Below are 57671 nucleotides of genomic sequence, written 5' to 3'. Positions count from 1 at the left end.
TCCCGTTCTGGACACCGTGGACCGACTGCTCCCGGGCGTCTCCACACTGACCCACTTCGCCCGGCCCTACGCGTTCTACGCGGCTCTGGCGGAACACTGCGAACGCGTGGACGCCGACGAGGAACAGCGGATCCGGCTCCTGCGCCGGGGCGAGGTGCTGATGGCGGCCGTCACGGCGGCGTGCCAGGACGCCGGGCACCTCCACGACCGCCTGGCCGGGGGCAAGCCGCACGGCACCGACGGGGTTCGACCGCACCTGGGCGAGGACCGGCTGGACCTGGCCGCCTGCGCGGCCGCCCACAGCGCCGAGGCGCCGCTCCGAAGCTACTCGCCGCGCAGACTCGGATTCTGGTCCGATTACCGGGGCCCGTGCCTGTCCTTGGGAGTGGCCGCCGGAGGAGGTGCCCTTCCGCTGCCCGGTCGGCACGCGTGCCCCGAACCGGTCCGGGAGGTGTTCGCCCCGCTGTTCGGGGCGACCGCGCACGACCACCTGTCCAGGGACCGTCTGATCGCGCTGGCTGAGGTGGGGGCGCACCACCTCACCGAAGCCGAGGTCCTCTGGTTGGCGGGCCTGTTCACCGCCTCCGAACAGGGAATCCACGACCCCGACTCCTGGGAGCCCGAGGACCTGCACCGGCGTGCCGCCCTGCGGATCCTGGGACGTACCGCCGCGCTCTACCCCGAGAGCCCGGACTGGTCCTGGGAGTGGGGCTGGGAACGGGCCTTCCGCGCTGCCGTCGCCTACGGGGACACCGCGGTGACCGATCCGGTCCTGGGCACCCACCCCCAGGCCCTGGGGTGGCGCGGGACCCTGCTGCGCCGTTTTTCGGTGGGAGCCTGGCGGCGGCTGTGGTCGTTCGTGACCGGCTGTATGAACGACGGGGACTCCGGGTCGGGATCGACCGAGGACGAACTCCGGGACCGGGTGGCGTCGCTGATGCCGAACACGAGCGTGCGGGCGCTCGCGCGGGACCTGCCCGACACCACCGGGGGCGGGCACCCGGTCGCCGCGGAGGAAGGCCTCCTCGACACTCACGACGAGGGCAGCCCGCGACTCAACGTGGAGTTGCTGCTGTTGGGGGCGCGAAGAGCCGGGGAGCTGGAGGGGGACGTCCGTCGGGCCTTCCTGGGGCAGGCCAAGGAGTTCCTGAACCCCCTGTGGGTGGCCCAGCGCAGGGACGACCTGCTGGACCGGCCCGTCGCCGAGTTCGCCGCCGGACTGGTCTCGGACATGCTTCACCAGTCCCAGCGGGTGGCCCGGGAGAAGACGAGAATCGGGGACGACGGCAGGATCACCGTGTTCTCCAAGGTCCGCGAGCGCAACGGCAGGTACTACAGCACCGGTGACGAGGGCAGGGGAGAACCGGCCACCCGGATCAACGAGATGGCCGGTCTGGCCCTGCAACTGGGGCTGATCAGCGAGGACAGCGGCCCCACCGGAGCCCTGACCGACACTGGCGCGAAGCTGCTGGGGGTGGCCGGATGAGCATGTACTCCCCGCTGAGCCTGCTCCACGAGTGGTACGAACGCACGGACGGCGTCCCGCTGCGCGAGTTCCTGCTCACCGGCTTCACCATGGACCTGCCGTTCCTGGAACGCGCCGCGGTACCCCTGGCCCGCGGTCTCGGCGCGGCCGTCACCCTAGTCGGTGACGCCGCCCAGAGCAGGCACGACCCCGTGGACGTGCGCAGAGCCGGACGCGACTACATGCATGCCCTGGCCTCCTGCGGGGGTTCGGCCTTCCACCCCAAGTTGGCGCTGCTGCTCGGCGACCACGAGGCAGTGGCGGCTATCGGATCGGGCAACCCGACCCTGGCCGGGTGGGGGCACAACGACGAGCTGTGGACGGTGCTGCGCGGCGGCCCCGACGGAATGCCCTACGAACTGGATGAACTGGTCACATGGTTGCGCGAGTGCGTCGGATCGGGGGCCGTGCGCCTTCCCGCGTACATGGGGAACCGGCTGGCGGAGGTGGCTGGTCAACTGGAGGAGTTGCTGTTGTCCGGCGAACCGGACGAGACCGGGGCCCGGGTGGTGCACAACCTCGACCGGGGCCTGATCGAACAGCTGGACGCGGGTCCCGTGGACGAGCTGCGCCTGTACGCGCCGTTCATCGACCCCGGCGCTCGCGCGCTGCGGGCTCTGGTGGAGCGGCTGGACCCGGCCCGGGTGGTGCTGGGGGTGCAGGAGTCCTCGAGCAGTTACGACGGTGACGCTCTCGCCCGGGCGCTCGCCGGCACGGACGCCGAACTCCGTCTCCTGGAGGAGCATGCGCCCCGCCACGGCAAGCTCGTGGAGTGGTCGGTGGGGGAGGGGCGATGGGCGTTGACCGGCAGCGCCAATCTCACCGGGGCGGCGCTGCTGCGCTCCACCCGCGCGGGCGGCAACTGCGAGCTGGGCACGATCGTCCCGGTCGGTGCTTCCCTGATGCCCGAGGCCACGGCTCTTCCCCTCTCCCGGCTGGCGGGGGTCAGCACTACCGGGCGGTTCGAGCGCGAACACGCCTCCGGCGTGCCGGTGCCGCTCGGCGCGGTCCTGGCCGGAGAGGGTCTGGTGGTGACCTTGGCCGACGCCTACTCTGTGGACGTCGTGGTCGAGTCGTCCCGGCACGGTTCCCCTGGAACCTGGGAGGACGTGGGCACGATCCGGGCCGGTGAGGTGGAGGGAACCTTCACCACCTGGGGCGGGGGCGGGCTGGTGGTGCGGGTGCGTGTACCCGACGGCAGAGTCTCCGCACCGGTTTTCACCGTCGACCCAAGGGCATGCGCACGGCCGACCGGGGAGGACTCCAGGCCGCGGATGCGCCGTGCCCACACCGAGGAGTCGCTGTTCGACGAGGAATCGGAACGGGAGTTTCAGCGGGACATCCTGCGGCTGGCGGAGGAGTTGGCCGCGCACGGCCTGACCGGCACGGCGACCCGGGAAGCGGCAGCCGCCGAGACCCGCTCCGGCACCGTTGAGGCCTCGGTCGGGGACCGGTGGGAGGAGTACCTCGAAGGCTGCGAGAGGACCTTCGGAGTACCGCTGACGGTGAGTATGTTCGGCCACCGAACCCCCGCCGCGAGCCGAGACGGCTCGAAGACGGGGGAGGAGTGCTGGAACCTGGCCGGGGCTCGGGAGGAGGACGAGGAGGGCGTCCAGGAGGAGACCCTGGAGGCCGTACAGGAGTGGGAGAACCGTGAAGACGGCTTCACCGACCAGCAGAAGCAGCGCTGGCGCGGGTGGACTAAACGCGCGGTGAACGCCTGTGCCCCCGGTGACGGTGCTCCCGTACCGCCCCTCGCGGTGCGGCTCTTGGTGACGCGTGTGGTGGTCCGGCTGCTCGGCGTAGGAGTCTGGAACAGCGGGGATGAGTCCTGGCGTCCCGAACTGACCCGGTTGGCCCGCGGACTGATTCGGGAGGAGGAAGCGATCCCCGAACAAGCCCTCGAACAGGCATGTCTGGTGACCGCCGTGTGCGCCGGACTGCTGTTGGAGGACGTTCCGCTGAACGCCGGGACCCCCGGATCCCAGGAAGCCCGAACCACTTGGTCCCGGTTGCGCGAGCGGGTCGCCCTGGCAGATCCCGAACTCGATTCGGGGTTGCTCCTCGCCCCTGAGGTGCCCCACGCCCGCGTGCTCGGCCCGGCCGGGCTCGAACGGGTGGTACGGCTGGCTTGGGAGGACGACCCCCTGGTCCACGTGCGCGAGGAATTGCTGGAGACGTCGGGCTGGACCCTGGAGACTGATTCCGGGGTGCACCGGGTCTACGGGGACTTCACCAACCCGGTTCCGGTGGCCGCCAGGGTCGCCGAGATCCTGGAGGAACACATCGGGCCGGTGATCGTGCACGCCCAAGGCCCCAAGGCGTGGGCTCTGCTGGTGTGGAGCAGGCCGATGATGCTTCTCGCATCCCGCCCCATAGGGAGCGCCTGGCGGCTGTACCGCGTCGACCCGCCCGCTACTCCGTCCTCCCGTCTGGGCGGCGAGGGCCTGTCGCGAGTGGGGCTCCTTCGTACCAGCGCGCCGCTGCACCGCGCTCCGCACCCAGACGTGAGCGACTTTCTGGACAGCCTGGACACCGACCACATCACGCTGCTGGAGAAGGTGGGCTTCCTCAACGCACCGCTCTGAACCGAAGCGGGCATGCGTGCTGTCGCGTCCGAACGTCACGGGTACTGCGCCGGGCTTCCTCGAAAAGCTCCGGCACAGTGCCGTGGCCGGAGTCAATCGAAGAGCATGAGCCGGTTGTTGGGGTGGTACCGCATCGTCTCGGCAGTCCCGGAAGGCAGGGAGGCGCGCGCCGTTCATTCGAGCTGTCGGATGCCGCTGTGACGATCGAGATTTTATTGTTAACTATGTTCACAAGCATGATGTGTATTTTGGTTTCAGTGGTGACGCAGCAGGCTCATCGATGATGTGACGGCGGCGGGTGTCTTCGGGTTGACCTGGCTCGGCTGTCCGCCCCCAGACGGGGCCTTTGGTCCCGAAAGGGATGCGGTCCCGTCGCGATGGTTCGGAGGGCGCGACGCCGAAGGAGATGTCCGCCCCCGAGGACGGCCGCGATTCCCCCCGGCCCTCTCCGGAGCGGCCCCTCGAACTCCCGCATCGGAGGTACGCATGTTCACCCACGGCCGCCTGACCCGGGGCCAGGGAACCGATCCGCGACGGATGCTGTTCGCCGTCCTGGACGTGGAGACCACCGGGCTCGATCCCCGCGCAGGGCATCGGATCTGTGAGGTCGCGGTGGTGCGCATGCGCGGCGACGGCACCGTCGTCGACGAGTACGCGACCCTGGTCGACCCCGGGCGACCCCTCACGGGGGAGGAGTTCCACGGCATCGCCCCCGCCCAGGCGGCCGACGCGCCCGCCTTCGCCGACATCGCCGGTGACTTGATGACCTACCTGTCCGACGCGGTGGTCGTCGCGCACAACCTGCCCTTCGAGGAGCGGTTCCTCGGAGCGGAGTTCAAGGCGTTGGGCATGCGCCCCTCCGGGCTGCCGGGGCTGTGCACGCTCCAGGCCTTCCGCGCCCACCTGGACCGGTACGCCTACCGCCAGCACCAGCTCTACCAACTGATGACCGGGGAGTGGATGCAGGGGCAGCACCGCGCCCTGGCCGACGCCCGCCACCTCGCTCGCATGTTGTCAGTACTGGTGAACGAGAGTCCGCAGCCGCTCGCCTGGTCCGGAACCGGGCCGGTACCCGCGCCGCAGGTGCCCCGCAGCGGACGGATCGCTCCGCGCACCAGCGACCTGCGCAAGGGACAGGAGGGGTGGCTGGCCAACCTGGCCGCCGGACTGCCCGACATGAACCCCTCGCTCCGCCCCCACCCCCAGGGCGTGGCCGCCTACCGTTCCATGCTGGGGCACGCCCTCGCGGACGGAAAGATCGTCGGCGACGAGGCGCAGCGGCTGGCCCTGCTCGCCACCCGGGCCGGATTCACCCGGTCCACGCTGCGCCGGGTGCACGAGCAGGTGCTCCTGGAGGCGCGCGCCCGCGCGGAGGCCGACGGGCGGGTGACCTCGACCGAACTCAGGGAGCTGGAGAGGGCCGCCAGGAACCTGGGCGCGGGACACGTCATCCAGGACCTGCTCTACGTCGCCGACCAGGAGAAGGCGCGCAGGAACGGCCCGCTCAAGGGCTGGCGCGTCGTTCCGGTGGGGGAGGACGGGTCGGTGAACGCGGTCGTGGACTTCGCGGTGTCCCACGGCGCGACGGTCGGGGTGAACGTCACCAAGACGGTGCGGCTGGTCATCGCCGAACCGGGGACGGACGGCGCGAAGGTCCACAAGGCCCGCGAGATGGACATTCGGGTGATGACCCCCGCCGAGGCCTGGGACCTGCTGAAGGCGGCTGTCGACAAGGCGGAGCACGGACTGTTCGACGACGGGACCGGGGTGATGGTCGCCGCCCAGCTCCGCGCCGAGCAGCAGGAGGAAGTGGACAGGAAGCCATGGCAGGCGTTCTGGCGCCCCCGCGAGCTGTCCGACCGGCAGTACCGAGAACAGTTCGTGGCGCCCTTCGAACGCCGTGATCGTGCCGCGTCGCACGAGCGCCGATCCGACCGGGGGCCCCACAGGATCAACGCCCGAGTCACCGTGGAGCCGCAAAGCAAGAGCGGCGGCGGCTGCGCGGGCGCGGCGCTGCTCTTCCTGGCCGCGGGGGCGGCCGCGGTCTCGGTCCTGCTGCCCTTCTGGGCGTGACCCAGCGGTTTCACCCCCGACCAAGGAGCGAAAAACCATGAGCTGAGACCAGATGCGTACGTGCGGACGTCCCACCAAGTCCGGACACCCCAGCAAGGTCCGTGTCAGCGGATCGGACGTTGCCTGCGGCATGCACTCCACCGAACAGGACCGTGCTGTCGCGGACGCTCACCGGCACGGCTACCGGGAAGGACACGAATCCGGTACCAGAGCCTCCGGCGAATCCTCCAAGCTCCGCATCGCACGGCTTGAGAAGGAGGTGGAGGAACTCCGGGGGCGCCTCGACAAGGAAACGCGTATCCACGAGATCGGAGGAGACCAGGTCGTCACTGTCGGAGGGTACGCCTATCGCTGGAGCGGCGAGACACCCCTCGAAGTCGGTGACCGCCTCCTCCTGCCTGAGAACTACGTCAGCCGGGTCAAGCACGGATCGGGCCCCTGGAGGCGACCGTCACCGGTTTGGGTACGACTAACAGGGACCTCTTGCGTTCGTTCTCCGCAGGCTGGACGGAAAGTAGCACGTGCCCCTGCAGCACCGGCTCTTGCGGCCGTCGCCTGTCCGTGACCGTGATCGGTGACCTTCACCTCGGGGCTTCGCTCCATCCGCTCCGGGGACGCCGACCCTGCGTCCACTGGCGGCGAGGTGTTCAGGAGAACGGCGCGTATTCCTGAACACTGAACTCCGCGGCGACGGAGGGCAGGTCCCACTCGGCGGCGTAGCGGCTGAACAGGTCCAGCAGCTCGCCTCGGTGCTCGGGCAGGAACGAGTCGGGGTCGCACACCAGGTCGGGGAACTCCCGCACCATCCGTTTCCACGACAGGCCTCCGCTCATCGCGTGGCGCAGCCGCGCCACCTGCCAGTTCATGAGGTGGCGGTGCTCCAGCTTGCGTTGTGGAGTGGGCCGTTGGGGCGTGGGGACGCCGCGTCCGGCCGCCGCCAGTGCCTGTCGGCGTAGCAAGCATGAGGTGCAGCCGCCGCAGTGCGGGTGCGTGCTGCCATCGCTGCCGTGGTGGGCGAACCCGGTGTCGCAGGAGATCGTCGCCTCCAGCACCCTGTCGTATTCGTCTCCGGCGGGTACCCGCTGCACCATCTCGGCCTTGGTCAAGCGAAAGCACCGGTTCTCGACACGGAAGGGAGCGCCGGTGATGTCCTCGGCGAGGCGCTCCATATACAAAAGCGTCTTGGGGTGGACGGCACGCGCCGTCTGCGCGCCGACCTGGCCGCGGGAGAGCGCGAGGTTGAGTGCGCCGGGGCCGTTCTCGTACAGGCGAAGCGAGTCCCTCTTCAGGGCGATGGCCGAGACGACCCCTGCGGCCAGGAACACGAATCCGCGTGTGCGCACGGTGTCCTCGGGGTTGTCCATGTGTACCTGGAGGGTGAAGGACAACTGGGCGCACAGCCTGGGGAGTGGGCGGCGCAGCCCGTGGAAGATGCGCTGCTGGAGGCTACGCATCCGGCTGTTGGTGCTGACCGACACCGCTGTCAGCCGGTCACCGGACGAGCGAAGGTCATCGATCATGCCGCTGACCGAGTCCAGCCCGCCCGAGAAGAGCGCGGCCTCCCCGGCCAGCTCTGACGCGTCGATGCCCAGATCCTCGGACCGGAATCCGAGGGTGTCCCCCCGAAGGAAATCCAGTTTCCAGGTGTCCGCCGTCAGCCATTCCAGCAGGTCCGCGACACGGGAGGCGTGCGCGGTCCACCATTCGGGGTTCTGCACGGGGATGGAAACTCCGATCGTGCGCGACCACTCCTGCCCGCTGCGCCACTTGTGACGAGCAGGGCGTCTGAGGTTGCGGTCGACGGCCATGCACGAGGCCGCGATCCACCACAAGTCGGCCGCGAGGCTGTTCTCGTCCAGGCGGGAACCGACGAGCTTGGGGATCGTCGCGGTGAGGGCGTCACCCTGGTCGAACACCCTGGTCTTTCCTGGCTCAGGGCCGCTGCTGGGGCAGAAGGTGACGCATGTGGTCCTTGCACCGGACACGGGAACTCCTCGGGGGGTCAGCGGAGGAAGGGTTGGACCAGGGCACGGAGGATCGCCGTGCTGAAGGTCAGGTCGGCCAGTTCGAGGAAGTCCAAGGCGTCTTCGGCGCCAAGGGTCCCTTCCTCGCCGAAGGGGGCGAGGCGGTCCAGGCCGTAGCGCCTCAAAGCGCCGAGGACGAAGTGCTCACCGACCATTGCGGCGAGCTCCCCGGCCTCCATGTCCATCAAATCGGCGGGGTCCTCGCTGGAGAGGACGACACTGACTGCCTGGTCGAGTAGCGCCTGCATTCCTGAGGCACGAGTCCCCGCACACAGGTCCACGGAATGAGGTCCTTTTTCGCGTATCCGCTCGGCCTGCGCCTTGGCTTGCTTCGCGGCCTTACACAGATCGGGCTCACCGAGTTTGTCGGTGATCTGCTTGAGAGTCTTCCTGGCCCTGACTCTGGCGGTGTCAAGGGGAAGTTCCCTCTGCCGGGGTTCCCGGGCTTCCGCGCGAATGCGAGCGGCCAAACCCCTGATCTCGCCGCACAGGGGGTCGAGGGTGCGCACTCGGTCACGGGTGTGCCGGTCGTCGTCGGGCACGCTGTCGCCTCCACAGAGCTGTATCTCAACGGAGGGATACCCGGGCGGAGCTGTTCAGCGCGCGCAATGTCTCATACCGGCCAAAATTGAGTGAAGAGGATTGAGTTCTGTGGAAACCGGGAATTGCCGCACAGGTCTTCCCTCGGACTGTCCTTCTTCCTGTCGCGGGAGAATCAGTGACATGGAGTTTCGCCGCTTCGCCGTGGGTCAGTCGGTCCGTCTGCCCCTGACAGGCCGTTCCGGGCTCTGACGCCTCGTCCGGAACCCCCGTGCCGGATACTGGGCCCATGGCGATCATCTACAAGGCCACTCTCACACCGGGCAAACCCGAGCTGATCGGCGCCTGGCTGGACGGTCAGCCGTGGGCCGGCCAGGGGCCCGGCGAGATCCTCGGCGCTTACCGGTTCGACGACCCGGAAGGCGAGGTCGGGGTGGAGGTGTTCCTGGTCCGGCGCGGGGACCGTCTGCTCCACCTGCCGCTGACCTACCGGGGCGCGCCCCTGCCCGGGCACGGGGACCACCTCGTCGGCACACTGGAGCACTCGGTCCTGGGAACGCGCTGGGTCTACGACGGCACCGAGGACGAGGTGTCCCTCGCCTGCTTCCGGCGGGCGCTGGAGGGCGGGCAGGAGCAGGCGGAGCTGGAGGTCTGGGAGGAGGGCCGCCGCCTGGAGAACAGGCCCCAGCAGGTCGTGGTCTCCAGGGAGCCCGGCACCGGCTCCTCACGGGGCGGGCGGGTGCTGGTCCAGCGGGTCCTGGACGGTGAGCCCGAGGGGAGCGTGCGGCTTCTCGCCCGGTGGGGCGACGAGCGGGCGGTGGTCGCGGCGCTGGCCTGAACTGCGGCTTCTTCCGCCCGCGCGGGGCTCGTCGGCGCAGGGCCCGGCCCCTGCGCCGACCGGTGGCCACCCGTCGTGTGCCGACCTGTCGGCGGAGTGTGGTTGGCTCCTCCCATGGGTGTGGAGATCGAGCGTTTCGTGCGGTTGGTGAGCGCGCTACCGGAGTGCGAGTCCAAGGACTCGGACCAGTACACGACGTTCCGCGTGCGCGGCAGGCCCTTCGGCTACCTGTGGCCGCGCACCGCCACCGTGGGGCTGAAGCAGACCCTGCTGGAGCAGACCGCGCTGGTGGCCGAGCGGCCCGAGGTGTTCGAGGTGCAGTTCACCGCGGGCGGGTTCGGCTGGGTGGTCGTCCACCTCGACGGGATCGACCTGGACGAGCTCAGCGAGCTCACCCTGGAGGCCTGGTACCTGACCGCCCCCGAGGAGCTGATCGCCGCCCCGCCGACCCCGGCTTCCCTGGTCCGGGCCTGATCCGGACCAGGGACAGGTCCCCGGTCCGGCCCCGCCGGGCGGCCACGCGCGGTCAGCGGTCCAGGAGCTCCTCGGCGCTGGTACCGGGAAGGGCGACCGTCACCTGTGTGTCCCACGGGTCGCGGAGCACCACCGATCTGCCGGTGTCGGCGTGGTCCAGCCCGTGCTCCCTCAGGCGCGCGACGAGCGCGTCGAGGTCCTGCCGCGCGGGCACGGTGATCGCCACGTCGCCCAGCCCCAGGCTCGCGGCGCGCGGACCCGCGCCCGCGCTCTGCCAGGTGTTCATCGCGACGTGGTGGTGGTAGCCGCCCGCCGAGGCGAACAGCGCGCCGGGGTAGGTGTCGACCGTGGTCTCGAACCCGATCGCGTCGACGTAGAAGGCCCTGGCGGTCCCGATGTCGCCGACCTGCAGGTGCACGTGTCCGACCTTGCCCGCCCGGTGCGGCCCCTCGGCGACGACCGCCTCGTCGAGGTGCGTGCGCAGGTAGTCGTTGGGGTCCAGGTGCAGCGTGCCCATCCGCAGCCGACCCTGGTCGTATCTCCAGGCCGACCGGTCCCGGTCGGTGTAGAGCTCGATGCCGTTGCCCTCGGGGTCGGTGAAGTAGAAGGCCTCGCTGACCAGGTGGTCTGAGGAGCCCGCGAACCGGCTGCGCGGCTCCTGCGCCGCTCGGTAGACGGTCGCGGCGAGCGTCGCCGGGGTCTCGAACAGGAACGCGGTGTGGAACAGCCCGGCCTGGCGCGGGTCGACGGCGGGCAGTCCCGGGGTGGAGACCAGCCGGACCATGGGGGTCCGGCCTCGGCCGAGCACGCGGTGCACCTCCCGGCCGTGCGCCCGTTCCTCGACGGGTTCCAGGGCGAGCGCGTTCGCGTAGTAGGAGGTCATCGACTCCAGGTCGCCCACGCGCAGGGTCACGGCGTCCATGCCCGTGTCGTCGCTCAGGTTGCGCTCGTCCGCGGACGACGCCTGCGTCGTCGACTCGGTCGCGTCGGACATGGTGGTCTCCCAGTCAGTAGGTCCGAGGGGTCTGCCGTGCCTCGGAGGTCGGGGCCGCTCTGCCCCAACAACACCATCCTAGGGAAGTTTCTTCCTTGTCAAATAAATGTCGTGCGGCTCTCCCCGCCGGTCTCACGCCGGTCCTCGGGCGACAGCGCCCGGTAAGGGGGTGCCCGTTCGCGGGCGCCGGTCCGTGAACGGGCGCCTCGTCCGCCCTGTCGGCCGACAGGCCCGGTTCAAAGCAGGGCGTGGCCGTGGGCGGCCACGAGCGGGGACAGATCGGGGACCCCGAAGCGCGTGCGCAGCTCCTTGAAGCGGGTCACCTTGTCCTCGCCGAAGCGGGCGACGGATGCTGCGTAGGAGTCGGCGGAGAAGAACACCGGCGGGTTGCGCTTGCTGTGGAACTTGTCCGCGTACATCACCAGCTCCTCCTCGGCGGACTCGGCCACGTAGTCCCCCTCCGGAACGGGAAGCCCCTGGTCGCGGATGTCCTGCCGGGTCAGCCCCACCCCGGTGTGGTGTGAGCAGAAGCGGCACAGCGCCTCGGGCAGCCCCTCCCCGGCGAGGATCTCGTGGCCGAGCACCCCGTGGCTCACGTAGCGCGCGTGGTCGAGCCGACCGGAGGAGTCGTACAGCCGGTAGACCCCGATGTCGTGCAGCAGGCACCCCGCCCGGACCAGGGCGCGGTCCAGCGCGGGGCCGGAGCGGTCGAGCAGTTGCTCGGCGACCGCGCACACGATCTCGCAGTGGGTGTGGACGAGGTCGAACGCCTCACGCGTGGGCGCGTACCCCTCGTGCAGCGCGCGGATCTCTTCGTCGCTCGGGATCACCATGCCCCGACGGTAACCGGTGCGAAGGCCGGGTGGCGCCGGAGCCGCCCCTCATCACGCGGGGGAGTGCCGGGCGATCCAGGCCGCGGTGCGCCGGGGGTCGGCCAGGTCGTCCCAGAAGCGCTCGGGGTAGTTGAACCACTCGGTGAACTCGTCGGTCAGGGAGGGGCTGCGGCCCAGTTCCCCGAGGAACTCCACGAAGTCCGCGGGCAGGGTCTCCAGGTTCTCCATGAACAGGTTGGTGGTGCGAAACGCCGACAGGACGCGGTCCTGCCGGCGCATGTCCACGTGCTCGACGAAGCGGCGGTCCAGGACGTCCTGGCGGACGATCTCCTCGGCGAGCACCCACGCGGAGTGGGAGGCGGTGTTGGCTCCCTGGCCGAGCAGGGGGTCCACGGTGACGTGCGCGTCGCCGAGGGCGAGCACGACGGTGCCGTCGTCCAGCACCGTGTGCGTGCGGCGCACCACGGGGGTCACCGCGCCCTGGAGGATGCCGCGCGGCCCGTCCAGCGGGCCGAACTCCGCCGGGTCGATCCGTTCGAAGCAGTCCGGGTAGTGCTCGCGCAGCAGCTCCAGGGCGAGGTCGCGGAAAGCCCCGGGGCCCTCCTCGTAGGGGGTGGCCGCCAGGGCCTCCAGGGCGGACCCGCGGTGGTTCTCGATGACCAGGGCCATGACGAGCCCGCCGTCGGTCCAGGTGGGGAACTCGATCATCTCGCCCGCGCCCGGGGAGACGTGGAAGGTCACCTGGGGGACGGGCCGCTGGGCGACGCCGGTGAACAGACCGGCGCACAGCGCCCTGCCGGGGCGGGCGGGGGCCGGGTGCGCGGGATCGCGCCCGAACACCTCCGCGAACGGGCCGCGTCCGGTGCACACCACGACCAGGTCGAACCGGGAGGCCAGGGAGGGCAGGTCGTCGGGGGAGAGGCGGCCGATCACGAGCTCCCCGCCGCGTTCGGCGAAGTCCTCGGTCAGCCGGGGCTGGTAGATCCGGTAGTCCACGGCCCGGCTGGGCGCGCTGAAGCGGCCCCGGAAGGCGGTGGGCTCCGGACCGGGGCCCACCCGGTACTCGTGCCCGGGGTAGCCGAACTCCCGCGCCGGCCAGTGGTCCACGCCCAGAGCGCGCTCGCGCTCCACGGTCACGGAGTGGTGGGCGACGGTGTTGAGCACCTTCGACCGCCGCTGTTCGTCCGGTGAGCGCTCGGTGAAGAGGGTGACCTCCACACCGTGCCGCAGCAGGTGCAGGCCCAGGTGCAGGCCCGCCGTCCCGGCGCCGACGATACCGATCCTCTTGCTCACGTCTCTCCCGGTGGCAGGGGTGGTTGCGGGCGAGGGCGGGGGCGTCCGGTGAGCGGTGTCCGGAGGAGGCGCGGTTTCCCTCACTGAGAGTAAGCGTACGTAACATGTGCCCGCTCGGCCAGGGGTGCGCGCCATCGGCGGGCCGGTTCGCCGCCCGGGGCCGGCCGTTTCCCGCGCGGGCTCCGTGGGCCCCGGCGGGGTGCCCGTGCCGCTGGGAGGGGAGCGGTGCGGTCGGCTCCTGCCCAAGTGACGCGCGGGGCTTTTGTTTCGCAGGGTGATCATGTGATCCTCATGGGTAGCTGTGGCGGCAGTGGCTGTGTCCACGCGGGCGTGCGGAGCCCGCCGGACCCGGAGGCGTCGGGAGGGGCATGCGGTCTCTGAGCGGCGTCGTCCGCGCCGGAGTGCGGTCGGCGGCCCGCGCGGGGTCGGCCGCGCTGGACCGCCTGTCCGCGGACGGGGGATCGGTGGTGCAGGCCACGGTCGCCGCGACCGCGGCGTGGATCATCGCGGGCGGCCTCGTCAGCGACCACTCCCCCTTCTTCGCGCCGATCGCCGCGGTCATCGCGCTCAACGCCGCGGGCGGGGAGCGTGGGACCAACGCCGTGCGGATGCTGCTCGGCGTGGTCATCGGCATCGTCGTCGGTGAACTGTCCCTGGCCGTCACCGGCGGGGGTTACGGGGCCCTGGCCGCCGCCACCTGCGCGGCGATGGCGGTCGCCGTCGCCTTCGGCGCCGCCAGGCTCGTGATCGCCCAGGCTGCGGCCGGTGCGATCCTCACCGTGGCCTTCGCCGGGACCGGCAGGCTCACCGACGCCCTCATCGGAGCTGGTGTGGCGCTCGTGGTGAGCCAGCTCCTGTTCCCCGCCCGGGTGGTCTCGCGGCTGCGCCGGGCCGAGGCGGCCGCGCTGGCCGAGATGGTCCGCCTGCTCGGCGCGACCGGCCGCGCGCTGGGTGCGGACGAGGACCCCTCCCTGTGGACGGTGGACCGCCTGGGCGCCCTGAGCAGGCCCATGGCCGACCTCAGCCGCGCACGCGAGAACAGCCACCGAGCGGTGCGCTGGTCCAGGGCGCGGTGGACCGACCCCGAGCCGTTGCGGTACGAGGACGAGCGGATCGACCGGCTCATCATCCTCGGGGAGAGCTGCCTGTCCCTCGCGCGGACCACCGCCGCCACGGAGACCGGCGAGCGCCGGCGCCTGGCGCCGGTGGTGTGCGAGATGGCCTCCGTGCTCGACGTGCTGGCCGAGGGCCTGGGAGACCGCGCGGCGCGCCAGCGGGCGGTCGACCGGGTGCTCGCCCTGGTCGGGCCCTTCGACGACGACGCGCTGGAGGACCCCGTGACCGGGGCGGCCCACCTGTACGTCCGGATGGTCGCCACCGACATCATGCTGTTCGCCGGGCTCGAACCCGAGGGAGCCGAACGGGCGCTGGCCGGAGAGGACGAACAGACGCGGGTCGCCCACCCGCCGCGCGAGCCGTGGCTGCCGTGGGCGCCCCGGGGACGTGCCCGTTCAGGACGCCGGGACCGGCGCCGCCGACCGTTCCGGCGCTCCTGAACCGTCCGGGGCGGGCAGGGGCCGTCGCCCGACCCCGGTCCCGCGGCGCTCCTGAAGGGGTCTGTTCGCGCCCGGCGCGAACCGGCCTGGCCCCGGCCCTAGCCGCCCGAGGGCAGCTCGGAGTGCCCCAAGTGGTGCTCGGGGGCGATCCGGTCCCGGATGAGGCGCTTGAGCTCGGCGGCGTCGGTGAAGGCCGCGTCCGTCCGGCGCGACCACACGCTCTCCCCGTCCAGACGCACCTCGAACACGCCGTCGGTGCCCGGGACGAGCGCGACCTCGCCGAGTTCGGCCTCGAACGTGGTCAGCAGCTCCTGCGCCATCCAGGTGGCCCGCGGGAGCCACCGGCACCGGGTGCAGTACTCGATCTCCAGCCGCGGTTCGTTGACCTCCATGACTCCCAGCATGGCACGGGCCCGTGCCCGGGAGGGAGGCCGGAGCGCGTTGTCGCGGCCCGCGCGGGAAGGCGTTGTCCACGCGGGCCGGGCTTTCGGCGCGCCCGTGGGACGGCGGCACCCCGTCCGCCGCGATCCGGAAGGCTTCCGGAAGTAAGGGCGTCCGGTCGCGGTCGCGTGATATCCCCATGCCGTTGAGCAGTGCGGATGCCGTGCTCCAGGAGAGTCCCCCGTCAAGTTGTCCGGAATATTCCGGAATTTATTGACAACGCAACAGAGCCGGACGGACACTTGCCCTGTGACGGGGATCACGGTCCCCGTCGGATCGGACCACCCCCGATCCGGTCCTCCGCACGCCTCCTGACCCCCCATCCACGAGGAGGAAGCACCCATGAACCCTTCCCCCGCACCCCCGCGGCGCCGCGGGGACGGCCGCGCCAGAACGCTCCTCGGCCGGGTCTGCGCCGTCGCGGTCGCGATGGTCACGACCCTGGCGCTGCTGCCCGGCACCGCCAGCGCGGCCATCACCACCAACCAGACCGGCACCCACAACGGCTACTTCTACTCCTTCTGGACCGACAGCCAGGGGACCGTCTCCATGGAGCTGGGCTCCGGCGGCAACTACACCACCTCATGGCGCAACACCGGCAACTTCGTCGCCGGTAAGGGCTGGCCCACCGGCGGTCGCAGGGCGGTGACCTACTCGGGCAGCTTCAACCCGTCCGGGAACTCCTACCTGACGCTCTACGGGTGGACGAGGAACCCGCTCGTGGAGTACTACATCGTCGACAACTGGGGCACCTACCGGCCCACCGGAACGTACATGGGCACGGTCACCAGCGACGGGGGCACGTACGACATCTACCGGACGATGCGCTACGACGCCCCCTCCATCGACGGCACCCAGACCTTCCCCCAGTACTGGAGCGTGCGCCAGTCCAGGCGCACGGGCGGAACCATCACCTCCGGGAACCACTTCGACGCCTGGGCCCGCGCCGGAATGAACCTGGGCAACCACGACTACATGATCATGGCCACGGAGGGCTACCAGAGCAGCGGGAGCTCCAACATCACCTTGGGCTCCGGCGGCGGTGGCGATGACGGCGGTGGCGGCGACCCCGGTGGCGGCGGCTGCACCGCTACCCTGTCCGCGGGACAGCAGTGGAGCGACCGTTACAACCTCAACGTCGCGGTCAGCGGTTCGAACGACTGGACCGTGACGATGAACGTGCCGTCCCCGGCCAGGATCAGCGCGACGTGGAACGTCGGCGCCGACTACCCCAGCTCCCAGGTGCTGACCGCCAGGCCCAACGGCAACGGCAACAACTGGGGCGTGACGATCAACCACAACGGCAACCGGACCTGGCCGACGGTCTCCTGCAACGCGAACTGACCCCGGACGCCTCCGGCATCCGCCCGTGGCGCGGCGGCCGGGGCCGCACCGCCACGGGCGGCACGTGAGGGGCCCCGGCGCCGCACCGCGCGGCGCCGGGGGCTTTCACGTGCCGTGGAAGAGGGTGAGGTCGACCGGGGGCGCGTCCGTGTACACCACGCCCGGCTCCGGCGGGACGGGCTCTCCCGACGCGGAGTCGGTGCAGTGGGCGTCGAACATCCGCGCCTCGTCGAGGGGCACCAGGGTCCGGTCGGCGACCGTCCAGCCGCGCACCAGGGTGACGGGGACGTCCGCCCCGCCGGGGAGCGTGTGGGAGATCCGGTCGGTGGGGCTGCGCAGCACCACCGCCGCGTGGCCACCGCCGGTGAGGGTCGCGCACAGCCGCTCCACCACCGCCGGATGCTCGACGTCGAAGCCCTCCTCCCGGCGTTCGACGGACGTGGCCAGCGCGTGCCGGGTGTGCAGGGTCAGGAGGTGCTTGGCGCCGGGCAGGTCGTCGAGGAGGGCGGACAGCAGGGCGGAGGCGTGTGAGGAGAGCATGCTCCGAGTATGCGCGCGCGGACACGGCCGGATCGTGTTGTCCACAGGCCTGATCGGGGCGGATCCCGGATTCTTCGGGGAGACGGGTCCGGCGCCCCCGCGCACGCGCCCGCGGTCAGGGCTTGCGCGCCACGCCGCCGTACTGGGCGACCTCCTCGGGCCCGCCCAGCTCGCTGGGCAGCGGACGCCACAGGGGCGCCGAGACCACGCCGGGCTCCAGCAGCTCCAGACCGTCGAAGAAGCGCTCGATCTCCTCGGCGGTGCGCAGGTGGATGGGCTGGCCCGCGCCCTCGTTCCACGCCTCGGCCGCCTCGACGATCTGCGGGCTCGTGCTCGTGCTGTCGCACAGGGCCAGGAAACTGCCCGACGGCAGCGCGTCCACGTAGGCGCGGGCCAGGGCGTAGGTGCTCTCGTCCGCCGGGAAGTGGCCCAGGGTGCCCATGAACGTCAACCCGATCGGCTGGGAGAAGTCCAGGTACCGGCGGGCCCGCTCCAGGAGGGGTCCGGGTTCGGTCAGGTCGGCGTCGACGTACTCCGTCGAGCCCTCGGGGCTGCTGGTGAGCAGGGCGCGGGCGTGGGTCAGCACCAGGGGGTCGTTGTCGACGTAGACCACCTTGCACTCGGGCGCGGCGGCCTGGGCGGCCTCGTGGGTGTTGTTGGCGGTGGGCAGGCCTGTGCCGATGTCCAGGAACTGGCGGACGCCCTCCTCCTCGACCAGGTGCGTGACCGAGCGGACGAGGAACTGCCGGTCGGCGCGGGCGACCTCCACGATCTCGGGGAAGGCCTGCGCGATCCGCCGGCCCAGCTCCCGGTCGACGGGGTAGTTGTCCTTGCCCTCCAGCCAGTAGTTCCACACGCGTGCGGAGTGGGGGACCGACGTGTCGACGGGGGGAGTGGCGGTCATGGCGTCCTCTCGGGGAAGTGGGTGTCGCGCTGCGATTGTGCTGGCCCGGTGGGCGCCGCCGCAACCACGAAACCCTTGCGCCACAGGGGTTTCCGGGCAGGGATTTGCGTCCTCAGCCACTCCCGCGCGCCCCCGGTCCGGCCGCGGCACCGCTCCGCCCCGGGCTCGCCGGGGCCCCGCCGCGGCCGCGTGTGCGCGTCCGGCCGGGCGCGGATGCCTAGCATGGGACCCATGAACGAACTCTCCGCAGAGCAGACGGGCCGGGTCGTCGCCCTGGCCATGGACCTCGCCCGGGAGGGGCGCACGGAGGAGCTGCTGGAGTTCCTCGACCACGGCCTTCCCGTGGACACCCGCGACCAGCAGGGCAACACCCTGGTGATGCTCGCCTCCTACCACGGCCGGGAGGCCGTGGTCCGCGCACTCGTGGACCGCGGCGCCGACGTGGACCTGCGCAACGACCGGGACCAGACTCCCGTGGCCGGCGCCCTGTTCAAGGGGGAGGAGGGCATCGTGGCGCTGCTCGTCGCCGCGGGCGCCGACCTCGACGCGGGCACGCCGAGCGCCCGCGCCGCGGCCGAGATGTTCGGCCGCTCCCACCTGCTGCCCTGATCCGCTGATCCCGATCCGGGGGCCGCGCCGTTGCGGCCCCCGGGCCCGACGGCGCCCGGCGCCCTCCGGGGATCCGGGTCCCGAAACGGGCCGAGCCGACGCGGTCGGGGCCGCGTCGGCTCGGTGGATCGGACCCGGATCCGGGGTCCTCAAGCCCTCGCCCCGGTCAGGGCTTCGGGCGTTGCTCAGACGGCGTCCGAGTTGGGGTCGGTCGCGGAGGTCTTGCCCGCCTGGAGGGCCTCGATCGCCTTGCGCACGCCCTCGCCGTAGGCCGGGTCGGCCTTGGTGCAGTTGCCGATGTGGCGCTCGACGGTGGCCTGGGAGGCGCCGTCGATGGCGCGCGCGGTGTTCTCGAACAGGCGCTGCTGCTCGTCCGCGTTCATCAGGCGGAACAGGTTGCCCGGCTGCTCGAAGTAGTTGTCGTCGTCCTCGCGGTAGTCGAACCGGTCCGCGGTCGAGCCGATGGCCTGCGACGGCTCGGCGTAGGAGGGCTGCTCCTGCCAGCGGCCGTAGGAGTTGGGCTCGATGCCGGGCACGCCGCCCTGGTTGCCGTCCACGCGCATCGTGCCGTCGCGGTGGTAGGTGTTGACCAGCTTGGCGCCGCGCGGGTAGTTCACCGGGATCTGGTGGTGGTTGACGCCCAGGCGGTAGCGGGCGGCGTCACCGTAGGAGAACAGGCGGCCCTGGAGCATGCGGTCGGGCGAGAAGCTGATGCCCGGGACCAGGTTGGCCGGGGTGAAGGCGGCCTGCTCCACGTCCGCGAAGTAGTTCTCCGGGTTGCGGTTGAGCTCGAACTCGCCGACCTCGATGAGCGGGTAGTCCTTCTTGGACCAGACCTTGGTCAGGTCGAAGGGGTGGAAGCGGTAGTCCGCCGCCTCGGCCTCGGGCATGATCTGGACGTAGAAGGTCCACTTGGGGTTCTCGCCCCGCTCGATGGCCTCGAACAGGTCGCGCTGCGCGGACTCGCGGTCCCCGGCCACGACCTGGGCGGCCTCCTGGTCCGTGAGGTTCTTGATGCCCTGCTGGGTCCGGAAGTGGAACTTGGCCCAGAAGCGCTCGCCCGCCTCGTTGATGAACGAGAAGGTGTGCGAGCCGAAGCCGTGCATGTGGCGGTAGCCGTCGGGGATGCCGCGGTCCGACATCACGATGGTGACCTGGTGCAGGGCCTCGGGGAGGTTGGTCCAGAAGTCCCAGTTGTTCTCGGCCGAGCGCATGTTGGTGCGCGGGTCGCGCTTGACGGCGCGGTTGAGGTCGGGGAACTTCAGCGGGTCGCGGAAGAAGAAGACCGGGGTGTTGTTGCCGACGACGTCCCAGTTGCCCTCCTCGGTGTAGAAGCGCAGGGCGAAGCCGCGGATGTCGCGCTCGGCGTCGGCGGCGCCGCGCTCACCGGCGACGGTGGAGAAGCGGGCGAACATCTCGGTCTGCTTGCCGACCTCGGAGAAGATCGCGGCCTTGCTGTACCGGGTGATGTCCTGGGTGACCGTGAAGGTACCGAAGGCTCCGGAGCCCTTGGCGTGCATCCGACGCTCGGGGATGACCTCGCGGTCGAAGTGCGCGAGCTTCTCCAGGAACCACAGGTCCTGAAGCAGCATCGGGCCGCGCGGTCCGGCGGTGAGGCTGTTCTGGTTGTCGGCTACCGGGGCGCCGGTGGCCGTGGTCAGCGGCTTCGTGTTGTCCTGAGACATGAATTCCTCGGTCCTAAGGTGGGATCTTTCGGTGCCGCGGTCAGGGCACCGGGCGTGTGTCAGGCCTTCTGGCAGTCGGGGCAGACGCCCCAGTAGGTGACCTCGACCTCGTCTATGGCGAAACCGTGGTCCTGTGAACCCGTCATGCAGGGCGCGGCTCCGGTGGCGCAGTCCACGTCCGCGATCGTGCCGCAGTCGCGGCAGACCACGTGGTGGTGGTTGTCGCCCACCCTGCGCTCGTAGCGCGCGGGCGACCCCTCCGGTTCGATCCGCCTGACGAGTCCGACGTCCGTCAGAGCCTTGAGCACGTCGTACACCGCTTGTGTGGACACCGCACCGAGCTGGCCGCGGACCGCCTGGAGCACGGTGCTGGCGTCGGCGTGCGGATGAGTCCCGACCGCCTCCAGGACCGCTACCCGGGGTCGGGTCACGCGTAGCGAAGCCCCCCGGAGGAGGGCCTCGGTCTCCGTCTGGTGCATGGGCTCATTGAATCACTTTTCTGGAATGATTCCAACAAAGGTGCGCCTAACCCGGCTCCGCCCCTGTCCGGCGCCCCCCGGCGGAACCGCCTCGTCGCGCGCCAGGGGGAGTGGAATGTCTTTTTTGTGATCTACGTCGTAAAAGTGCCGCTTGATCAAGCGCTCCGGCGGGGGAGAGGTGCCTATGGTCGGACAGCCCACGATCACATCCGCGTTACCCCGCACCCGACCCGGCGCGCGGGCCGCCGCCCCGCCTACGCTCAGGCGGGCGCGTCGCCCAGCAGCTTCTTCTGGATCTTGCCCATCGCGTTGCGCGGCAGCGTGTCCACCACGCGCACCTCGCGCGGGCGCTTGTGCACCGACAGGCGCTCGGCCACGAAGCCGATGACCGCCTCGGGGGAGATGCCCTCGCCCACCAGGTAGGCCACGATCCGCTGGCCGAGGTCGTCGTCGGCCTCGCCCACCACGGCGGCTTCCGCCACCCCGGGATGCCCGAGCAGCACCGCCTCGACCTCGCCCGCGCCGACCCGGTAGCCGCCGGTCTTGATCATGTCCACCGACATCCGGCCCACGATCCGGTGCCAGCCGTCCCCGTCGCGGACCGCCGCGTCGCCGGTGCGGAACCAGCCGTCCCCGGTCCACGCCGCGGCCGTGGCCTCCGGCAGCCCCAGGTAGCCCCCGAACAGGGTGGCGCCTCGGACCTGGAGCTCACCGACGCTCTCGCCGTCGGAGGCGACGGGCTCACCGTTCTCGCCGCGCAGCCGCGTCTGCAGACCCGGCAGCGCCGTCCCGACCCAGCCGGTGCGCCGGGGCGCGTCGGCGCGCGCCGCCACGGTGATCAGCGTCTCGGTCATCCCGTACCGCTCCACGGGGCTGTGGCCGCACGCCCCCCGCAGGCCGTCGGCCACCGTGCCGGGCAGCGGGGCGCTGCCCGAGACCAGCAGCCGCGCCCCGGACAGTGCGCGTGCGCTGCCGGGGTCGCGGGCGATCCGCGACCACACGGTCGGCACGCCGAAGAACAGGGTTCCGCGCCGAGCCCCCCGGGCCGCCTCGGCGTAGGCGTCGGGGGTGGGGCGGACGGTGTGCAGCAGCGGGCTGCCCACGCGCAGGGCCCCCAGCACGCCCAGGACCAGGCCGTGCACGTGGAACAGCGGCAGACCGTGCACCAGCACGTCGTCGGGCGTCCAGTCCCAGGCGTCGGCGAGCGCGTCCAGGTCGGCGGCCACGGCGCGGCGCGGGACGAGTGCGCCCTTGGGCGGTCCGGTGGTCCCGGAGGTGTACATGACCAGCGCCGTGGAGTCGGGCGGCGGTTCGGGGAGCGTGAACGAGGAGCGCTCGGCCGGGTCGACGGGGACGACGGGCAGGTCGACGTCCTCCCTGGGGGCGCCCAGCCACAGCGCGGCGCCGGAGTCGCGCACGATGTGGCGGCGCTCGGCGGTCCCCGAGTCCGCTGGGACCGGGACCACGGGCACCCCGGCCAGCAGGCCGCCGACCACCGCGACGACCGTGGACAGCGAGGCCTCGCCGTGCACGGCGACGGCGTCCGCCCCCGCCACCCGTTCGGCCACGGCGGCCGCGGCCGACCACAGCCCCTCGCGGTCCAGTCCCGCCCCGCCGGCGCTCACCGCGGTCCCCTCGCCCGCGCCCGAACCCAGCAGCACCTCGCGCCCCTTCCGGTCGTGTCCTGTCCAGTCGGCCAGTACACCACAGGAGCGGTGCGGCAGGGGCCTCGGTCCGTTCACGCCCCGGCTTGTCGGCGTTCGGCCTGGCTCGCGCCCCGGCGCGTTCGCGCCCGGCCCCGCCCCTGCCCCGGCGCGTTCGCGCCCCGCCTCGTGTGCCGGGAGCGGTGTCCGGGTAGCCGCTTGGCAGAACTCCCGGGGAGCGGGGGCGGGCGCCGGAGACCGTCCCCGGCCCCGGACCGGCGTTGCGGGTGCGCCTCGGTACACGGGGCCGGGGCCGACACGTGTGTCAGTTGAGGGGGAGAGCCATGCGTGCTCTGACAGTGGTGCCGTCGCAGGCGGGTTCGGTGCGGGTCGGCGAGGTGGAGGAGCCCGTGCCGGGCGAGGGGGACCTGCTCGTCGACGGCATCGCGCTGGGGGTCTGCGGCACCGACCGCGAGATCGCGGCCGCCGAGCACGGCGAGGCGCCGCCCGGCCACGAGCGCCTGGTCCTGGGGCACGAGTCGCTGGGCCGGGTGCGCGAGGCCCCCGACGACAGCGGCTTCTCCGCGGGTGATCTGGTGGTGGGGGTGGTGCGCAGGCCCGATCCCGTGCCGTGCGGGGCCTGTGCGCACGGGGAGTTCGACATGTGCCGCAACGGCCGGTTCACCGAGCGCGGCATCAAGCAGCTCCACGGCTACGGCTCCCAGCAGTGGACGGTGGAGGCCGACTACGCGGTCCGGCTCGACCCGTCGCTGGAGCGCGTGGGCGTGCTGCTGGAGCCGACCACGGTCGTGGCCAAGGCCTGGGACCAGATCGACCGGATCGGCGGACGCGCCTGGTTCGATCCGCGCCGTCTGCTCGTCACCGGCGCCGGGCCGATCGGTCTGCTCGCCGCCATGATCGGTGTCCAGCGCGGTCTGGACGTGCACGTGCTGGACCGGGTGGAGCACGGGGTCAAGCCCGAGCTGGTGGCCGCCCTCGGGGCGACCTACCACACCGGGGGCGTCGCCGAGGTCGCGGCCACGGGTGCGCCGGACGTGGTCATCGAGGCCACCGGCGCCTCCGGTGTCGTCCTCGACGCGATGGCCCACAACGCGGCCTACGGGATCGTGTGCCTCACCGGCCTCTCGTCGGGCGGCCGCACGATCGACGTCGACGCCGGGGAGATCAACCGCCGGCTGGTCCTGGAGAACGACGTGCTCTTCGGGTCGGTCAACGCCAACCCGCGCCACTACGAGATGGCCGCGCGGGTGCTGGCGCGGGCCGACCACGCCTGGCTGGAGCGGGTGATCACCCGGCGGCTGCCGCTGGAGCGCGCGCACGAGGCGTTCGAGCCCGGCGGTGACGACGTCAAGACCGTGATCGAGCTGTGAGCGGCCGGACTGTGAGCGTCGGCCGGGAGGTACCGGATCCGTACTGGCCGGAATCGTTGCTGGTGTGACGCAGGGGTTCTGACCTGTGGTGATCTTGTACTTATAGCGAGTCTCGACCGTCGAGACTCGCTATAAGTACAAGATCACGGCGGGGGCGGGGTCGCGGCCACGCCTCTACCGCCGCGCGCCGGGGACGACCCGGAGCACGGGCCTGTCGGCGGGGGCCGCCGTTCCCGACCCCGCGCCGGTGCGGGCGGCGATGGAGAGCCCGAACATCAGCGCGTGCAGCTCGGAGAGGGGAATGTGGAGCGCGGCGGTCACCGAGGCCGGGGTGCGGCCGGTGCCGCGCAGCAGGGCGAAGACCTCGCGCAGCACCTGTGAGGTCTCGCGGGCGACGTTGTCCGGTTCGGCCGAGCGGTAGCCCAGTTCGGCGAGCTGGCGGCAGGTGGAGCGGTACTGCCAGTCCGTGAGCAGTCCCACGTCGTGGAGCCGGTGGGCCAGGGCCATCGCCGACACCCGTCAGATCGCCTTGGCCTTGATGACCTGGTCGATCTGGGCGCCCGAGGGCATGCGGGCCACGACGTCGGCGCGGGGCATGAGGAAGGCGCTGGCGAACTGGTTGGCCTCGCGTTCGGCCCCGGGGCCGCTGGAGGGCCGTTCGTGGCCGTGCATGACAAGGTGGCCGAGTTCGTGCGCGGCGCCGAAACGGCCCCGTTCGCCGCTCTTGCCGGTGTTGAGGAGGACGTAGGGCACCGCGTCGCGCCAGAAGCTGAAGGCGTCCACCTCCCGGTGCTCGGTGTCCAGGGAGAAGACCCGGATCCCGTGCGTCTCCAGCAGGTGCACCATGTTGGGGGCCGCGGTGTCGCCCAGTTCCCAGAGCGAGCGGACCATCTCCGCGGCGGTTCCGGAAGGCGGTCGACGGCTGCCCGCACCCCGAACCGGGCCTGCGGCCCGCTCCGCGTGAACTCGTGCGGATAGTCGCCGGGACCGGGACCGGGGCCGGGGCGGGGTGCGAGAGCGGAACGTCCATCGCCGGGCGGCGGCCCCGGAGGCGTGTGCCCGTGCCACCCCGCGCCACCGCTTCGCGGGATCGGAAGGCGCCGTGTCGCTCACGCGCGGCGGAGCCCGGACACCGAGAATCGAAGGGCGCCGGTCGATCACCCCGTGCACTCGCATGTGTCCCCGGGGTGTCCGCCGACCCGTCCGCGGCCCGATCCGCCGACCCGATCCGCCGAACGAGGGAGGGCCCCTTCCATGTCCGCCGACCGCACACCCGCCGGGTACCGACGCCCGGCCCGTTCCGCCGCCGTGGTCCTCGCCGCCGCGCTCGCCGCCGGGTCGGCCGCCTCCGCACCGGCCGTCGCGGCAACGGACGCCTCCGCGCCGGGCACCGCGCAGGAGCCGATCTGCGCCTCCGAGTCCCACCCCGACGTCGCGCGGCGGCTCGACGAGGGGATCCGAGAGCGGGTGGAGGAGCGGGAGGGGGCCGTCGCAGTGGGGGTCTTCGCGCACGGCGGCGACCTCACCTGCGGACTCGACCCCGACGCGGAGTTCGACGCTGCCAGCGTCGGCAAGGTCGTCGTCCTCGGCGCGCTGCTGCGCACCGCCATGGACGAGGAGCGGGAGCTCACCGCCGAGGAGAGGGACCTGGCGACCGCCATGATCACCGTCTCGGACAACGACGCCGCCACGGAGCTGCGCAACCGGGTCGGCGCCGAGCGCATCCAGCGGTTCCTGGACCTGGCGGGCATGGACGCCACGAAACCGGACCCCGAGGGCTACGTCGGGCTGATGGGGATCACCGTCTCCGACCAGCTCACCCTGCTCCGCCTGCTGCGCACCGACAACGACGTGCTCGGCGGGGAGGAGCGCGGGTTCGCGCTCGGCCTCATGGGCGACGTCATCGGGGAACAGCGCTGGGGCGTGCCCTCGGGAGCACCGGCCGACGCCGAGGTCCACCTCAAGAACGGCTGGCTGCCCCACACCGACACCGGCCTGTGGCGGGTGCACAGCGTCGGCGGCTTCCGCGACACCCCGGTCGGCGACTACGACATCGTCGTCCTGACCGACGACAACGACGGGATGCGGTACGGGGTGGACACCGTCGAGTCCGTGGCGGCCGAGGTGCACTGCGGCCTCACCGGACAGGACGTCCGGAGCGTGACGCCGCCGACCGACCTGACACGGGAGCCCCTGTCCGACGGATCGGACGGCTCAGACGGTTCGGGCCGCGCCTGAACGCGGGCCCGGCTTCCCCGCGTGCGGTCCCCGGGGGCCGACGCCGGTCGGGGCCCGGCCCGGCTCCGGGGCCGTCCCCCGCTCCGGGGCCGTCCCGGCTCCGGGCCTGTCGTCACCGCCCGCGGGGACGGGAGGCCACAATGGAGGGCATGTCGCAGCGCAGACCCCGCCACCGCACGTCCCCGCCCCGACCCGAGGCCGACCCCGGGGCGCCCTGCCCCTGCGGCGGCCCGTCGGTCTACCGGGACTGCTGCGGCCGCCTGCACAGCGGGCGGGCCGCGGCGTCCACCGCCGAACAGCTCATGCGTTCCCGCTACAGCGCCTTCGCCGTCGGCGACCGCGACCACCTCCTGCGGACCTGGCACCCGAGCACCAGGCCGCGGCGCCTGGACCCGGACCCCGGCACCGAGTGGGTGCGCCTGGAGATCCTGTCCACCACAGGAGGCACCCCGTTCCACAACGAGGGCACGGTCGCCTTCCGCGCCTCCTACCGCGAGGGCGCCCGCGAAGAGGCGCTCGTCGAGAACAGCCGCTTCGTGCGCCACGAGGGCGCCTGGGTCTACCTGGACGCGCTCGCGGACTGAGGCTCGCCGGACCGCGCGAACGGGCGGCGGCACGCGGCGAACAGCGTCAGGTGCGGGCGAGGTCACGCTCCGTCCCCCCGGCACGATAGGAAGGGAGCGCGCAACCGACCGAACGCACCCACACGGACACGGAGCCCCACATGACTCCCCAACCTCCCGGCCCCCTCGAACAGGGCGAGGTCCTCCAGGAGCTCGCCGGGCGACTGGTCGCGGTCGTTCCCGAGGGCTGGCAGCAGCTCACCTATCTGGCCAGGGTGATCGGCGCGTACCGCGCCGACATGCTCGCCGTCCAGGAGGCGGACGGCCGGGTCCGGCAGTTGGAGGTTCCGGGCGGTGTCGGCGACCTGGTCGACACGCTCAAGCGGTCCGGGTTCCAGGAGGGCGCGGGCACCTGGCTCTCCATGGTCCTCTCGGTCCACCACTCGCACCGGTTCAACGTCGAGTACAACCACGACACCGAGCCCGACCTGCCGCCCGGGACCAGCCCGCTCGTCTACGCACAGGAACTGGAGCGCTTCCCGCGCGCGCACGACCGGATACCCGACTGGCTCGGCGCCCGGCTGGAGCAGGCGCGCGAACTGGAGCCCGAACGGACGCGCGAGGAGTTCGGCGCGGCCCTGGTGCGGGCGTGCGAGCGGGAGGGGCTGCGCGCAGTCTTCCTGCCGCCGACCCGCCTGCGCGTGTTCGACTTCGGGGGCGCGGTCCTCATGGAGGCCGACATGGGGGACACCTTCGACCAGGCCGTCATAGCCGCGCAGGAGCAGCGGACCGACCTGGCCGCCCGCTTCGCCGACTTCATGGCAGGTGCCGCGCGTGAGCGGGAGCAGGGCGCCGACGGGTCCTCCGCCGGGTCGGCCTCCACCGGTACGGGGGGCGCGGAGCCGACCGGCGCCCCCTCCGCGCCGGACCCCGACGACACGGTGGCCGTCTCCCTGGCGGAGGCCTTCGCCGAGGCCGGGGTGGACGCCGCCTTCCAGGGCGCCGACACGCTCGTCGTCACGCTGGCCGACGGCAACCACGCCAGCGCCGACATCAGCGGACTGCGCGCCGCGCTGAGCGGGGCCGCCCCCGAGCAGATCGCGCACAACACCGCCCAGTTCGCGCGCACGTCCGTCGAACAGCTCAGCCAGGCCACCGGGCAGGGCGGCGGCGACACCGACGGACGGCTCCGGGTGCGCCTCTACCCCGCGTCCGCCTTCCCCGAGGGTGTGCTGGAATCCCTCCTGACCCGCGAGGTCGCCCCCGGGCTGTGGCAGACCGTGGTCGTGGACGCCGCCGACTCGCTGAGGCCGCTGCCCCGCCAGGTGCACGAGCGCTCCGGCCGCCCCGACGCCGAGGTCTTCGCCGAGGCGGTGGCCGCCTCCGTGGCCGAGACCGTCGAGGTCAGCGAGCACGAGGTCGACGGGGCGCTCATCGTGCACATCGGCGGCCAGCACCCCTACGCGGCGGCGCACGCGCACGCCCTCGACCGCTACCTCGGCGACCTGCCGCACGGTGCGCTCGTGGCCTTCCCCGTCCCCCAAGTGCTACTGGCCCACCCCCTGGGGAAGGGCCACCCGATCGCGGCCCTGGACCACATGCGGCAGATCGCCGAGCGGTTCACCGCCGACGGCGACAAGCCCGTCAGCGCCCAGCTCTACTGGTGGCACCCCGGCTCGCGCTCGCGCGAACAGGCCACGCCGCCCGACCTGCGTCCCGTGGGGGCCAGGATCGACCACGAGAACAGGTCGGTGGAACTGCTGACCTCCGACGGGGAGTTCGGGCCCGTGCTCGACTCCCTGGCCGGGTAGCTGTCCGGGTGGACCGGGGGAGCCGTCGCACGGGCGGCTCCCCGCCGCCCCTCCGCGCCAGCGGCACCGGTCCGCCGTCAGAAAGGACAGTCCTGCCCATGCCCGACGCTCCGTCCCGCGCTCCGCGGCCCCGCCCGGCACAGTCGCGTTCCCCGAGGGACAGCTCGGCCGGGCCCGGACCGCTCCGGTCCCGCTGCGCTCCGTTCCGCGCGCTCGCGGCCCTCGGCGGCGCGGTCCTCGCGGTCGGGTTGTGCGCCTGCGCCCCCGAGGCCCCGCCCGAGCGGCCCGTCGACCGCGTCCTGCTCTCACCCACCGCCGACCCCGGCACCTCCCAGACCGTGACCTGGCGCGCCTACGGTGCGCGGGAGGCCTTCCTGGAGATCGGCCCCGAGGACGAGTCGGCGGAACCCGTCCGGGTGCGGGGACGGGCTACCGGAGGCGAGGAGGCCGGTTCCACCTTCGCGGCCACGGCCACCGGCCTGGAACCGGACACCGCCTACCGCTACCGGATCGGTGCGGACGGCGAAGGCGGTGGAGCCGCCGGAGCGGGTGGCGGTGGCGGCGGCTCGGCCGGGGCGGTGAGCGACTGGCGCACCTTCACCACCGCCGCCGAGGGGGCCGAACCCTTCAGCTTCCTGTACTTCGGCGACATCCAGAACGGCATCACCGACGAGGCCGCCCCCGTGGTCAGGGCCGGACTGGAGGCCGCGCCCGACGCCGAGCTGGCCGTGCACACCGGCGACCTCGTCGACTCCGCCGGCAGCGGCTCGGAGTGGGACGAGTGGTTCGACGCCTTCGGCCCGGCCGCCGGAAGCATGAACCACGTGGCCACGCCCGGCAACCACGAGTACGACGGCGGACTGAGCGAACACTGGGTTCCGCAGTTCCGCGGCGCGGGCAACGGCCCCGACCGGGGCGCGGACCTGGCCGGGACGGTCTACCACACCGACTACCAGGGCGTGCGGTTCGTGGTGCTCAACTCCAACTACCGCGAGGTGCCCCCGGACGAGACCGGGCGGTGGCTGGACACGCAGCGGCGGTGGCTGGAGCGGGCGCTGGCCGACAACCCCCACGAGTGGACCGTGGTCACCTTCCACCACCCGGTCTTCTCCGCCGACCCCGACCGCGACAACGGGCCGCTGCGCGAGGCGTGGTTGCCGGTGCTGGAGGAGTACGACGTGGACCTGGTCCTCCAGGGACACGACCACTCCTACACCCGAGGCAACATGAGAGAGCACCGCACCGGCGATCCCGGCACGCACACCGGCCCGGTCTACGCGGTCGCGGTGACCGGCCCCAAGACCTACGACGCGGCCGAGGGCAACTGGACCGACCACGGCGCCGAGGTGCGCGTGCAGCGCACCGACACCCAGACCTTCCAGACGGTCTCGGTGGACGGCGACACCCTGGAGTACCGGTCCAGCACCGCCGACGGCCTGCTCGTGGACTCCTTCGCCATCGTCCGGGACGGGGACGGCAAGCGCGTCACCGACGGCTCCTGAGGCGCCGTCCCCGTCGCACGCGCCCTCGGGACGGCCGGTGCTGCCCGACCACGCCCGGGCGGGCGCCCGGAACGGTCGGCCCTTGAGCGGGTCTTCGCGGCCCGCGGGCCGCGACGCGGAGTCAGCAGACGCCGCGGAAGAAGGCGCGGATGTCCTCCGCGAGCAGCTCCGGCTCCTCCATCGCGGGGAAGTGCCCGCCCTCGGTGAACTCGCTCCAGTGACCGATCGCCTTCCGCGGGTCCACCGCGCGGCGCATGAGCGGGTGGGCGTCGAACACGGCCCATCCGGACGGCACGCCGGAGGCCGTGACCAAGTCGGTTCCGGAGTGCGCGGACTCGTAGTAGAACTGCGCGCTCGACGCGCCGCTGCGGGTGAACCAGTACAGGCTGATGTTCGTGAGGAGCTGGTCGCGGTCGACCGTCTCGTCCGGCGTCCGGTAGGCGCCGTCGGCCCCGGTCTTGAACTTCTCGGCGATCCACGCGAGCTGACCGACCGGCGAGTCGGTGAGCGCCGCGCCGATCGTGTCGGGGCGGTGGTCCTGCATCGCCAGGTAGCCGCGCTCGGCCGCGTACTCGGCTCGCACCGCCTCGACCTGGGCGGTCTCGTCATCGGACAGGCCGTCGGGGTAGGGGAACTTGTCGCCGAGCAACCCGAGCCACCGCGGGTCGCTGCCGATGTGCGTGCCGATGACGCGCTCCGGGTGGAGCGCGGCGAGGCGGCCGGTGGTGCCCGCGCCGATGTCGGTGCCGTGGGCCGCGAACCTGTCGTAGCCCAGACGCGTCATGATCTCCGCGTAGGCCTCGGTCGTCCGTGCCAGCTCCCAGCCGGTCCCCGACAGAGGGGTGGAGAACCCGAAGCCTGGCAGCGAGGGGACGACCACGTGGAACTCATCGGTCAGCAGCGGGATGAGCCGCTGGTACTCGACGAACGAGCCCGGCCAGCCGTGGTTCAGGAGCAGAGGGAGGGCCTCCGGGTTAGCCGACCGCACGTGGACGAGGTGGAACGTCTGGCCGTCGACGGCCGTCGTGAACTGTCCGTACCCGTTGAGCCCCTCCTCCTGCGCACGCCAGTCGAACCCGTCGCGCCAGTACTCGGCGAGCTCCTTCAGGTACGCCAGAGGGATGCCGCGGCTGAAATCGGTGCGGTCTTCTCGGCCCGGCACGGGGAGCGGCCAGCGCGTGTGCGCCAGCCGGTCGCGCAGGTCGTCGATGTCGGCCTGCGCGATGTCGATGCGAAACGGTGTGAGTGCGTCGTCCTCGTTCATGACACCGACGTTTTCAGGCAATGCGGAAGAGGAGCTTCCGCGATCGCCGAAATGATGGGGAACATGTTGGACACCTCCGCCCGCCTGCTCGAACTGCTGTCACTGCTCCAGCTCAAGCGCGACCGGACGGGCTCGGAGCTCGCCGGTCGGCTCGGTGTGAGCACGAGGACCGTGCGCGCCGACATCGGCAGGCTGCGGTCGCTCGGCTACCCCGTGGACGCGCGTCCCGGTGTCGCGGGCGGGTACCGGCTGGCCGCCGGGACCGCGATGCCCCCGCTGCTGCTCGACGACGAGGCCGTCGCCGTCGCGGTCGGACTGGGTGTGGTCGCGACCCGGAGGATCGGCGTCGAGGAGACATCGCTCACCGCTCTCGCGAAGCTGGAGCAGGTGCTGCCCTCGCGCCTGCGCCGGCGCGTCGAGGCGGTACGCGAGGCGACGAGCGTCGTTCCGGGGACCGAACCGCCGCTCGACCTCTCGGTCCTCGGCGCGGTCGCCGCCGCGGTCCGCGGCGGCGAACGGCTCCGGTTCGGATACACCAAGCCCGGGGGGAGCGAAGCGGCCCGCCACACCGAACCGCGGCGGCTGGTGAGCTGGGGGCCGCTCTGGTACCTGCTCGCGTGGGATCTGGACCGTGACGACTGGCGGATCTTCCGTGTCGACCGCATGGCTCCGCACGCACCGACGGGTGCGCGGTTCCGGCCGCGCGCGATCCCGGGGGACGACGCCGTCGAGTACGTCGTCGGACGCGTCAGCAAGGCGGCCTGGAAGTACCGCGCCCGGGTACTCGTGCACGCCCCCGCCGCCGGGGTCGCCGCGAAGATCCCCGTCCCGGTCGATATCGAGGCGGTCGACGAGACCACGTGCCGTGTCGAGCTGGGTTCGGACGACCCCGACCGGCTCGCGCTGTGGATGACACAGCTCGACGCCGAGGTCGAGGTGATCGACGGAGACGAGCTCGCGGCGGCGTTCGACCGCCTCGCGGCGAGGTTGCGCCGCGCGGCGGGCGGCGCGTCCGCCACGTGAATCCCCGCCGTCGGCCCGGTGCGGGGCTCGGCCGTCCGCGCTCCGGCCGCCCGTGTCCGCCCGAGCCGGGCCGATGGAACCCGGGTGGTTCCCGGGGTCCGTCGCGGCGCCCCTGCCCGAAGGAGCGGGCCGGGGCCGCCCGCGGCCGCTAGGAGGAGGTCTCCCACCTCCCGGCGACCAGGTCGACGGCCTGGTCGGCCAGCTCCTCGCCCCGCTCCCGCAACTCCAGCAGCGCCTCCCGGAACCGCGCCACCCTCCGGAAGAGCTCACCGTGCCGCCGCTGCTCCTCCACCGGCAGCACCGGGAGCCGCATCCGGGACGGGTCGATCCTCAGGTGGCCCCGCACGCTGCTGCTCGTCCGGGTGATGTCCCGGCTCCCGCCGGAGCCGGTGACGAACCCCGCCAGGAACCACGGGTCCACCGCGCCCGGGTTCGTGCGCACCACGTACAGGCCGCCTCCGGGGTAGGCGCCCGCGTCGTCCCCGGTCGCCACCCGCGCGGCGGGCCTCGGCGCCACCGCCGGGATGAGGACGTCGCCCTCCTGGATCGGGGGGTTGCGCATCGGGTCGGCGTCCACCTCCTCCGTGCGCCAGGCCCACGCCCCGCGGACCACGTCCTCACCGGTGAGCACTCTGGCGCTGGTGCGCGGGCCAGCCTCCTCCGCCGAACGCCGGGGGAGGGGCCGCCGGATCGCCACCGACCCGGCCCGGGCCAGCTCGCCGAGCGTGACCATCCCGACCGCCTCGCCGCCGGACTCGACCCGCGGCGCCTCGGGCAGGAGCGTGCGCAGCGTACGCAGCGCGTCCTCCACGCGAGTGCGCCGCTCGGCGAACAGGTCCAGGTCGCCCGCCCAGGCGCGCGGAACCGGCAGGCGCGTGCGGGGGGTCAGGTCGACGTCCTCGTCCAGCAGGTCGGCCGCCTCCAGCGCCCGCGCCGTCCCCGGACGCTCGTCGAACCCCTCCGGATCGGCCAGGTACTCCCGCCAGAACCGGTCGATCCGGCCGAGGACCCCACCCGGCGGGCAGGTCTGCCCGGGCTCGTGCGGGGCGGTGTCCACGAGCAGCACGGGGGCGGGGACCGCGTCCCGCTCCGGTCGGCGCAGCACCCACAACTGGAGGGGAACGGCGTAGTGGGCCGCGAACCCGGGCGGGAGCGAGACCACCGCGCGGAAGGCGCCCGCGCGCAGCAGCGAACGGCGGATGCGCCGCCCCGAGGGGCGCTGGGCGGCGCCCGGGGGCATCAGCACGACCGCCCAACCGCCCGGCCGGACCAGGGACAGGCAGTGCTGGACCCAGGCCAGGTCGGACTCCAGGCGAGGGGGGACCCCGTACGTCCACCGGGGGTCCTCCGCGAGTTCCTCGACCCCCCAGCCGCGCTCGCCGAAGGGCGGGGCGCACACGACCGCGTCGGCGCCGTCCGCGCCGTCCGGTGTGCTCGGGGCGAACGCGGGCAGGCGCAGCGCGTCGGCCACCCGCAGGTCCGCCTCGCCGGTCAGGGCTCCGGCGAAAGCCAGGCGCAGGGCGGCCAGCCACACCGAGGCGGCGTCCCGGTCCTGTCCCAGCAGGGCGCGCCCTCCGCCGCGCGCGGCGGCGAGCAGCAGAGCGCCCCGCCCGCAGGCGGGGTCGGCCACGGTACCGGCGGGACCGCCCCCGTTCCCGGCGCCGTCCTCCTCCGGGGCCGCGGTGTCCTCGGGACCGGTTCCGGTGTCCCCGGTTCCGGCCAGGACCACCATGAGGTCGGCCAGCTCGGGCGGGACCGTGTGCGAGCCGGAGGGGGAGCGCTGGTCCAGGCGGCTGAGGAGGCGCTCGAAGGCGGCCCGCGGACCGCTCTCCCGCGCGGCGCGCACCGCCGCGTCGGCCAACGGGCCCAGCCGGGCCTCCGGCACGGGTTCGGGGCGGCACGCGGACAGAGCGGCCAGACCCGCGCCTTCGAGGAGGTCCTCGAAACTGCACCACGCGTGCACCGCCAGAGCGGATCCGTCCTGTTCCCCGGCTTTTCCGGTGCCGCGCTCCCCGGCCCCAGACTCGCGGCTCAGGTGCCACAGCAGTACCCCGGCCTGAACGAGTACCGCGTCGACGGGGACGGAGTCGCGCAGGGAGTCCAGTGCCTGCCACAGGCGCTGGTCGGGGTCGATGCTCGGCACCCGGCGGTGGGTGGACAGCCACTCCTCCACCTGCGCCAGGTCGAAGCGCGGGCTGCGGTCGGTGCCCCCCACCGGTTCGGGGAAGTCGTCGTGGCGGCGCCGCCAGTTGCTCACCGCCGTCGGCTTCACGCCCGCGATCCTGGCGATGTCGGCCGAGCTCACCTCCACCTCACCGGTGCCCATGGCTTCCCCACCCGTCCGGGACGACAGCAGACCGGTCACGACTATACACAGGCACCGGGTGAAACCCTGTTCGCGGGCTTTTGATCTGAGGTTCTGCGGTGGTTGGGCGCATTCACAGGAAAGCGGGTGTACGCGGGTGATGAGCGGGTAGCCGTGTCCAGTATCCGGCGAGACGTTCATGATGTCGCTTGCGTGTCGGCGTTCCGGCACCGCGGGCCCCTCGAAGCGGACCGGACGGGCGACCTGTGGGGGAGCGGGCCGATGTTGGAATGGTGGGAGGCCGCACTCCGGCTCGGCTGCGCGTTCGGGCTGGGCGCGCTGGTCGGCGTCGAACGCCAGTGGCGGGCGCGCATGGCCGGCCTTCGCACCAACGCGCTCGTCGCCGTGGGGTCGGCGCTGTTCGTCCTGCTGGCCGCCTACACCGTGGACGAGGTCAGCCCCACGCGTATCGCCGCCCAGGTGGTGTCGGGCATCGGCTTCCTCGGCGCGGGCGTCATCCTGCGCGACGGCATCAACATCCGCGGCATCAACACGGCCGCGACGATCTGGTGCGCCGCCGCAGTGGGAGTCCTGGCCGGAAGCGGTGTCTACCCGGTCGCGGCGATGGGCGCGGTGGCGGTGGTGGCCGCCAACGTCCTGCTGCGCCCGGTGGCCCGGCGGCTGCAGAAGAGCTCGCCCGTCAACTCCGAGGACGGGGAGACCGTCTACCGGATCCGGATCGTGTGCACGGACGCCCAGGACCCCCACGTACGGGCCCTGCTGCTCCAGGCGCTGTCCGAAACCGAGTTCACACTGCGCTCCCTGGACTGCCGCCGCATGGACGAGGACGGGGAGCTGGTGTCGGTGTACGCCGACGTCCTCGCGGGCGCACGCCGGGACGAGGCCGTGGAACAGTTGGTCAGGAGGCTCAGCCTGGAGCCGGAGGTCTCGTCGGTGCGCTGGCGGGAGCTGGACGAGGACGCGGAGTGAGGGAACCGGCCGCTCCCAGCGGGAGCCCCGGACAGGGGCGGCCCCCGCGGACGTTCCGCGCCGGAGCGCCTCACCCCGCCGGTCCCTGCTCCGCGTCCTCCGCGGGTTCCTCCCGTGCGCTTTCCGGACCCCCTTCTCCGGAGGTGTCGGAGCCCCCTTCCTCACGGTTCCCGCTGGGATCGTCCTCCGGTTCCGTCGCGGGTGCTGCGGGGGTGTCCGGCACCTGTCCACGCCCGGCGTCGGGCACCGCGGCCGCGGCCCCCACGGGCACCGGAGGCGCCCCGCCCGCGCCGGTGACAGGGGCCGGCGCGGGCCGTCCGTTCCGCGTCGGCCGCGCCGCGGGCCGTTCGTCCCGCCGGGAGCGCCAGACGAAGAGCAGCCACACCGCCAGGGACAGCACGCCGAAGCCCGCGAACAGGACCAGGGTGTCGACGAGGGACTCGGGGACGGTCTGAGCCGAGACCTGGGCCGGGTGCATGTGCATCAGGTAGACGAAGAGGAACAGGCCCGGCAGGTACACCGCCGCCCAGGGAACGGCGCCCCAGCGCCAGAGGCGGTACCCGTCCAGGAACTTCATCGGCAGGAGCCCGAAGACGACGGTCTGCACGCCCAGCAGCACGGTGGAGAACAGGGCCTTGTCGGCCAGCCGCAGCACGAGGGAGGCGTCCTCCCGCTGCGCCGCGGGGCTCAACGCGCTCCAGGCCAGGTAGCAGGCCGCGCTCAGGACGAGGATGAAGACAGCCCCCAGCATCGTCGCCCGCCCCTCGCGCACACGCGCGAAGTCCTCCCGCACGCGCACGGGCATGTCGAGCCGCGACCTCCGGTCGACCACCGCCGCGAACCCGGCGATCAGCCCGTAGAAGTACCCCGGTTCGAAGTCCAGGGCGGCCGAGAGCGCCGAGCACAGCGCCACGATGGCCAGGCCCGTCGGCAGGACCTCGAACCGGCCCCGGACACCGGACCACGCCGTGTCCCGGTCGTCGACGATCCCGGCGTAGAAGGCGGTGACGAAGAAGACCGCCACCAGCAGGCCCAGGAAGTCCAGCAGCGGGGTCGCCTGCGGGCCCGGGTCCCAGTTCAACAGGACCGGCAGCGCCGCGGCCGCCACCCAGAACACGAGGAAGGCCAGGACCGAACGCGGGGTGAAGACCGCCCGCGGCCTGCCCCGCCGCCCCGCCAGGGCCGCCCGCACACCGTTCCACCACCGGCGCACCCGCCCCTGGTTGGCCTCCACCGACTTGTTGAAGACGTCGGAGGGGAACCCGACCATCAGCATGAGGGCGCCGCCCGCCACCGCGCTCGCGCCCAGGGCGAGGAGCAGCGTCCGGGGGTCCGTGCGCAGCTCGTCCACGCGGGGCAGGCCGGGGTCCTGAGCGGCCACGGGCGCCGGTGCGGCCGGGGCCGCTGCGAACCCGGTGATGACGGGGACGTCCACCCATCCCGGGGTGAACTCGTGTTCCCGGACCAGTGTGAGCACGTGCAGGCCCGGCTCCGTTCCCTCGGGTATCAGCACCTGCCCGGTGCTGCCCGTGCCAGACAGCTCCACCGGCTCGCCGTCCAGCTCAGCGCGCAGCTCCTCCATCACCGGAGTGGTCTGGTCGCCCGCGACGTACTCCTCGGTGTTCAGGTCGAGCGGGACCGCCCCGTCCTCCACGACGGGGGAGAACCGCTCCACGAAGAACTCCGCCCCTGCGCCGCTCTGGCTCACCGAGGTGAGGTTGAGCCCGGTCAGCGCGGCCCGCTCCCACCCGCCGCCGGGAGCCAGACAGTCGATCCGTACGCGCGCGGCGCCGTAGACGAACTCGCGGAAGGGCTCGACGATCTCCACGACCAGGTCGTCGGGGGCGGCGTAGTACACGTCGGTCCGGACGGGTTCCACGGTCACCCACTCCTGGGAGCCCGTCTCCGTCACGGCGACCGTCACCCGGACTCCCCGGCTCTCCTCGCCGTCGGTGCCGCCCGCGCCCTCCGGGAGGGCGCAGGGTTCGGCGTCCCGCAGGGCGAACAGGTAGGCGGTGTCCTCACCGTTGCCGAAGAGGTGCCCGGTGACGCCCCGGGCGTCGGGCACGGTCTCCACGGGGTCGAAGAGCGTGCCCAGCTCCTCCTCGAAGACCACGTCGGGGGCCTCGACGGCCTCCGCGCCCCCGCCGTCGTTCCCCGAGGCCCACGCGGCGGAGCCGGTTGCCAGGCAGAAGAGGGCTGACAGGGCCGTCAGGGCGGTGAGCCGCTGACTCCGGCCCGGAGGCCGCTCTCCGGTCGCTCGACACCGACTTCCCCAGGTACGCGCCATGGCTGCTCCCGGCCGATTCAGTTAGTGGGGGACGTTTTCCATCATGAACGGTTTCGGTGTCCTGTGCGGGAAAATGGCCTGATTCGGCCTCGGGGTGAATGCGAATTCCGTCCGTGGCGTCCTGACATCCGACGTGAGTGGTGCGTCTGTGCCCTGTCCGTGCAGCCCGTGGTGCTGGCGTGTTTCTGTGTCCGTGTTCCTTTCCTTCTTTCCCGCAGCCCGAAGGGCAGGTTTCCGTCGAATGCCGTGAACCCCCTCGCTCCCCGCCGGGAAACACCTCTCGTCCTCCCAGTCCGGGGAAACGGGCCGTCCGCCGTTGCGGCTGCTTCTAGCCTGGTGGACATGACCGAGCACGCCTCCTCCACCGCCACGACCGGTGATGACACGCCCCTGACGGCCGCGATCCGGGAACTGGACCTGCCCGATCGCGTCCTGGAAGGGATGGCCGCATACCCGGACGACACCTTCGAGGTCCTCATGGACTTCGCCGCTGAACTGCGCCGCGCGGGACGCGCCGACCAGGCCCGCCGCCTGCTGGAGGCCGTGCGCGAGCACCCGTCCACCTCCGAGGACGGCCAGTACGCCTCCGTCGAACTGGCCGACCTGCTGCGGGAGGGCTCGGACCCGCGGGACAGGGCCGATGCGGAGCGGATCACCTCCGAGCTGCTGCGCCCCGGCCGCCTGGGCGAAGGGCCCGCCGGCCTGCTCGGTGAGTACATGCGGGAGCTGGAGCGCTGGGACGAGGCGCTGCGCTGCTTCAACATCGCCGCCCGGCAGTTGCTCGCCGAGCCGCCGGAGGAACTCGCGGAGGATGACGACCTCTACCTGTCCCCGCTCGTCAACCGCCTGCTGGCGCGGATGAAGCTGGGCCTGCCGCACGACGACCACGACGAGGTGGCCCTGGGCGTGGCCCAACGGCAGGCGGAGGGCGCGCTGGGCCCGTCCTACGAGGAGGAGGACTGGCCGGAGGGGGACGGCCCTGACCGGGAGGTGGAGGCGCTCTACTCCCGCGCGGCCTTCGACGGGGCCCGCGCCCGGGGACTGCTCACGGAGCAGGCCGCCGAGCACGGCGCCGACGCCTACTACCGCGCCGCCGAACGGAGCCTGCGCGAGCGCGACCGCGAACACCCCGCAACGCCGCGGAGCGTGGTACTGCACGGCGTGGAGGAGATCGTCGAGTTCGCCGAGCGCTCCGGCCGGGACCCGGCGGACGACGACACTGTCCGGACCTGGGCGGACCGGGGGGTCGCCGCGGACGACCCGAGGCTGCGGTCGTGGCCGCCCGGCCGAAACGAGCCCTGCTGGTGTGACTCGGGACGCAAGTACAAGAAGTGCTGCGGGTCACCGTCCAACCGGTGACCCGCGCAGTCTCCGACGACGAGGTCCCACGGGCGCTCTCGGGCTCCCACTGAAACCGGGCCTTGCCGGTGGTGGCCGGACCCGGCCACCACCGTGCCCGGGCGGACACGACCGGTGAGAATCGCCCTGCCGGTCACAGCCCCGGGAAGAGGAGAGTCGCGAGCGTGGACAGGCACGGCTTCGGAGGACTGGTCACCGACGAACAGTGGGAGCGGTTGACCGCGTCGGCGGTGACACGCAGGTTCGCCCGGGGGGAGACGCTCCTGCGGCAGGGCGAGGTCGGCGCAGGTGTGCACCTCGTGCTGAACGGCCGCGCCAAGGTGGTCTCCATCAGGGCCGACGGCTCCTGCGTCCCCCTCGCCTTCCGCACCCGCGGCGAGATGCTGGGGGAGTCCGTCCTGGCCGGGGCCGAGCGCCCCAGGAACGCCACGGTGACGGCCCTGTGCCCGAGCACGACCGCCTTCCTCCCCGCGGACCGCTTCCGCAGGGTCGTCGACGAGCTCGATCTGGGAAACGCGCTGTGGCACAGCGCCCTCATGCGTCAGGACGAGGGCGACCGCCTCAGGGTGCAGCAGTCCTCCCTCCCCGCCGACCGCAGGCTGCCCGCCGCCCTGCTCCACCTCGCCTCGGTGATGGGCGAACCCCTCCCCGCGCCCCTGTCCGAGGACGGCGCACCGGTCACGCGCGGATGCCTGTTGGGGGTCCCCCTGGCCCAGAGCGAGATCGCCGGATTCGCGGGCATGTCGCGCACCTCCCTCCACCACGCCTACACCTCCCTGCGGGAACGGGGCGTCATCCGCACCGGACGGCAGTACGTGGCCATCCTCGACCTGCAGGCGCTGGAATCCCTGGCGGCCGGAGACGAACCGGTGTGACAGCGGACACCCGAAGCCTCCTGTGTTCAGAACTGAACACCACGGGGCTCGTGCGCCGGGGAGTGTGGTCCCGTCCGGCCCGAGAGAGGGCCCCCGTACCCCCAGGAGTCCCCGGTGGAGATCGACCTGTCCCGCATCGGCAAGAGCGAGCCCCTCCCTCCCTACCGCGCCGTGCTGGCGGTGGACATGGAGAAGTTCAGCAGGACCAGCGCACGCAACCAGCAACTCGTCGGCCAGAAGATCCCCGAGGTACTGGAGAAGGCGTTCACCCGCGCCGACATGCTCCCTGTGTGGAAGGACGCGCGCTTCCCCCGCCACAGCGGCGACGGCTACGTCATGGGAGCCGAACCCGAGCACCTGCCCTACCTCATCAGCCCCTTCCTGGAGGAACTCCAGCGGGTCCTGGAACAGATCCAGCCCCTCCTGGCGGCCCACGACCGCAACCTGCGCATGCGGCTGCGCGCCAGCATCGACGTCGGCCCCCTGCCCGACACCGGAGACGGAAGCGGCATCGACGCCATGGGCGAGGCGATGATCAGCACCCACCGGCTGCTGGACTCCGAGCCCGTGCGGCGCGAACTGGAGGCCTCCGATCCCGACACCACCCTGCTGGCCACCATCGTCTCCCGCCGCGTCTACGAGGACGTGGTGCTCGGCGGCTTCGCCCCCGTCCGCGCCAGCCGCTGGCGGCCCGTGCACGCCTCCGTCCCCTCCAAGGACTTCCAGGCCGAGGGCTACCTGTTCGTGCCCACCCCCTCCTGGGTTCCCGGCGCGCACGACGAACCCGAGCCGAGCCCCGCGCCCGAGCGGAGCCGCCCGGCAGGGCCGGTCCCCGCCGCGCCGGGCGGGACCGCCCCCACCACGGGCAACAGCGTCGGTCACAACGACCGCGGCCAGGTGGTCCAGGCCGGAACGGTCAACGGCGGCGTCTCCTTCGGAGGTGCCTCCGATGCCTCCTGAGGAGCCCTGGGACGCGGACGCCTTCGACGGGGCCGTGGACGCGGACCCGGCCGAAGCGCTCGTCGGCGACCAGCCCTGGGTGCCCGCGGGCAACGCGGTCCGGGACAACCGGGGTCAGGTGGTCAGCGCCGACAGCATCACCGGAGGCGTCCACTACCACGAGTACCGCGAGTTCCTCGGCGAGGCCGCGACCCGCAAACTCCGCCACGCCGCCGAACTGGGACCGGACCGGGTCAAGGACGTCCTGGCCGCCTTCCGCCCCAGCGACGCCCGGAAGTACACCGCGTTCACCCAGGAACTGGCGCGTCACCGGATGGGTCTGGTCACCGGCGAACCCGGCAGGGGCCGGACGACCACCGCGATCCACGCGCTGGCCACCCTGTGCCCGGACGAAACCGTGGACGAGGTGATCGCCGACCTCGACACCGACGACGCCGGACTGGCGGACATCACCCTGTCCTCCGAACGCCCGCGCTTCATGGACCTGAGCGACCTGCGCGAGCCCAGCGCGTCCCAGCGTGCCGCGGTCAGGACCTTCGTCGAGAAGGTCCGCGCCTCCGGCACCCTCCTCGTCGTCGTCTGCCGTTCCGACTCCTGGGAACAGGAACTCGCCGCCTGTCGGGCACGGCTGCGCATCGACGCCCCGGCACGTGCCGTGGACGTCTTCTTCCAGTTCATGGGCCGTCTGTACGGTGCGGACCAGGCTCGGCGCTGGGCCGCCGACAAGCGTGTGGGGGCGGCGCTGTCCGGTGTCGGACCGGCCCGCGCTGTCCGGCTCGCCGAGGACGTGCAGCGCACCAGTCCTCCGCACGCTCCTCTGGCCGAGGAGGACCACACGGCATGGATCGAGCGTGCGCTCAAGGAGTTCGCCGACACCGCGGACACGCTGCCCGGCTGGTCCGCGGGCAAGGAGGAGAACGAGTTCCCCCGGGTCCTCACCCAGGCCGTGGCACTGCTGGAGGGCGCGTCCTCGGACACCGTGGTCCGCCACGCCCACGGGCTGGCGGAGCGGTGGGGGGTGTCCCCGATGCGCCCCACCCCCATCTCGGGCAGCGGCTTCACCGAGTACCTGGGAGGGATCGGCGCCCACGTCGAGGGGGACCGGGTCCGCTTCCACCGACCCGGCCACGGCGAAGACGCCCTGGACCACCTGTGGCGCGAACACCCCGACGCACGGGCCTCCTTCCAGGAGTGGGCCTGGAAGACGGCGCCCCTGCTCTCCCGGGAAGAGCGGATCGACGTCGCCAGGCGCTGGCTGACCCTGGCCCGCAGGTACCGGGACCCGGCCCCCCTGGAGACGCTGCTGGACCTCTGGAGCGCCTCGCCCGCCCTGCAACCGGCCGCCGTCCCCGCGATCGCCGAGGCGGCCGTCACCCGCGAACTGGGATCCTGGACCCGTCACCGGCTCTACCGCATCGCCTCCTCTCGCAGGCCGACGCCGCGCGACCGGATGGTGCTGGAGGTGTGCCGGATCTACGGGAGGATCCAGCCGAAGACGGCGCTCACCCGGCTGCGCCACCTCGCGAACAGGGCCGAGGACTCCTGGGAGGAGGACCTCCTGTGCGCCCTGGAGGACATCGCGGCCGAACCGGGCAACCTCGCGGTGGTGCTGGACGCGCTGCCGCGCTGGGTGGACGGCGGCGGCAGGCGCTCCACCCTGGCAGCCCGTCTGCTGCTGCGCCTCCTGGAGGTCGAAGGCCCCAAAGGCTCGCCGGTCCTGTCCGCACTGCGACGGGGCGAGTTGGAGCCCGCGCCGGTCTCTGCCGCCTGGCGTGCACTCCACCTGTCCGCCGTCCGCCCCGACGCCGTGCTGTGGGCCTGGCTCGGAGTCATGGCCGACCAGCGCCGGGCGGACAAGCCGGTCCCCGACTCGCTGCTGGGCGCGGCGGCTGGGGATCCGGGCTTCGCCGACACACTCCGCCGCTGCGCCCGCCGCTGGTCCTGCGCGCACACCCGCACCTCGCCCGCGGTGGAGGAACTGCGCCGCGCCCTCGACCCGTCCTGAGGAGGACGCCATGCTCGGAGAACTGTTCACATCACTGATCCACGCCCTGTTCGGTCCTCCGCCGGACAGGGGGCGCCCGGACACCCACGAGGTCGTGCAGGAACAGCTAGTCTTCACCGCGCGTCTGCCCACCAGCAGCCAGGGTCTGTGGTTCGACGCCGCCTTCGACCTGACGGTGGTCTGGTACCGCGCGGAGGACAGCGAACACGCCCGCGGCCGTGCACTGCTCCAGAGCGCCCTGATACGCGAGGCCGCCCGGCGCAGCGCCGACTTCCCGCTCGGCGACCACGGCCGCGCCCAGGCGGAGGTCGCCTGCGTGCTGACCGGGGGAGGCGGCTTCGGTGTGTCGGCCGTGCACGACCTCGGCGTCAGCGTGGCCCTCACCGCGCACGAGGAGGACCTCGCCCTCGAACGCCAGCGCCAGATGGTGTGGCACCGCGCCGAGGTGGCCCGCGAGGAGCACCAGGTGCGCATGCGCCGGGTCCGGGAACTGCTGGAGGATGTGCTGCACGATCCGCTCACCGCGCGCGTGTGGTGGTTCGAGCAGCACCAGGAGCGCTGGAACGAGATCGCCCAGGCCGGCGCGGCGCTCGACCTGCTGTCCCCTCGGCAGGAGTACACACCCGAGGCGGAGTTCCGGTTCCCGGAGGACCGGTCGGACGATGTCGGCCCCTCTGAGGACCCGGTCCTGGACGCCTTCCTGTCCGATCTGGAGAAGCATGAACGGATCGCGATGCTGCGGCGCCTGACGGACATCCTGGAAGGCTTCGAGCGTCGCGACCTGGTCGAACGCCTCAGGGTGCGCTGGCCGCAGGACTGACTCCGACCGGTGGGCCAGGGGCGCTGACATGGGCGGCCGTGGTCCACCGGACGCGGGCTGGCGCGGTGCCCTCAGGCCTGGTGACACCGTCCTGCGCCCGTCACCTCCTTGAAGGCCGCCGCCGAGGTGTGCGCTGGGGAACGGGCGCCTCAGGGGCGTGGCCGCACCCGGCCACCAGAACCGAAAAACTTCTTCGTAATTATGGTTGGCTGTATTCACAGGCAGTCCTATGCTGTCATGAACCTACGGTTCCTGTGAGTGCACACAGCTCGGGTAGCCGGATCGGGTTCCGAACGCGGTCCCCCGACTCCGCATGCCGACTGTTCCGTGACCGGTCCGACCAGGGTGACGCCACCGCCCCCCGTGGCGCCGCCCACCGCACCTTTCTCCGTGAGGGAGGCGAGGAAATGGGGAGCAACACACGCCGACGGATCATCGAGCAGGAACAGACCGCTGTGGACCGGGCCCACCGTTGTCTGGAACGGCAGCGCGACCAGACCGCACGGCTGGCCACCGCCGACGCCGCCGCCAGCGCCAAGGACAGCGTGGCCCAGCACGAGGAGTACGCACGCTGGGTCGCGCAGTACGAACTCGGTGGACAGCAGCTCGTCGTCCAACGCGTGGACCTTCAGGAGGAGAGCGGCGACGAGACCTTCTACGTGGGCCGCAGAAGCATCCGGGACGAGGCCGGGAACGTCTTCGTCGTCAAGTGGTCCAGCCCGGCGGCGGTCCGCTGGCGCCGTGAGCGGGGAACCGAGAAGGGCGCGGTGACGCTCCGCCGACGTCTGCGCTGCCACGGCCAACGCGTGGTGGACTACCACGACGAACTCGTCCGCAAGGCCGACGACCCCTCCCCGGAGCAGGCTTCCCCTGCTCAGGTGGCGGCCGCGGTCCGCGCCCGGAAGGAACAGGAGACGGGCACGGCACAGGACCCGTTCCTCCTCCGGGAACTGGACCGCTCCCGCGACGGTCTCATGCGCGACATCGTCGAGACGATCCACCGCGACCAGCTCGACCTGGTCTGCCACGACCGGCCCGGGGCACTGGTGGTCCAGGGCGGTCCGGGGACCGGCAAGACCGCGATCGGCCTGCACCGTGTCACCTGGCTGCTGGACAACGACCGCTTCACCCCGTGGCAGGTCCTCGTCGTCGGCCCCAGCCAGTACTTCCTCGACTACGTCAGCGCGGTGCTGCCCTCACTGGGCACACGCGGCGTGACCTCTCTGCGCGTCGGCGACCTGTGCCCGGGGCGGAGCGCGGGCCACGACACCGTCGAGCAGCACAGGGTCAAGTCCGATGCCCGGATGGCCGGGGTCCTGCGCCGGGCGGTCCGCCAGACGGTACGCGCCGGTGCCTGGTCGAAGTTCCTCGACGGCGGTCAGCTCAGAGTCCGGGTGGACGAGAGCCCCCTGGCCGTGGCCGAGGCCGACATCGAGCGGATCTTCGGTGAGGTGCTGGAGTCGGACGCACCCCTCAACACCCGCCGACAGCGCTTCACCGACCTGCTCGTGGACCGCATGCTCGACCAGACCTCCTACCGGCACCGCCGCCAGGGACAGGCACTGCGCCGCCGCATCACGTCCTCCCTGGCCGGACCCGTCAACGCCACCTGGCCCCGGATCTCCGAGAACCGCCTCTACCGCAGACTGCTCGGCGACGCCCAGGTGCTGAGACAGGCCTGCGAGGGCGTCCTCACCGCCGAGGAACAGTCCGCCCTGTACCGGCCCGCTGCCACCCGGACCGGGCAGGAGTCCTGGACCAGCGCAGACCTGCTCTGTCTGGAGGAACTGCGGATCCTCCTCAGCGGAGACACCCCCGACCGCTACCGGCACATCGTGGTGGACGAGGCCCAGAACCTCACCCCCATGCAGCTGCGGGCCCTGGCCCGCCGCTGCCCGAGCGGTTCCCTAACCCTCCTGGGCGACCTCGCCCAGTCCACGGGAGCGCACAGCCACACCGACTGGGCGGCCCTGACAGACCACCTGGAACTGCCCGACGGCTGGGAACTGCGGGAACTCACCCTCGGATACCGCATCCCCAGCCAGGTGATGCACACGGCCGTCCCCGCCGCCGTTGCCGCCTCCGAACTGACCACCTTCCCCGAAACGCTCCGCGAGCCCCGGGACGGGGAGCTGACCATGGCCCGTCTCGCCCCTGAGGACCTGATCGATGGTGTCCGTGAGCGCGTGACCGAACTACTGGCCAAGGGCGGTGAGCGCTCCGTAGCGGTCATCGCCGACGGCGCCTCCCCGCACCTGCAGCCGATCGCGGACGCCCTGGCAACCGGCCCCGCGCCCGCCGAAGGCACCGTCCGTACCCTGGCGGCCTCCGACGTCAGCGGCTTGGAGTTCGACCACGTCGTCCTGGTGGAGCCCCACCAGATCTCCGACTCCGGCCCCGGAGGCCAAGGACGGCTCTACGTCGCGCTGACCCGGTGCACCCAGACCCTGACCGTCCTGTACACCGAACCTCTGCCCGACACCCTCATCGACCCGTCCGCCCCAGCGACAGAGCACGAGAGGACCTGCGTCCGTCACCACTCCGACGGTCAGCGGTGCCGCAACCGCACGAGTTCCCCGGACGGCTGGTGCCGACGGCCCGGATGCGACGGCTACCGCACCAGGCGGCCCCTGCACACGCAGGACCGGCCGACCGTGCTGGGCCCGTCCACCGGGCTGGACACCGGAGCCCGGTTGGAGCCCTCAGTGCGGGCTTTTGCGATCACCGTCAGCGCCGCGGCGCGCGCCCGCTTCGCGGTCCGCCACAGGGCCACGGCCAGGGAGGCCGAGGCCGAGATCCGGGCCATGCTCGGCGGCTTCCTGACCGAGGGCCGCCAGGCCCGGCGCGCGGACGGGTGCTGGCACCTGGAACGCGACGGCTACCGGCTGGTCCTGGACAGGTCCGCAGCGTCGGTGATCGACTACCAGACCGTGCACGCCGAACGCAGCTGGGCCCAGCACAGCGCGGGAGTCACCTCCCGGATCTCCCAGCGCACCTCCACAAGGCACAGCGACACCACCACAAGGCACCGTGACACCGCGACCGAGCGGACCGAGGAGCAGCCGATGAGCGCACCCCCACCACGGGTTCCGCCGCAGGCCGGGACCCAGGAACCCACCGCGGCCGAGCACCTGCGCCTCTTCCTGGCCGGAGTCGCGCAGAGGGAGGAGCCCCGGGACCAGAGCCTGTACGGCTTCCTGCGCCACAGCCTCATCGCCGACCTGTACCGGGCGGGGAGCCGACCGGACGACCGGGGGAGCGGCGACGTACTCTGCGAACTCTCCGGCCTGTCGGTCCTGTACCGCGTCCTGCCCGAGCAGGACACGGGTTACGAAAGGCTGCGCCGGGAGGCCCTGGAGGTGCTGGAGGCCCGCTGGGCCCGGGGAGCGGACGCCGACCGGGTGTGCCTCGTCCTCCCCGCTCCCCCCGAGGAGGAGTGGTCGGCCCCGGCGCTGCTCGGCGCCCTGGGGGTGTCGGTGATCTGGCGGGAGGCGGACGCGTGGGGCGGTGAGAGCGCGGCCCTGATCGCCGGGGAGCGCGTGCGCGCCGACCGGGCCTGAGCCCACACGGCGCACCCACACGAGGGCCCCGTTCTCGTGCCGGGAACGGGGCCGTGCGCCGGGCGTTCAGGAGTTGCGGTTCGAGAGCGCGTCGCGCATCCGGTCGATGAGCCCCGCTCCCGGGTCCAGGATCCTGTTGGCGGGCGGTGCGTCGGGCGCGCCTGGGCGGGGGCGCGTGGGTGCCGCCTCCTTGGCCTTGACCACCTTGGCGCCCAGTTCCCGCAGCTCCTCCGGTGTGCACGCGGCGCGCAGGCGCGGCAGCAGGTCCCTCTCCTCCTCGACGTGGTGGCGGATGTCCGAGATCAGCGTGTTCAGCAGCCGCTGGAACTCGGGGTCGTCGGCGTCCAGGCCCTCCAGGTCCTTCATCACCTGCTCGGCCTCGGCGTGCTCCTGGAGTTCGTGGTCGGCGATGCGGTCGCCGTCGTCCAGCACTCGCCGTGCCGTCGGGTACATGTGCTGCTCCTCGGCGACCGAATGCCGTACCAGTTCGGTGATCACGTGTTCTGTGAGCTGCTTGCGCGCCTCGGGCGAAAGCGGACCCTCCAGCTCTGTGGATATCCGCTCGACCTGGCGGTGGTCGGAGATGGTGACCTCGATGAGGTCGGGTTTCTGGGTTTCCGCGGCCATGTCCCTCCCCCTGAAATCACGGATACCGGTGCCGATGTCCCAACACATGCGCCGCGGTGGCGCATCTGGCTGGCTGACGGTTGGGGATCCCCCCCCACAGGCGGGACACGTCGTGCTGTGCGTGGACACGAAGAGCTGGCGGTACAGGAAGCCCGGACCCGGGCGTGTGACCAGTGCGGAGCGGACGCCCGGCATCAGGAGTCCGTACCCCGCACCCGGGCGCCGATCTCCTCGCGCAGGCGCGCGGCCCTGGGATCGGTGAACCCCTCCAGGGCCTCCAGAGCCTCGCCCCAGCGCCCCCTGGCCGCCTCCGCGTCACCGCTGGCGGCCACCGCCGAGGCCAGCCGGTCCAGGCACACCGCCAGCCTCCAGCGGTCCCGGTACCTGCGGTACGTGCTGACCGCCTGCCGGTAGAACTTCGCGGCCTCGTCGTGGCGTTCGAGAGCCGTGTACACCCCGCCCACCCCCTCGAAGGCTTCGGCCTCGCGCACGTGGTCGGCCGTTCTGCGGTGCAGGCTCGCCGACTCGTGGAACGAGAGCAGGGCCTCTTCCAGGTCCCCGAGCCGAGCTTGGTCCCTGCCGAGCTCCAGGTACGCGAACCCCTCCAGGACGACGTCGCCGAGTTCGCGGGCGACCTCCAGCGCCCGCCGCACACAGGACAGTCCGCGGTCGGTGTGGCCCAACTCCCGCCAGGCCGCGCTCAGAGAGGCCAGGCAGGCGAACTCGCTCATCCGGTCGCCGGTCTCCCGGTGGATGCCGATGGCCCGTTCACCCAGGACTGTGGCCTCCTCCGGTTCGCCCAGTTCGAGCACGCACTGGGCGAGGTTGCCGAGGACGATCCCCTCCCACAAGCGCTCACCGGCAAGCCCCACCAGTTCGAGGGAGCGCTCGAAGTGCTCACGGGCCTCCCCGAGCCCGTGTGTGCGAAGGCGGGCCAGACCGATGGCGTTCAACGACATGGCGACACCGAACCCGTCGTCCGTGTCCCGCCTCAGCCCGAGCGCGCGCTGGTGGTGGACCAGGCCCTCCTCGGGGCGGTTGGCCTGCACGCAAGCCATACCCAGGCTCTCCTCCAGGTCCGCCTCGGCCGGGGTACAGCCCTCCCGCCGTGCCGCCTCCAGCCCGAGGCGGGCGGTCGTGAGCCATGTGGAGTCGAAGGAGTGGAAGGTGTGGAAATGCCTCAGGGCGGAGGCGAGCCGCCACGCGATGCCGTCCATGCCCGCGGGGACGGCCGTCTCGACGGCGGCGGTCAGGTTCCTGTTCTCCAGCTCGAACCACCGGACCGCCTCCGCGCTGTCCGCGAACTCACGGAGTTCCCCGGTCTCCTCCTCGGGCGGTCCGAGGTGTCTCAGGTGTGAGCCCACGGCTCCGGCCGCGGCGTCCGACACACACAGGTACCAGGTCAGGAGTCGTCGCAGCGCACCCTCTCGGACCTCCCTCGCCTCTTCGTGGCGTACCTGGTCGGTGGCGTAGGAGCGGAGCAGGTCGTGGAAGCGGTAGCGGTCGGTGCCGGTCTGCTCCAGAAGGTGGGCGCCCACGAGGGCGTCCAGGGTGCGCCGGACACGGCGGACCGGGAGCTCGGCCAGGACCGCCGCGGCGCCCGCGTCGAAATCCTGACCGGGGTGCAGGCCGAGCAGCCGGAACAGACGCGCGGCCTCCTCGGGCAGAGCCCGGTAGGACCAGGCGAAGACGGAGCGGACCGCGTCGGCCTCCTCCGCGTCGTCGGTGGCCAGCGCGTCCCAGAGAGCCGACTCGTCGCGCAGGTCCTGGATGAGGTCGTCCAGCGGCATGTACGGACGGCTGGCCGCACGCTCGGCGGCGATGCGCAGGGCAAGAGGGAGCCGCCCGCACAGCCGGGCCAGCTCGGTCACCTCGCGCGGGTCGTCCTTGGGCCGATGGTGGCCGGTGACGTGCTCCAGGAGTTCCACGGCCTCGTCGGGAGCCAGGGTGTGCACGGTCAGACGCCGCGCTCCGTTCCTGGCGACCAGGCCGGACAGCCGGTCCCTGCTGGTGACCAGGACCACGCAGCCCGAGGAGCCGGGAAGCAGGGGACGTACCTGCGCGGTGGTCGACGCGTTGTCGAGGAGGACTAGGACACGCCGGTCCGCCAGTAGGGAACGGTAGAGGGCGGCCCGACTGTCGAGGTCGGCGGGTATCGAGTCAGCCGGTACCCCGAACGCCCGCAGGAACCTGTCGAGCACCTGTTCCGGTGCTATGGGGAGCCCGGGACCGTAACCGTGCAGGTCGACGTAGAGCTGTCCGTCGGGAAAGCGCTCCCGGACCAGGTGCGCCCAGTGCAGGGCCAGGGCCGTCTTGCCCACCCCGGCTGTACCGGCGATGACGTGGAGTGTGGACTCCGCATACCCGTGCGCTTCCTCGCCGGTGCGGTGCAGGTGTGTGCTGAGCACCGCCAGTTCACCGACGCGGTTGACGAACCCGCGCACGTCCGCGGGGAGCTGCCGGGGTACCGGAGCACGGGAGGGAGCGGGCTCGTGCCCGTGGAAGTGAACGCCGCCCCGGACGTCCCGCGCCTGCACCGCACGGCCGGAGACGTCGGACATACGTGACCGGACATCGTCGTCCGCTCCGTCACCGGGCGTTTCGTCCGGTCGGTGCCGCCTACCGTCAGACACAGGCGACTTCCGCCCCACCCACCTCGCGGATGAAGAACTCCTCCATGGCCTCGGCGGTCTCGTGCAGGGCCGCGATCTCGGAACGGCACCGTGCGGTGACGTCCGGGTCGGTGTACCTGACGGCTCCGTCGAGGATCCCCCTGCCGTCGTAGCGGATCCTGTAGGTCACGGTGTCGCCGAGGGTGAGGATCTCCGGAACCGGCCCCTCCCGTTCGAACGGTGCGACCGGCTTGGCGGAGATGACCCGGATGTCCTCGCCGCACTGGGCACGGATCCGCAGGGAGTGCAGTTCCCAGAGAAGGTAGAGGGGGATCGGCTTCTCCACGACTCGTACCCTGCGGATTCGGCACCCCAGCCCGGCGAGACGGTCGAATTCCGCACGTAGGGAAGCGCGTTCCTCCTCCATCATGCGCAGGGCCTCATCCCTCCTGCCGTCGGCGAACGCCAGCCAGCTCTCCTCCTCAGGCTGGTCGAACTCCTGCTGCCGTTCGAGCTTCCAGACGTCGGTGTTCCTGAGCGAGTCGAAACGGACGTCGAAGTCCTCGGAGTACTCGTCGAGAGTGAGGCGGTCACCGGGAAGGCCGGCGATGGCGTCAAGCATCGGGAATGTCCGCCTTCGCCGAGATCAGCGTGATCCGAGGGATGACGACGAGCCGTTCGTCGGCGGCGATCGACGCCCCTTCGGGAAGCCGGTGGGCATAGCTCCGGGTCAGGTCACGGCCGATCACGGCGATGTCACCGTTGGAGAGTTCCCAGATGTCGGGGCACCCCTTGACGTGGTTGGTGGTGTCCAGCTCCTCCGGAGACCTGCCCAGTCTGCGCACCATGTCCGTGCTGGGGTCCGCCTCCCAGGGGTGTGTCATGTCGAGTCCTTCCGTGCACCGTTCGGGGGGTGGGTGCGTCCAACGAAAATAACACGGAGGAACGTATTTCCTGGGTGACGGTTGTATCGCCCACGGACAAGAACGCCTCTCCTTGCTGTGTTGCCCGTGTTTTTCTTGAACCGGTCTCATTGTTCTGTGTCGGCTGAAGGGCAGGTCATGGGAAGTGTGGTGCCAAGGGTGATGTTTTGTCTTGTGGTGTGGCGGTCGGGATGTTTGGCAAATTTTGCTGAGGTGGAATGTGTTTTGTCTGCATCCGGTCATTGCGAGGGAGCGAAACAAGGGCCTTTCGCCCCTGAATCCCCCGTTCGCTAGTGGCCTATGGCGGATTCGCATACGAGGTCCGTACGGCCTCACCACGGCGCTGGGCGCGGGGTAGGTGTACACCGAGCAGCGGACGGGGCCCGGTCAGGCCACGTGTACGTGTGCGGTGGCGTGGGGCCGGACCGGTGCCGTAGAGCGGATACCGCGCTCCGCCAGTGCTGAAAGGCCCTGTGGGTGGCCGTTTCCGGTCGCCCGGTGGTACTGACTCCCACCCGTGCGCGTCGCTAGAGTTCCTGCTCGATCACCACGAACCCCCAGCGGTGTGAGGAGAGCGGTGCCTGCCGAACGGATCTGGCTTGACGTCCCGTACGCGGAGAAGGACCTGGCGAAGGCGGAGGGGGCGCGTTGGGATCCCGGCGCACGCCGGTGGTACGCGCCCCGGCCGGGTATCGCCGGGTTGGAGCGCTGGTCGGCCCGCCCCGACGTTCCCGTCCTGTTGCCCGGTGAGGACCGCTCGCTCGGCTCGGGACTGTTCGTCGACCTGGTTCCCACCACCTGCTGGTTCACGAACGTGCGCTCGTGCGTGTCACAGCAGGACTGGGAGCGGTTGCGCCGCATGGTCGTCAACCGGGCGGGGCGGGTGTGCGAGATCTGTGGGGCGTCCGCCGACCGCGAGGCGCAGCGCTGGCTGGAGGTTCACGAGAGGTGGGTATTCGATGAGCGGTCCAGGACTCAGACGCTGCGCCGCCTGATCTGTGTCTGCACGCCCTGCCACACCGTCACCCACTTCGGCCTCGCTCAGGTGAAGGGGATCGCCGGCCAGGCGATAGCGCACCTGATCGAGGTGACAGGTGCTTCCGCCGGGGCGGCCCAGCGCCATGTCCAGGAGGCGTTCGCACTCTGGCAACGCCGCTCGCAGGTGGTGTGGGAACTGGATCTGAGCATGCTGACAGGGGTGGGGGTCACCGTCCAGCCTCCGCCCGACGCACTGCGCCGCGCCGAGGAGGCCCGGGCCCGACTCCAGCGCCAAGGGCCACCGTGGTGACGCCTGCAGGGGCCGGGTAAGCGCTGGATACGAGTAGTGGGGGCGAACCCCGAAACGGGCGTCTGCGTCAGTCAGCGGTCGCGGGCATCCGGAACCTGACCACCGGGACGGTGTCCGTGTCCGCTTCCTCGCCCTGTCCCGGTGACTGTTGTCCGGCGTCCCTGTCGGGGTTCACATGGGCCAGGAGTGCGCTGAAGCCAGCCCAGCCCCCGCCGCCGTGGTCACCGTCACCGGTGAGGTCGTACCAGACGGCCGGGGTCATCGGCGGGCCGACCGGGACGGCTCGCACGGGCGCTTCCAGGGCGCGGTCGACTCCCAGGGTGGCGACGGTCTCCACCCCCAGGGCCACGCCCACCGGTGTCGGCCCGCCCGTCCGGTGGGGGCTTCGGGTCAGGTCCGCGCGACCTCGGCGACGGCGCACCTCCATCACGTGCAGCACGCCCCGGTCGGTCAGCTCCCGCACGAGCGGCACCAGGGAGGACAGATCCGGTTCGTCCCCTGGTGGATGGCTCACCGTGAGTGTGACGGTCTCACGGACGCCCTCCCGCGTCCGGCGCACCCGCAGAGTGCCGCAGAAGGCGCGTACGCCCTCGGGACGCACTGACGTGGCCGGTCCGGCGAACACCAGCCACGAGGGACGGGGAGACCGGTCCCGGCACAGGCCCGTGAGGGAGCCGGTCTCCCAAGCCAGGGTGGCGGGTTCGGTGGGGCCGAACAGGGACGGCACTGCCCCGGCCAGGGTCTCGGTGAGCAGCTCCACCGTCTGGCCCAGGACCAGGTTCGGATCGGCCGGGTGGTCGGCCTTGAGGGTTACCTGGAGTTGGTGGTCGGTCTCCTCCGGGGCCGGTTCGGTCCACAGCGGGGAGTCGGCCACCGGGGCGCCGGGCGGGTCGGCGATCAGACCGTAGCGCTCGTCCCAGTGCAGCGGGCGGCCGGAGAACCCGTCGCGGAACCCGTCGCCGTCGGCCACCGCCCAGCGGGCCAGGGGCGCGGTCAGCAGGGTCGCCAGCGGTTCGGTGAGGCGCGAGTCCGAAGGCGTGACCAATTGAAGGGCACGGCCCCGGCGCGCGTGCGCGGCCAGGGCGTCGGCCAGCCAGACCGAGACCGGAACGACGGGCCGGTCCTCGACCACGACGGCGGCCTCCTCGGTGAGCGCGGTGACCACCGGATGCCCTGTGTCCCGGACGGGCAGCCCGTCGAGCCGCGACAGGTGCTGCTCCGACTGCCACACCAGTCCGCCGTACCACTCCACCAGGGTGTCGGCGAAGCGGCGCATCGCCTGCCGGGTGGTCGGGTCGGCCAGACCCGCCTCGGTGGTAAGGGCCTCCACCCACCAGGGCTGCGCGGGCAGGCTGTCGGGAAGCGCGGTGTCCAGGAGCCGTTCGGCCTCGGCCGACACCGCGAGCCGTTGGGCGGCGTGCACCGCCGCGACCACGTGTCCCGCCTCGTCGCGCAGCTGGACGAACGCGCCGTCGGCGGTCAGGCGCACGCGCAGTGACGGCCCCGCCGCGGCAAGGGCGCGCGTCAGCCCGGGGATGCCCGGCGGGCGCTCCAGGAGGGCGACCAGGGTGCGGCTCACGGGAAAAGCTCCTTCAAGAACGGGTGCGGGGGAGTGGTTGGGTCCTACCCGGTGGCTCTGCCCTCGGCTTCCTCGCGCAGTTTCTCGCGGAGCCAGTCGGGGATGTGTTCCTCGTCGCGAGGGAAGTACTTCAGGTCGTTGGTGAAGCCCCATGCCGTCGGGAAGAGGATGTGGGGGTCCTCGTCGTAGTTGTAGCGAACCTTGAACTTACCTGGGCGGGTGATGACGTACTCAAGGGAGAACCATGTTCCCTCGCCTTCCTTGTACATCCCGGCGCGGAGGTCATCGAACAGGTTTCCCACTGTAACAGGCGGCCACTTTCGAACACTTTCTCCGCTCGCGAGTTCGATAATGGACAAGCTGCTTGAGTGGTCGATCACTGATTCTCTGGAATAGGTAATCATTTCCCATCCTTCGGGGGCTTCTTTGAGGATTTCTGCTCCGGCCTCCTTGAGGATATTTTGCTGTTGGGAGTGGTTCAGGTGTCCTCTTTTGAAGAAATTGCCTACCAATTTATTTCTCCTGATCAGGCGAGCGGTGGAAGGTTGGAGTATTCAAGAGGTTGCATTTCTACTCCGTTCAGGCTCCAGTGTACGATGATTTTCTTGGGGGGTGGGTATATCGTTCCTCCCGGTCCCTCCACCGATGGCATGTTGGGGTCGTATAGGTTTGTTATCTTGACATCGATCTTCGGATTTCCGGGATTGAGGTCGTACGCCGCTTCCCAGGAGCCATCGTTGAACCTGGGGTCGGTGAACCCGTGCCAGTCGGATCCTTGCCTGAAGATTCCGCGCCAAGTGCGCTCTATGTTGTAGAAAGATCCCCTGATGCCCCCGAGGTCCTCTGTGGCGCGATCGTGGAATGCAGTCAAAGTCCGGTTCTGATTGATGTCGTACCTCATGGGGGTCATGTTGAGGTTTTCGCCTATTCCGAAGAACTGGGAACCGATGAGATGCCCCCCCTGGTACTCGATTTCATCGTACTGTGGTACCTCGCCCGGCTCCGGTTCACGCCCTTCCGCCGCCAGAAAATCCTGCCGGATTTGTTCGTTCAGGAGTCGGAAATAGTTCTCTCCGGCGTCGCCGACGGCGTCCTGTCTGGACGCGTTCCTCTCGTTCTCCTCCCGGGTCAGGGTTCCTTCGGCCGAAACGGTCCTGCCCTGCCCGTCGGTACGGAACGTGTACCTGTCATCGACCACGTAGGTCATGTCCGGCCGCGGATTCAGGAACTCCGGATGTTTCGCGCTCCAGCCCTCGGAGCCCGCCCGGATCTCCCTGATCGCGCCCTCACCGTCGGTAATGTACTCGGTGGAGCGCTGGCCGTCGGCTTCCAGCAGTGTGTAACGGGTGTTCGGTTCGAGCGTGACGCCTTCGCCGAAGAGTCTCCCGTCCTGGGGAATGAGCTCCTTGACGGCGGGATCGTCGCTCGTCGAGTCGAGGGGCCGATCCTGTAGCGGAGTGCTGACATCGGGTTCCGGGGAGACACCCGGTACGAGAAGGCTGCCTTCGTCCTCCTCAAGGAGGGAGCCCTCGTCTCCCGAGCCCTCCGGATTCGAGTGGCCTTCGTCGGGGCCGGTATCGCCGAGCGGCGGCCCGGAACCGTCGTCGCCTCCGTCGCCACGCCCGCTTCCGGCATCGGCGGCTGCGGCCCCGTCGCTCTCCCGGGAAGTGAGGAGGTCCCCCTCCGAACGGCTGTCGGAGGAGGCGTCGCTGATCGGGGTGGTCTGGCTCTCAGCGCTCGGTCCGGAGCCGTCGGCGACCGGCGAGGCGGCCCAGGGGGCGCTGGAGGTGTCGGCGCCACTGTCCGAGGTGCCGTCGCGCAGGTCCCGGGCGGTCGGGTCGTCGGCATCTCGCGCTGCGTTGGGCTCGCTTCCCGCCGGGGCGTCCCCGCCATTCAGAGCTGTCCCGCCCCCATCCAGCGAGGGAGTGTCCCCGCTCGGTCCGGTTGGGGCCTCCGGGGACGGTGGTGTAGTGGGGGAACCTGACGGTGTCCCTTCAGAGACCGGAGATCCTCCGAGATGGCTCTCCAAACCGGCCAAGGACTCGTGCATCCCGCCGATAGCGTTGCCCGGGTCGGGCGGGCCCCCGGTGGGAGCGGTGGCGGCCGTGCCCACGGTGTCGGTGCCGCGGAGCCCGTTACCGGCGCCGTCCACACCGTGGCTGCTGCGGCCGCCGTCAGGAGAGCCGGTGCCGTCGGGCCCCGATCCCGACCCGGACCCCGCCCCCAGGTCGGGGCCGTCCAGGAAGACCCTGCCCCAACCCAGGGGAAGGGCCATGAGCGCGACGTTTCCCGCGCCGTTCACGACGGTGTACTCCGGCCTGCCCTCCCACTCGCTCACCGGGACGATGGAGTCGCCGTACGCCTGCCACGCCTCCTTCGCGTTGTGGTACTGCGCGTCCAGGCTCTCCGGCGCGATCCACTCGCCCTGTCCGTCCGAGCCCGCCAGCGCCCAGAAGCTGCCTTTTGCCTCCTCCCAGTTGGTGAGGAGGTTATGGCCGTGCTCGGTGCCGAAGGGATAGGCGAACCGCCCGTCCCGGTACAGCCCGGTGGTCACCCCCAGGCCGACCACCGCGCCGACGGCGATGTCGCCCAGGCCCCAGAACGCGTTCTCCAGTGCGCCGGGAGGCTCGTCCACCGCGGAGCCCCACGGGTTGGCCTGGTCCACGGGGGCCGAGGCCGTGCCGTACACCTGCCAGGTGCGGTCGCCGCCGGTGGAGGTCTGGTCGTGGCCGGCCTTGTCGCTGTGGCCGGTGAAGAAGGTGCCGCCGTAGTGCCGACCGATCGCGTTGGCGCAGGCGCGTTCGGCCTCCTGGTACTCGTGGACGGCCGCGGCGACCCGGTTGTTCAGGTCGTTGTTGCGCTCGCGCTCGTCCTCGTCCTCCAGCCACTCCCTGTCCCAGCCCACGTCGGCGCGGAAGGCCTCGGCCTCCGCCTTGAGGCCGGTCAGGCGTGACTTGAGCTCTCGCGCGGTCTCGGCGAAGGCCTCCAGTGCGCTGGCGGCGTCCCTGACTCCGGTCGCGACGGCGGATCCGTCGGAGGAGACCGGGTCCAGGACGCTGAGCAGGGTGTCGGCCTCCGGTGCCACGTAGACACCGGTGAGGGAGGCCCAGGTGGAGGTGATGCCCTCACCGGACTCCTCGACGGCCTCGCCGACGGCGCGCAGTCGGCCGACGGCCTCTTCGAGTGCGTCGGGGTCGACGTTGGGGATGGGGACCAGGCCGGGGACGATCCCGCCGTCGCCGGCGGGTGCGCACGACTCTGTGGAGAAGGACGTGAATTCCATGGGGCCTTCGGGGGTGGGGG

At 71.8% G+C, this 57671-nt stretch carries 45 protein-coding genes (1 of these 45 running past the window's edge); 22 read left to right on the top strand and 23 right to left on the bottom strand.

Features of this window, described 5'->3' with window-relative positions; genetic code table 11:
• From ABD54_RS04515 to ABD54_RS04505, 3 genes are all read left to right on the top strand, one after another.
• On the top strand, positions 1–1486 hold the 3' portion of the coding sequence (locus ABD54_RS04515; RefSeq protein ID WP_152692000.1) for a hypothetical protein. Its footprint begins 83 nt before the window's first position; the window shows 1486 of its 1569 coding nt (coding positions 84–1569); its start codon lies off the left edge, out of view; it ends in the stop codon at positions 1484–1486.
• The gene (locus tag ABD54_RS28820) at positions 1483–4113 is read left to right on the top strand and encodes a hypothetical protein (RefSeq protein ID WP_047868148.1); all 2631 of its coding nucleotides are present in this window, start codon (positions 1483–1485) and stop codon (positions 4111–4113) included. Before ABD54_RS04515 ends, ABD54_RS28820 begins: the two co-directional genes overlap by 4 nt.
• Positions 4114–4599: 486 nt before the next feature.
• The gene (locus tag ABD54_RS04505) at positions 4600–6186 is read left to right on the top strand and encodes an exonuclease domain-containing protein (protein ID WP_047868147.1); all 1587 of its coding nucleotides are present in this window, start codon (positions 4600–4602) and stop codon (positions 6184–6186) included.
• Between the two features lie 647 nt (positions 6187–6833).
• Here ABD54_RS04505 and ABD54_RS04500 read toward each other — a convergent pair.
• Both ABD54_RS04500 and ABD54_RS04495 read right to left on the bottom strand, forming a co-directional pair.
• Positions 6834–8102, bottom strand: coding sequence for a 7-cyano-7-deazaguanine synthase (locus ABD54_RS04500; RefSeq protein ID WP_235431979.1), 1269 nt, complete (start codon positions 8100–8102; stop codon positions 6834–6836).
• Between the two features lie 86 nt (positions 8103–8188).
• The gene (locus ABD54_RS04495; RefSeq protein ID WP_047868145.1) at positions 8189–8752 is read right to left on the bottom strand and encodes a hypothetical protein; all 564 of its coding nucleotides are present in this window, start codon (positions 8750–8752) and stop codon (positions 8189–8191) included.
• Between the two features lie 287 nt (positions 8753–9039).
• Between ABD54_RS04495 and ABD54_RS04490 the strand changes: the two genes are divergently transcribed.
• Both ABD54_RS04490 and ABD54_RS04485 read left to right on the top strand, forming a co-directional pair.
• Positions 9040–9588, top strand: a complete 549-nt coding sequence (locus ABD54_RS04490; protein WP_047868144.1) for a hypothetical protein — start codon at positions 9040–9042, stop codon at positions 9586–9588.
• A 114-nt stretch (positions 9589–9702) separates the two neighbouring features.
• Positions 9703–10062 carry an MmcQ/YjbR family DNA-binding protein gene (locus tag ABD54_RS04485; protein ID WP_047868143.1) on the top strand — a complete coding sequence of 120 codons (360 nt, stop codon included), beginning with the start codon at positions 9703–9705 and terminating at the stop codon, positions 10060–10062.
• Between the two features lie 52 nt (positions 10063–10114).
• Here ABD54_RS04485 and ABD54_RS04480 read toward each other — a convergent pair whose 3' ends face one another.
• The 3 genes from ABD54_RS04480 to styA all read right to left on the bottom strand — a co-directional run bounded on the left by ABD54_RS04480 (position 10115) and on the right by styA (position 13182).
• Positions 10115–11056, bottom strand: a complete 942-nt coding sequence (locus ABD54_RS04480) for a VOC family protein (protein ID WP_047868142.1) — start codon at positions 11054–11056, stop codon at positions 10115–10117.
• 236 nt (positions 11057–11292) lie between these two features.
• Positions 11293–11889, bottom strand: coding sequence for an HD domain-containing protein (locus tag ABD54_RS04475; RefSeq protein WP_047868141.1), 597 nt, complete (start codon positions 11887–11889; stop codon positions 11293–11295).
• A gap of 51 nt (positions 11890–11940) precedes the next feature.
• Positions 11941–13182, bottom strand: a complete 1242-nt coding sequence (gene styA, locus ABD54_RS04470; protein ID WP_047868140.1) for a styrene monooxygenase subunit StyA — start codon at positions 13180–13182, stop codon at positions 11941–11943.
• 368 nt (positions 13183–13550) lie between these two features.
• On the opposite strand from styA, the gene ABD54_RS04465 reads away from it, so the two are divergent.
• Positions 13551–14738 carry an FUSC family protein gene (locus tag ABD54_RS04465; protein WP_047868139.1) on the top strand — a complete coding sequence of 396 codons (1188 nt, stop codon included), beginning with the start codon at positions 13551–13553 and terminating at the stop codon, positions 14736–14738.
• Between the two features lie 98 nt (positions 14739–14836).
• Here the strand turns inward: ABD54_RS04465 and ABD54_RS04460 are convergent, their stop codons facing one another.
• Complete coding sequence (locus tag ABD54_RS04460) at positions 14837–15130, bottom strand: SelT/SelW/SelH family protein (RefSeq protein WP_152691999.1); 294 nt, start codon at positions 15128–15130, stop codon at positions 14837–14839.
• A gap of 391 nt (positions 15131–15521) precedes the next feature.
• On the opposite strand from ABD54_RS04460, the gene ABD54_RS04455 reads away from it, so the two are divergent.
• Positions 15522–16523: a glycoside hydrolase family 11 protein gene (locus ABD54_RS04455; RefSeq protein ID WP_047868137.1), complete on the top strand. Its 1002-nt coding sequence runs from the start codon at positions 15522–15524 to the stop codon at positions 16521–16523.
• Positions 16524–16628: 105 nt separating this feature from the next.
• Here ABD54_RS04455 and ABD54_RS04450 read toward each other — a convergent pair whose 3' ends face one another.
• Complete coding sequence (locus ABD54_RS04450) at positions 16629–17063, bottom strand: hypothetical protein (protein ID WP_047868136.1); 435 nt, start codon at positions 17061–17063, stop codon at positions 16629–16631.
• A 115-nt stretch (positions 17064–17178) separates the two neighbouring features.
• A complete protein-coding gene (locus ABD54_RS04445) occupies positions 17179–17967 on the bottom strand; it encodes an SAM-dependent methyltransferase (protein WP_047868135.1) in 789 nt (262 codons plus the stop codon).
• 231 nt (positions 17968–18198) lie between these two features.
• Between ABD54_RS04445 and ABD54_RS04440 the strand changes: the two genes are divergently transcribed.
• On the top strand, positions 18199–18576 hold the full coding sequence (locus tag ABD54_RS04440; protein ID WP_047868134.1) for an ankyrin repeat domain-containing protein: 378 nt from the start codon (positions 18199–18201) through the stop codon (positions 18574–18576).
• Between the two features lie 185 nt (positions 18577–18761).
• Here the strand turns inward: ABD54_RS04440 and ABD54_RS04435 are convergent, their stop codons facing one another.
• The 3 genes from ABD54_RS04435 to ABD54_RS04425 form a co-directional block, all read right to left on the bottom strand.
• Positions 18762–20261 (bottom strand): catalase, encoded by a 1500-nt coding sequence (locus ABD54_RS04435; RefSeq protein WP_047868133.1) that lies wholly within the window; start codon positions 20259–20261, stop codon positions 18762–18764.
• Positions 20262–20320: 59 nt separating this feature from the next.
• Positions 20321–20740 (bottom strand): Fur family transcriptional regulator, encoded by a 420-nt coding sequence (locus ABD54_RS04430; protein WP_047868132.1) that lies wholly within the window; start codon positions 20738–20740, stop codon positions 20321–20323.
• Positions 20741–21000: 260 nt separating this feature from the next.
• Entirely contained in the window at positions 21001–22401 is a 1401-nt protein-coding gene (locus tag ABD54_RS04425) for an acyl-CoA synthetase (RefSeq protein WP_047868131.1), read from the bottom strand.
• Positions 22402–22727: 326 nt separating this feature from the next.
• On the opposite strand from ABD54_RS04425, the gene ABD54_RS04420 reads away from it, so the two are divergent.
• A complete protein-coding gene (locus ABD54_RS04420) occupies positions 22728–23774 on the top strand; it encodes a glucose 1-dehydrogenase (RefSeq protein WP_047868130.1) in 1047 nt (348 codons plus the stop codon).
• Between the two features lie 174 nt (positions 23775–23948).
• On the opposite strand, the gene ABD54_RS28815 is transcribed toward ABD54_RS04420, so the two are convergent.
• Positions 23949–24290: a hypothetical protein gene (locus ABD54_RS28815; protein ID WP_235431978.1), complete on the bottom strand. Its 342-nt coding sequence runs from the start codon at positions 24288–24290 to the stop codon at positions 23949–23951.
• A 3-nt stretch (positions 24291–24293) separates the two neighbouring features.
• Positions 24294–24665: an ImmA/IrrE family metallo-endopeptidase gene (locus tag ABD54_RS28810; protein WP_235431977.1), complete on the bottom strand. Its 372-nt coding sequence runs from the start codon at positions 24663–24665 to the stop codon at positions 24294–24296.
• Positions 24666–25028: 363 nt separating this feature from the next.
• Here ABD54_RS28810 and ABD54_RS04410 point away from each other — a divergent pair, with 363 nt between their 5' ends.
• The 4 genes from ABD54_RS04410 to ABD54_RS04395 all read left to right on the top strand — a co-directional run bounded on the left by ABD54_RS04410 (position 25029) and on the right by ABD54_RS04395 (position 29888).
• On the top strand, positions 25029–26012 hold the full coding sequence (locus ABD54_RS04410) for a serine hydrolase (RefSeq protein ID WP_047868129.1): 984 nt from the start codon (positions 25029–25031) through the stop codon (positions 26010–26012).
• 149 nt (positions 26013–26161) lie between these two features.
• On the top strand, positions 26162–26596 hold the full coding sequence (locus tag ABD54_RS04405; protein WP_047868157.1) for a YchJ family protein: 435 nt from the start codon (positions 26162–26164) through the stop codon (positions 26594–26596).
• 140 nt (positions 26597–26736) lie between these two features.
• Positions 26737–28386: a hypothetical protein gene (locus tag ABD54_RS04400; RefSeq protein WP_047868128.1), complete on the top strand. Its 1650-nt coding sequence runs from the start codon at positions 26737–26739 to the stop codon at positions 28384–28386.
• 98 nt (positions 28387–28484) lie between these two features.
• Positions 28485–29888 carry a metallophosphoesterase family protein gene (locus tag ABD54_RS04395; protein WP_047868127.1) on the top strand — a complete coding sequence of 468 codons (1404 nt, stop codon included), beginning with the start codon at positions 28485–28487 and terminating at the stop codon, positions 29886–29888.
• Positions 29889–30009: 121 nt separating this feature from the next.
• Here the strand turns inward: ABD54_RS04395 and ABD54_RS04390 are convergent, their stop codons facing one another.
• Positions 30010–31152, bottom strand: a complete 1143-nt coding sequence (locus ABD54_RS04390; protein WP_047868126.1) for an epoxide hydrolase family protein — start codon at positions 31150–31152, stop codon at positions 30010–30012.
• 63 nt (positions 31153–31215) lie between these two features.
• Between ABD54_RS04390 and ABD54_RS04385 the strand changes: the two genes are divergently transcribed.
• On the top strand, positions 31216–32175 hold the full coding sequence (locus ABD54_RS04385) for a YafY family protein (protein ID WP_047868156.1): 960 nt from the start codon (positions 31216–31218) through the stop codon (positions 32173–32175).
• A gap of 148 nt (positions 32176–32323) precedes the next feature.
• Here the strand turns inward: ABD54_RS04385 and ABD54_RS04380 are convergent, their stop codons facing one another.
• Positions 32324–34501 carry an N-6 DNA methylase gene (locus ABD54_RS04380; protein ID WP_047868125.1) on the bottom strand — a complete coding sequence of 726 codons (2178 nt, stop codon included), beginning with the start codon at positions 34499–34501 and terminating at the stop codon, positions 32324–32326.
• A 261-nt stretch (positions 34502–34762) separates the two neighbouring features.
• On the opposite strand from ABD54_RS04380, the gene ABD54_RS04375 reads away from it, so the two are divergent.
• On the top strand, positions 34763–35470 hold the full coding sequence (locus ABD54_RS04375; protein ID WP_047868124.1) for an MgtC/SapB family protein: 708 nt from the start codon (positions 34763–34765) through the stop codon (positions 35468–35470).
• Positions 35471–35540: 70 nt separating this feature from the next.
• On the opposite strand, the gene ABD54_RS04370 is transcribed toward ABD54_RS04375, so the two are convergent.
• On the bottom strand, positions 35541–37760 hold the full coding sequence (locus tag ABD54_RS04370; RefSeq protein ID WP_047868123.1) for an FGLLP motif-containing membrane protein: 2220 nt from the start codon (positions 37758–37760) through the stop codon (positions 35541–35543).
• Positions 37761–38102: 342 nt separating this feature from the next.
• Here ABD54_RS04370 and ABD54_RS04365 point away from each other — a divergent pair, with 342 nt between their 5' ends.
• From ABD54_RS04365 to ABD54_RS04340, 6 genes are all read left to right on the top strand, one after another.
• Positions 38103–39119: an SEC-C domain-containing protein gene (locus ABD54_RS04365; protein ID WP_047868155.1), complete on the top strand. Its 1017-nt coding sequence runs from the start codon at positions 38103–38105 to the stop codon at positions 39117–39119.
• A gap of 164 nt (positions 39120–39283) precedes the next feature.
• Positions 39284–39994, top strand: coding sequence for a Crp/Fnr family transcriptional regulator (locus ABD54_RS04360; protein ID WP_047868122.1), 711 nt, complete (start codon positions 39284–39286; stop codon positions 39992–39994).
• A 114-nt stretch (positions 39995–40108) separates the two neighbouring features.
• On the top strand, positions 40109–40954 hold the full coding sequence (locus ABD54_RS04355) for a hypothetical protein (protein WP_047868121.1): 846 nt from the start codon (positions 40109–40111) through the stop codon (positions 40952–40954).
• On the top strand, positions 40944–42959 hold the full coding sequence (locus ABD54_RS04350; protein ID WP_053063536.1) for a hypothetical protein: 2016 nt from the start codon (positions 40944–40946) through the stop codon (positions 42957–42959). The genes ABD54_RS04355 and ABD54_RS04350 overlap by 11 nt, the downstream gene beginning before the upstream one ends.
• Positions 42960–42969: 10 nt before the next feature.
• Positions 42970–43779 (top strand): hypothetical protein, encoded by an 810-nt coding sequence (locus ABD54_RS04345; RefSeq protein ID WP_047868120.1) that lies wholly within the window; start codon positions 42970–42972, stop codon positions 43777–43779.
• A gap of 407 nt (positions 43780–44186) precedes the next feature.
• Complete coding sequence (locus ABD54_RS04340) at positions 44187–47339, top strand: AAA family ATPase (RefSeq protein ID WP_047868119.1); 3153 nt, start codon at positions 44187–44189, stop codon at positions 47337–47339.
• A 66-nt stretch (positions 47340–47405) separates the two neighbouring features.
• Here the strand turns inward: ABD54_RS04340 and ABD54_RS04335 are convergent, their stop codons facing one another.
• The 4 genes from ABD54_RS04335 to ABD54_RS04320 form a co-directional block, all read right to left on the bottom strand.
• Positions 47406–47966, bottom strand: a complete 561-nt coding sequence (locus tag ABD54_RS04335; RefSeq protein ID WP_047868118.1) for a hemerythrin domain-containing protein — start codon at positions 47964–47966, stop codon at positions 47406–47408.
• Positions 47967–48160: 194 nt separating this feature from the next.
• The gene (locus ABD54_RS04330) at positions 48161–50527 is read right to left on the bottom strand and encodes a tetratricopeptide repeat protein (RefSeq protein ID WP_047868117.1); all 2367 of its coding nucleotides are present in this window, start codon (positions 50525–50527) and stop codon (positions 48161–48163) included.
• 64 nt (positions 50528–50591) lie between these two features.
• Positions 50592–51200, bottom strand: a complete 609-nt coding sequence (locus ABD54_RS04325) for a DUF6879 family protein (protein ID WP_047868116.1) — start codon at positions 51198–51200, stop codon at positions 50592–50594.
• Positions 51193–51462: a hypothetical protein gene (locus ABD54_RS04320; RefSeq protein ID WP_047868115.1), complete on the bottom strand. Its 270-nt coding sequence runs from the start codon at positions 51460–51462 to the stop codon at positions 51193–51195. Before ABD54_RS04320 ends, ABD54_RS04325 begins: the two co-directional genes overlap by 8 nt.
• Before the next feature lie 616 nt (positions 51463–52078).
• On the opposite strand from ABD54_RS04320, the gene ABD54_RS04315 reads away from it, so the two are divergent.
• Positions 52079–52789 (top strand): DUF5710 domain-containing protein, encoded by a 711-nt coding sequence (locus ABD54_RS04315; protein WP_047868114.1) that lies wholly within the window; start codon positions 52079–52081, stop codon positions 52787–52789.
• Between the two features lie 67 nt (positions 52790–52856).
• On the opposite strand, the gene ABD54_RS04310 is transcribed toward ABD54_RS04315, so the two are convergent.
• Genes ABD54_RS04310 through ABD54_RS04300 form a run of 3 tightly spaced genes read right to left on the bottom strand, consistent with a single transcriptional unit; the run spans position 52857 to position 57651 of the window.
• The gene (locus ABD54_RS04310) at positions 52857–54368 is read right to left on the bottom strand and encodes a DUF6177 family protein (RefSeq protein WP_200904040.1); all 1512 of its coding nucleotides are present in this window, start codon (positions 54366–54368) and stop codon (positions 52857–52859) included.
• Between the two features lie 44 nt (positions 54369–54412).
• Positions 54413–54880 (bottom strand): immunity protein YezG family protein, encoded by a 468-nt coding sequence (locus ABD54_RS04305; RefSeq protein WP_047868113.1) that lies wholly within the window; start codon positions 54878–54880, stop codon positions 54413–54415.
• Positions 54881–54894: 14 nt separating this feature from the next.
• Positions 54895–57651 (bottom strand): DNA/RNA non-specific endonuclease, encoded by a 2757-nt coding sequence (locus ABD54_RS04300; RefSeq protein ID WP_047868112.1) that lies wholly within the window; start codon positions 57649–57651, stop codon positions 54895–54897.
• Positions 57652–57671: the final 20 nt, after the last annotated feature.

The organism is Nocardiopsis sp. RV163, from assembly GCF_001029525.1.
GTDB classification, from domain to species: domain Bacteria; phylum Actinomycetota; class Actinomycetes; order Streptosporangiales; family Streptosporangiaceae; genus Nocardiopsis; species Nocardiopsis dassonvillei.
This window is presented reverse-complemented; position numbering and strand designations above follow the sequence as displayed.

Bases quoted from the DNA above. Each gene is read 5' to 3' on its own strand.
- ABD54_RS28820 (WP_047868148.1), top strand. From the start codon at position 1,483: ATGAGCATGTACTCCCCGCTGAGCCTGCTCCACGAGTGGTACGAACGC.
- ABD54_RS04505 (WP_047868147.1), top strand. From the start codon at position 4,600: ATGTTCACCCACGGCCGCCTGACCCGGGGCCAGGGAACCGATCCGCGA.
- ABD54_RS04490 (WP_047868144.1), top strand. From the start codon at position 9,040: ATGGCGATCATCTACAAGGCCACTCTCACACCGGGCAAACCCGAGCTG.
- ABD54_RS04485 (WP_047868143.1), top strand. From the start codon at position 9,703: ATGGGTGTGGAGATCGAGCGTTTCGTGCGGTTGGTGAGCGCGCTACCG.
- ABD54_RS04480 (WP_047868142.1), bottom strand. From the start codon at position 11,056: ATGTCCGACGCGACCGAGTCGACGACGCAGGCGTCGTCCGCGGACGAG.
- ABD54_RS04475 (WP_047868141.1), bottom strand. From the start codon at position 11,889: ATGGTGATCCCGAGCGACGAAGAGATCCGCGCGCTGCACGAGGGGTAC.
- ABD54_RS04465 (WP_047868139.1), top strand. From the start codon at position 13,551: ATGCGGTCTCTGAGCGGCGTCGTCCGCGCCGGAGTGCGGTCGGCGGCC.
- ABD54_RS04460 (WP_152691999.1), bottom strand. From the start codon at position 15,130: ATGGAGGTCAACGAACCGCGGCTGGAGATCGAGTACTGCACCCGGTGC.
- ABD54_RS04455 (WP_047868137.1), top strand. From the start codon at position 15,522: ATGAACCCTTCCCCCGCACCCCCGCGGCGCCGCGGGGACGGCCGCGCC.
- ABD54_RS04450 (WP_047868136.1), bottom strand. From the start codon at position 17,063: ATGCTCTCCTCACACGCCTCCGCCCTGCTGTCCGCCCTCCTCGACGAC.
- ABD54_RS04445 (WP_047868135.1), bottom strand. From the start codon at position 17,967: ATGACCGCCACTCCCCCCGTCGACACGTCGGTCCCCCACTCCGCACGC.
- ABD54_RS04440 (WP_047868134.1), top strand. From the start codon at position 18,199: ATGAACGAACTCTCCGCAGAGCAGACGGGCCGGGTCGTCGCCCTGGCC.
- ABD54_RS04435 (WP_047868133.1), bottom strand. From the start codon at position 20,261: ATGTCTCAGGACAACACGAAGCCGCTGACCACGGCCACCGGCGCCCCG.
- ABD54_RS04430 (WP_047868132.1), bottom strand. From the start codon at position 20,740: ATGCACCAGACGGAGACCGAGGCCCTCCTCCGGGGGGCTTCGCTACGC.
- ABD54_RS04420 (WP_047868130.1), top strand. From the start codon at position 22,728: ATGCGTGCTCTGACAGTGGTGCCGTCGCAGGCGGGTTCGGTGCGGGTC.
- ABD54_RS28810 (WP_235431977.1), bottom strand. From the start codon at position 24,665: ATGGTCCGCTCGCTCTGGGAACTGGGCGACACCGCGGCCCCCAACATG.
- ABD54_RS04410 (WP_047868129.1), top strand. From the start codon at position 25,029: ATGTCCGCCGACCGCACACCCGCCGGGTACCGACGCCCGGCCCGTTCC.
- ABD54_RS04405 (WP_047868157.1), top strand. From the start codon at position 26,162: ATGTCGCAGCGCAGACCCCGCCACCGCACGTCCCCGCCCCGACCCGAG.
- ABD54_RS04400 (WP_047868128.1), top strand. From the start codon at position 26,737: ATGACTCCCCAACCTCCCGGCCCCCTCGAACAGGGCGAGGTCCTCCAG.
- ABD54_RS04395 (WP_047868127.1), top strand. From the start codon at position 28,485: ATGCCCGACGCTCCGTCCCGCGCTCCGCGGCCCCGCCCGGCACAGTCG.
- ABD54_RS04390 (WP_047868126.1), bottom strand. From the start codon at position 31,152: ATGAACGAGGACGACGCACTCACACCGTTTCGCATCGACATCGCGCAG.
- ABD54_RS04385 (WP_047868156.1), top strand. From the start codon at position 31,216: ATGTTGGACACCTCCGCCCGCCTGCTCGAACTGCTGTCACTGCTCCAG.
- ABD54_RS04380 (WP_047868125.1), bottom strand. From the start codon at position 34,501: ATGGGCACCGGTGAGGTGGAGGTGAGCTCGGCCGACATCGCCAGGATC.
- ABD54_RS04375 (WP_047868124.1), top strand. From the start codon at position 34,763: ATGTTGGAATGGTGGGAGGCCGCACTCCGGCTCGGCTGCGCGTTCGGG.
- ABD54_RS04370 (WP_047868123.1), bottom strand. From the start codon at position 37,760: ATGGCGCGTACCTGGGGAAGTCGGTGTCGAGCGACCGGAGAGCGGCCT.
- ABD54_RS04365 (WP_047868155.1), top strand. From the start codon at position 38,103: ATGACCGAGCACGCCTCCTCCACCGCCACGACCGGTGATGACACGCCC.
- ABD54_RS04350 (WP_053063536.1), top strand. From the start codon at position 40,944: ATGCCTCCTGAGGAGCCCTGGGACGCGGACGCCTTCGACGGGGCCGTG.
- ABD54_RS04345 (WP_047868120.1), top strand. From the start codon at position 42,970: ATGCTCGGAGAACTGTTCACATCACTGATCCACGCCCTGTTCGGTCCT.
- ABD54_RS04340 (WP_047868119.1), top strand. From the start codon at position 44,187: ATGGGGAGCAACACACGCCGACGGATCATCGAGCAGGAACAGACCGCT.
- ABD54_RS04335 (WP_047868118.1), bottom strand. From the start codon at position 47,966: ATGGCCGCGGAAACCCAGAAACCCGACCTCATCGAGGTCACCATCTCC.
- ABD54_RS04330 (WP_047868117.1), bottom strand. From the start codon at position 50,527: ATGTCCGACGTCTCCGGCCGTGCGGTGCAGGCGCGGGACGTCCGGGGC.
- ABD54_RS04325 (WP_047868116.1), bottom strand. From the start codon at position 51,200: ATGCTTGACGCCATCGCCGGCCTTCCCGGTGACCGCCTCACTCTCGAC.
- ABD54_RS04320 (WP_047868115.1), bottom strand. From the start codon at position 51,462: ATGACACACCCCTGGGAGGCGGACCCCAGCACGGACATGGTGCGCAGA.
- ABD54_RS04300 (WP_047868112.1), bottom strand. From the start codon at position 57,651: ATGGAATTCACGTCCTTCTCCACAGAGTCGTGCGCACCCGCCGGCGAC.